Genomic DNA, 55,933 nt, shown 5'->3' on the forward strand with positions numbered 1-55,933 from the left:
CTCGGTCTTCTCTTCGGCCGGAGCGGCGGCAGCGCCACCGGCAGCCGGGCCGGCCACCGCGACGGCGGCAGCGGCGGACACGCCCCACTTCTCTTCGAGGAGCTTGGCGAGCTCAGCGGCTTCGAGCACGGTGAGGCTCGAGAGGTCGTCAACGATCTTCTGCAAGTCAGCCATTGTTCTGTTTCCTTAAGTGTAAGTCTGGTTCGGGTTTGAGTTTTGCGAAGGGCGTCAGGCCGCTTCGCCCTTTGAGGCATGAGCCTGAATGACGCGTGCGAGCTTGCCCGCCGGCGCATTCGCGAGCTGGGCGAGCTTGGTCGCCGGAGCCACGATGAGGCCGACGATCTTGCCGCGCAGTTCGTCAAGCGACGGCAGCGAGGCAAGTGCCTTCACGCCGTCGACATTCAGGACGGTCTTGCCCATCGAGCCGCCGATGATGACGAACTTTTCGTTCGCCTTGGCGAAGTCGATGGCGACCTTCGGCGCCGCTACCGGATCGTTCGAAGTCGCGATCACGGTCGGCCCCTTCAGCATGGGGCCGATGGCAACGACGTCAGTGCCTTCAAGAGCAATTTTGGCGAGACGGTTCTTCGAGACCTTCACCGAGGCGCCAGCCTGCTTCATCTGCATGCGCAGCTTCTGCATCTGGGCGACAGTGAGGCCGGAATATTGAGCAACGACCGCGACGCTCGTGGTCTTGAAGACCTCATTGAGCTGTTCGACCGCTTCCTTTTTTGCCGCTCGTTCCACAGCAAGCTCTCTCCGGTTGGCGGTCGTCGCGCGAAAGGCGGGACCGCCGGGTTGCACCCATCGTCCCACCCAAACCTGAACCTCTGGGCCAAAACCCTTCGGACACGCCGGGCAAGACGACAATTCAAAGCCTGCCCTCCCGGAACCCTTGTGAGGCCCACGGGGTGTCGAGGTCCGAACCAAACCCATTCCGAGCCGCCCAAGGGGTGGCTGCGAAGTGAAATCCGGTCTTCACCCGTCTATGCAGGCCATGCGATTAAGCCGTTGGGAAATCGGGATTTCCCGCGGGCGCCTGCAGTCTTGGACAGGACAAGGCCCGCCGGCATGCCGGTTGACCTCTGCCCGCATTCCACCAACGTGATGAGGTCTCTTTCCTTTTCGGGCAAATCCTCGCGGACGTCCTGAGAAGGAATGATCTCCTATCGTGCCGGGTTTTCGGAATGCGTGCACGGACGCGCCAGCTACGGCCAGCACGTCCGGAGGCGGTGCTTTAACCGCTCTTGACGGCCTTGCCAAGAGCAAAATTCACACCAGTTCCAATTGATTGCCCGGGAGCCTTGACGCGGCGGCGAAAGGGCTGACTCAGGCCGTTTTGACAGCGTAAGGCAGCGGCCGCCCTGCAAAGAACGCGGTCAGGTTCGCCAGCGCGCAGTCCTGCATCGCGACGTGCGATTCCAGGGTGTGGCCACCGATATGCGGAGCGAGCACCACGTTGGGCAGCGCGGTCAGCGCACCCGGCGCGTGCGGCTCCTTCGCATAGACGTCGAGGCCGGCGCCGGCGATCAGCTTGTCGGTCAGCGCTGCAACGAGGGCCTTCTCGTCGATCACCGAGCCGCGCGAGATATTGACGACATATCCATCCTCGCCCAACCGCTTGAGGATGTCGGCGTTGACGGCGTGATGGGTCTCGGCGCCGGCGCGGACCGCAACCATGAGCACGCTGCACCAGTCGGCGAGCGCCTCCAGCGTGGGGAAATATTGATAGGGCACGTCGTGGCGCGAGCGGCTGAAATAACCGACCTCGCTCTCGAACGCCGCACAGCGCGCGGCGATCTTGCGGCCGACCTCGCCCATGCCGTAGACGCCGATGCGGCGGCCGGGCATGCCCGCCTGCGGCCGCATCATCGGCGAAGGTTTTGACGCGGCCCAATCGCCGCTGCGGACGTATTGATCCGCAACCAGGATCCGGCGGGTGGCGGCGAGCATCAAGGTCATCGCGATATCGGCGACCGAGGCCGCATTGGCTCCCGGGCTATGGCCGACCGCGATGTTGCGCGCAGCGGCAGTCTTCAGGTCGACGCCGTCATAGCCGGTGCCGTAGCAGACGATTGCCCCCAGCTTCGGGAAGAGATCCATTGCGCCTGCGCCGAGCGGTCTGCCGCCGCCCGTGAGCAGCGCGCGGACGTCACCTAACTTGTCGCTTGAAAACACCTCCTGCGCCGGCTTGCCGGCGGTGTCGAGCAATTCAAACCGCTCGGCGAAGCGCGCCATCATCGTCTTCGGGAAGCGCGAGTAGATCAGGACCTTGTCCGCCATTGTTATTGTTTCCCGTGAACGACCTCACAAACGGAAGGGGCAGAATCGGTTGCCCAATTCCGCCCCTGTCCGCATCTGTTGATCTATTGCCTTAGCCGAGGATCGTGCCCGGCTCGACCTTCACGCCCGGGCCCATGGTCGAGGACACCGCGACGCGCTGGATGTAGGTGCCCTTGGAGCCTGCCGGCTTCGCCTTGGAGACCGCATCCGCGAGCGCCTTGACGTTCTCGACCAGTTTCTCCTCGGAGAACGAGGCCTTGCCGACGCCGGCCTGCACGATGCCGGCCTTCTCAACGCGGAACTCGACCGAACCGCCCTTGGCGCCCTTGACGGCGCTGGTGACGTCCATGGTCACGGTGCCGATCTTCGGGTTCGGCATCAGGCCGCGCGGGCCGAGCACCTTACCGAGACGGCCGACCAGCGGCATCATGTCGGGGGTCGCGATACAACGGTCGAAGTCGATGGTGCCGTTCTGCACCTTCTCGACCAGGTCCTCGGCGCCGACGACGTCGGCACCCGCGGCCTTGGCTTCGTCCGCCTTGGCGCCGCGCGCGAACACGCCGACGCGCAGGGTGCGGCCGGTGCCGTTCGGCAGGTTCACGACGCCACGGACCATCTGGTCGGCGTGACGGGGATCGACGCCGAGATTGATCGCGATCTCGATCGTCTCGTCGAACTTCGACTTCGCGCGCTCCTTGACCATCTTGATGGCGTCCGCGAGCGGATAGAGCTTCTCGCGATCAACGCCCTCGCGGGCCTTCCTCAAACGCTTTCCGATTGCCATGGCCCGTTACCCCGCAACTTCCAGACCCATCGAACGGGCGGAGCCCTCGACCATCTTCATGGCCGATTCAATGGTATCGCAATTCAGGTCCTTCATCTTCTTCTCGGCGATCTCGCGCACCTGCGCCTTGGTCACCTTGCCGGCCTTGTCACGGCCCGGCGCCTTCGAGCCAGACTGGATCTTGGCAGCCTGCTTGAGGAAGTAGGACATCGGCGGCGTCTTCATCTCGAAGGTGAAGGAACGGTCCGCATAGATGGTGATGATCACCGGGATCGGGGTGTTCTTCTCTTCCTTCTGGGTCTGGGCGTTGAACGCCTTGCAGAACTCCATGATGTTGAGACCGCGCTGACCAAGCGCGGGACCGATCGGGGGCGAGGGATTCGCCGCACCGGCCGGGACCTGAAGCTTCAGGTATCCGGTCACTTTCTTTGCCATGTATCACTCCTGTTGTGCCGGCCCGAAGGCTGGCGGTTTCAGGTTCGTGGTCGGGATCGTTAGCGGCTGGCGACCGCCCCTCTCCTCCCACGGCCTCTCAAATGCGCGAGGCCAAGGCCTCACGCGTACCCGGTCAGACCTTCTCGACCTGACCGAATTCCAGTTCCACCGGCGTTGCGCGGCCGAAGATCGACACCGCGACCTTCACGCGCGAGCGCGCCTCGTCGATTTCCTCGACGACACCGGAGAACGATGCGAACGGGCCATCGGCCACGCGCACGTTCTCGCCGATCTCAAACGACACCGACGCCTTCGGCCGCTCCACGCCCTCCTGCACCTGGTGCAGGATGCGCATCGCCTCGGCTTCCGAGATCGGCATCGGCTTGTTTTCCGCGCCCAGGAAGCCCGTGACCTTCGGGGTGTTCTTGATCAGATGAAACGCCTCGTCGGTCAGCTTCATCTTCACCAGCACGTAGCCCGGGAAGAACTTGCGCTCGGCGTCGATCTTGCGGCCGCGGCGCACTTCCGTGACCTTCTCGGTCGGCACCAGCACCTGCTCGAAGAGTTCCTCGAGGTTGCGCTGTTTGGCCTGCTCGCGGATCGATTCGGCGACTTTCTTCTCGAAGTTCGAGTACGCGTGGACGATGTACCAGCGCTTGTCGGACGATTGAGTTGCTGCGGCTGTTGCCATCAGTGAATGCCCAAAAGAAGGGTGACGAGGTAACGGATGATCTGGTCGGCGGCGAAGAAGAAGATCGACGCCAGGGCAACCATGACGAACACCATGATCGTGGTGATCGTGGTCTCGCGACGGGTCGGCCAGGTGACCTTCGCGGTCTCCGAGCGCACTTCCTGCAAGAACTTGAACGGGCTGACTGCCATCGTTGATGTCCAACGTCCGACGTGAGACGAGAAAAAGATTTAAAGGGATCCGAACAGCCGCCGTCTGCCCAACCCTCTTCGCTTGAAGGATGAGCCGGAAACCGGGCTCGATTGTTCGGGGATTTCAAGGCCGCGCCGGAAATCCGCGTCTAACGGGCCGGCTGCAGGTGGCGGGTATCTACTGCGGATGGGGCCAAAGGTCAAGGTGCGGGCAGCCCGTCCCGTCAGGCCCTATTCCCGGGCAGCCGTACGAGAGCCGATCAGGATCAAGGGCTTATCGGGCCGGGATGAAGCTCCGCCGGAGCTTCGAACCCGCCCTCGCAAGGGCGACACCAAGGGGTGGGCATGAACCCTTTAGGAGGCGACCATGCTGAAGCCCATTGCCGCGTTGACGACCCTGATTGCCACCACCGCGCTGACAATTGCCGCTGCGATTACCGCCGTGACCGCCCTTCTCGCGCTGGCCGCGCCCGCCGTCCATGCCGCCGGCCTGTCGCCGAATCTCAGCATCCACACCACCGGTGTGAACACCACGACACTGGCGCCGGGCCGCACGTACAATGGCTACCCGTCGTCCTGCGCCGCCCCGCCCGCCTATGGCGCGCCGCGTCCCTCACGGGGCTCGGTCACCTTCAGCGCGAACGGCCAGTTCGACGATTCCACCGGCAACCTCAATCCTGGCAGCGGCGGCGGTTCGGGCACGCCGACGGTCAAGAAGCCCAATTTGCAATGATTGGACTTGCCCCGCTTCACATCTGATTCTGTTGGATTTGGCTGGCAGACTTAGCTGGCAGGAGTGGCAGGGCTCGAACCTGCGACCCCCGGTTTTGGAGACCGGTGCTCTACCAATTGAGCTACACTCCTACAGACCCGCGTCGCCGCAGGTCAGGGCCGCTTTCAAGCACAGGGGGCGGCCGGTTTGCAAGGGAGAAGCGCAGGCGAGGCGCTTGTTCACACCGCGACTTCCGGGCCACAGTTCATCCTGAACCAGAACAACAACCCGGGAGTGACAATGAGCGCTCAAACCGCCTCGAAGCCGAAAATTGCGACACCGACCCCGCCTTTGCCCGAGGCCAGACCCGAAACGCTGGGCCTGTCGCGCCCCCGCCTCCAGGCGATGTCGGATGCCTTCAAGCGCGAAATCGACAAGGGAACCGTTCCCGGCGTGACCGTGCTGGTGGCCCGCCGCGGCCAGGTCGGCTGGTTCGAGGCGCTCGGCCGGCAGAGCCCGGCGGCTCCGGTGCCGATGGCGCATGATTCGATCTTCCGCATCTTCTCGATGACGAAGCCGATCGTGTCGGTCGGCATCATGACGCTGGTCGAGGACGGCCATGTCCTGCTCAGCGATCCCATTGCCAAGTACATCCCCGAATTCGCCAAGCCACAGGTCGGCGTCGTCAGCGGTGGCAAGCTCGAACTGGTTCCGGCCCACCGTCCGATCACGGTCCAGGACCTGCTCCGCCACACCTCCGGCATCACCTACGAGCACCAGGGCGACGGCCCCGTGCACAAGCTCTACCAGGAGTCCCGTGTCCGCAGCCGCAAGATCACCAACGCCGAGCACGCCGCCCTGGTCGCGAGCTTCCCGCTGGTCTGCCAGCCCGGCGCGGAATTGAATTACAGCCGCTCGACCGACCTTCTTGGACGCATCATCGAGGTCGTCAGCGGCAAGTCACTCGGCGCCTTCCTGAGCGAGCGTGTCCTCGCCCCCCTTCAGATGACCGAGACCGGTTTCTCGACCAGCGAGGCCAATGCCTCCCGCCTCGCCGAGCCCTTCCCCACCGATCCCTGGACCGGCGACAAGATCGCCCTCTTCAACATGCTGGAGCGGCCGGCGATGGAGTCCGGCGGCGGCGGTCTGGTCTCCACCACCATGGACTACGCCCGCTTCGCGCTGATGCTGCGCAACGGCGGCACGCTCGATGGTGCCCGCATCATCGGCCGCAAGACGCTGGAGCTTATGGCCTCCGATCACCTGAGCCCGAACGTGAAGATCAACGGCACGCTGCTCGCGCCTGGCCACGGCTTCGGCCTCGGCTTCGCCGTCCGCAGAGAGCCCGGCATCGCGCCCTTCCCCGGCAGCGTCGGCCAGTTCTTCTGGAGCGGCATCGCCGGCACCTTCTTCTGGATCGACCCGAAGGAGGACTTGGTCGCAGTATTCATGAGCCAGGGCCCGGGACAGCGCGACTATACGCGGACGCTGGTGCGGAATCTCGTGTACGCGGCGGTGGAGTGACGCGGGAGCTGTATCCGGCCCCTCCGCTGTCATGCCCCGCGAAGGCGGGGCATCCAGTACTCCGCGGCTGGAGTTGGTTTACCCAACCACCGCCGCGGAGTACTGGATCGTCCGCTTTCGCGGACGATGACGCCTGAGTAGGGGCGGTATGCTTGCCCTTTCCCGCGCGAACGCGTCAACTGATCGTCGCGCCGCCGTCGATGACCATGGTCTGGCCGGTCATGAAGTCGCCGGCCTTAGAGCCGAGGAACACCGCCGCGCCTGCGATCTCGTCGGGGATGCCGATGCGCAAAAGCGGCGAGCGCGAGGTCGAGGCCTTCAGGTTCTCCGGATTGTCCCACAGCGCCTTCGCGAAATCGGTCTTGATCAGGCCTGGCGCGATGCAGTTCACGCGGATGTTGTGCTTGCCGTATTCGCAGGCGAGGTTCCGCGCGAGCTGCATGTCGGCGGCCTTGGAGATCGCGTAGGCGCCGAGGATGGTCGAGCCTTTGAGGCCGCCGATCGAGGAGACGATGATGACCGAGCCGTCCTTGCGCTCGATCATCTGCGGTACCACCATCGAGATCAGCCAGTTGTTGGCGACGATGTTGTTGTCGAGGATTTTTCGGAACTGATCATCGGAGATGCCGGCAAGCGGACCGTAATACGGATTCGAAGCGGCGTTGCAGACCAGCACGTCGATCTTGCCGAAGGCGCGGTTGCTCTCGTCGACGAGGTTTTGCAGATTTTCCTTCGAGGAGATGTTGGCGGCAATCGCGACCGCGGTGCCCTTGCTGAACCTGTCGTTGATTCCCTTCGCCACCTCCTCGCAGACGTCAGCCTTGCGCGAGGAGATCACGACCTTGGCCCCGTGCTCGGCCATGCGCTCGGCGATCGCAAGCCCGATGCCACGCGTCGATCCCGTGATGACGGCGACTTTTCCCTTCATGTCGAACAAGGTCATGTTTCTCTCCCACAATTGACGACGTTGATTTGTTCGCAAGCTCGAGCCGCGGCCGCGCTCAGCGGCGACGGCTCACGCGAGCTTCTTGACTTCCGGCCCTGCGGGCTGATGCATCGCGTTGTGCCTGTCGTCCGCGATCCATGGCTGCTGGTTCACCATCGGCAGGCGCCAGACGACGCGCTCTGCTGTCGCGAAATGATCGAGCCGCGTCACCGAGACATTATCGATGTCGAAGGAGAGTCCCTTCTCAGGCTCGCCGCCGAGCGCGAGCCCCAGCGCCGCCTTGATCGTGCCGCCATGCGTAACCGCGATCACGTCCTGCCCCGCCTGCTCGCGATTGATCCGTTCGATCGTGCGGCAGGTGCGGTTGTAAAGATCCATGAAACTTTCGCCGCCTGGCGCGGGCTCGTTGATGTCGGCGAACCAGCTACTGCCCGCAGGGCGGCTCGCGACGAAGGCAGCACGATTCATGCCCTGCCACTCGCCGAGATTCTGCTCGGCGAAATCCGCTTCCCACGTCATGCTGGCTGGCTTCGGAAAGCCGGCCGCCCAGATCGCCTCCGCCGTCTGATGCGTGCGCATCAGATTGCTCGAGTACCAGACCGCATCTCGCGGCAGGATTTTTGCGACCGCCTCGAACACCTCCAGGTCGCTGGTGTCGCAGGCGAGATCCTTCTGACCGTAGATGTTGCCGCCGTCATTGCGCACCGGCGCGTGACGGACCCACCACCACCGCGTGGTGACGACTTTTGGCTTGTCCTGGTTCGACATCATCGAAACCCTTCCATCCCGTTTGATGTCGCTGTACGTGAGTAGCGAACGTGTCTCAAGACACTTTGCCGTTTGAAATTCTGTTTGAAATTCCGTCGCGCGGCAAGCGTCGCGCGAGAGCCACCAGGGAGAAACGCATGGGCCGCCTGCAAGGCAAATCCGTCATCATCACCGGCGCGGGCAGCGGCATCGGCCGCGCCGCATCGCTTCTGTTCACGAAAGAAGGCGCAAGACTGATCGCGGTCGATCGCACCGAGGGTGTGAAGGAGACAATCGAGGAGATCAAGCGCGCCGGCGGCACCGCCGAGGCCATGATCGCTGACGCGGGTTCCGAGAAGGACGTCATGGCCGTCATCGACAAGGCGGTGAAGACGCACGGCCGGCTCGACGTGATCTGGGCCAATGCCGGCGTCTCGGGCGGGCTCGTGCCGCTCGCCGAGCAGACGGTGGAGCATTGGCAGGAGGTGTTGCGCGTCAACCTGATCGGCCCCTTCCTCGCGGTGAAGTACGCGATGCCGCACATGGTGCAGCAGCAATCCGGCGCGATCGTGCTGACGGCGTCGGTCGCGGGCCTCAAGGCTGGTGCCAGCGGCCATCCCTACGCCGCGAGCAAGGCTGGCGTGATCAGCCTGGTGCAGACGACAGCCTATTCGCTCTCCGGCACCGGCGTGCGCATCAACGCGGTGTGCCCCGGGCTGATTGAAACCGGCATGACGAAGCCGATCTTCGATCGCGCCAAGGAGCGCGGCACCGCCGACAAGATCGGCCAGCTCAATCCGCTCAAGCGCCCCGGCCAGCCGCACGAGCTCGCGGCAATGGGATTGTTCCTGGCGAGCGACGAGGCGTCGTACGTCAACGGTCAGGCCTTTCCGGTCGACGGCGGCCTCACCGCGTCGATGCCGTACACGGGCAAGCCGGTTTGACGCTCGCGTACCCCGGACGCAGCGCAGCGCGCTAGCGATGCGCTGCTGAGCCGGGGCCCATGCTTCCCGACGACACGACCGAAGTGGGTCCCGGCTCTGCGGCGCAGCGTTACACGCTGCACCGCGTCCGGGACACGATACTTTACGTGTGGCACTTCACCGTTCCCAGCATCATCAGGACAAAATCCCAAAGCTGATCTGCCCAACGGCACCAGCGATTCCTTTTTCCTCGAAAACAACCCCATGCAAAGTAGGATCGCGCCGTGTGCTACGGGCAGGTGATTTGCCCGACGGGCACCGCCGTTGGTATGGTTCGTGCACGCGGCTGAGCCGCCCACCTCTCCTTTTCCCAAGAACCAGACAATGCCAGGCCAAAGACCCGACCGTATTTGCAAACTGCTCGCCGACCTCGTCGCCTTCGACACCGTGAGCGACCGCTCGAACCTGCCTCTGATCGCCTATATCGAGAGCTATCTTGCCTCCTTCGGCGTCAGCGGACAGCGGATCGTGGATGTGACCGGGCAGAAGGCCTCGCTCTGGGTCACCATTGGCCCTGAGGACCGCGCCGGCCTCGTGCTGTCGGGTCATACCGACGTCGTGCCCGTCGTAGGCCAGACATGGACCCACGATCCGTTCAAGCTGATCGAGCGCGACGGCCGCCTCTACGGACGTGGCACCACCGACATGAAAGGCTTCGTCGCCGTGTGCCTTGCCATGGTGCCCGAGATGGTTGAGGCGAAGCTGACCACGCCGATCCATCTTGCGATCTCCTATGACGAGGAGATCGGCTGCATCGGCGTGCGGCCGATGCTGCGCGAGGTTGCCAAGAAGCCGCTGCGGCCACTCGGCTGCTTCGTCGGCGAGCCCACCGAGATGAAAATCATCATCGGTCACAAGGGCAAGCACGGCGTACGCGCGACCTTCAAGGGTCTCGCCCGCCACTCCTCGATTGCCCCCGATGGCGTCAACGCCATCGAATATGCGGCCGAGCTGATCACCGAGATCCGCCGCCGAGCCGTTCAGCTTGCCGCAAAGGCGGAGCAGAACAGCCCCTACGACGTCCCGCACGCGACGCTGCTGACGAGCATCGTGCATGGCGGTGCCGCGCTCAACATCGTGCCGGATACCTGCACCGTCGAGTTCGAATGCCGCGGGCTCGGCATCACCGAGTCACGAGAGGTGACGGATGCGATCATCGCCTGGGCCAAGGCCGAGATCGAGCCGGCGATGAAGAAACGCCGCCCGGAATGCGGCATCGATTTCGAGGAGATCCTCGACTATCCCGCCCTCGACATGCAGGCGGACGATGCCATCGTCACGCTCGCCAAGAAGCTCGCCGGCCGCAACGACCACGCCAAGGTCGCCTTCGGCACCGAGGCGAGCCTGTTCGTCAGCATCGCCGACATCCCATCGGTGGTGGTCGGCCCCGGCTCGATCGCCCAGGCGCACACGCCGGACGAGTTCGTGGAGATGTCGGAGCTGGAGAAGTGCGGGGATTTTGTCGCGAAGCTGATCGCGCATTGCGCGACGAGTTAGACGACAAATGGCGCCCGCAGAGAAGGTTCGAGCCCAACTGAGATCGCTATACAGTCCGGAGGCGGATCCGCTCGATCAATTCATGCCGAATGGACCGTTCGGGATTTTGGTCATGGCTATGATTGGACCTGCGGATGGCATGGGCGAAGAGTCCTTCGAGTTCATGCTCTGCACCCCCGATTGGTTCGCCTCAAAGATGAAGGGCGATATCGTCGAAGGGAGGCACTATCTCTTTGTCAAGGAATTCAACTACGCGCAGCTGGAACGGTTTGTCGAAGACTATTGCGCTAGATACTCTGCAAGTTCCTGGCGCGAGGTGGCCGAAAGACTGGGGCGTCTCGGGAAATGGGAGTTCGAGGATTACAACGAGTACAGGCCACCCCCAGTGGCGTGGTAGCAGTAGCACGTAGCCCGCGAGACGGAACATCGTGTCCCGGATGCGGTGCGGCACGAAGTGACGCGCCGCAGAGCCGGGACCCAGAAGGATTGGCGGCGCCGTCCGAATATGCAATCTTAGGTCGCACGTCTTGAGCATCGGCTGCATGGAAATGCCCTTCTTCGTTTACATCCTCGCAAGCAAGCGAAACGGCACCCTCTATGTCTGAGTTACGAACGATCTCGTTCGCCGAATGACCGAGCACAAAGCCAAGCTCGTACCTGGCTTCACACGGCAGCATGACGTGACTTTGCTGGTTTACTTCGAGTCCTTTGCTTCAGTGCTCGAAGCGCGGTCGCGCGAACATTCGCTGAAGCGTTGGCGGCGCGCCTGGAAACTCAAATTAGTCGAGCAACTCAATCCGGATTGGCGCGATCTCACGGATGAGCTGAATTTCCTGGTGACGTGACTGGGTCCCGGCTCTGCGGAGCAGCACTTCGTGCTGCACCGCGTCCGGGACACGCGAGTTCGCACCAAGAAGAAAGGCACGGCTTCTTCGTCCGCGCCTTCCCATTCCCTACGCCGCACCCGCCTTCTGCGCGTATTCCCATGATGCCTTCGACAGCGGCACGGTGCGCTTGGCGGATTCGAGCGCTTTTGCATTCGCGGCAGTGCCGTCACGGATCCGGCCTGCGATTCCTTGCGTGATGCCGGCGAGACGGAAGAGATTGTAGGAGAAGTACCAGTTGAGATCGGGCACGCTCATCCCGGTCGCGTTGCAATAGATCTGCGCCGCTTCTTCCAGGCTCGGAATGTTGAGCGCCTTGATGTCGGCGCCTTCCAGGCCCGGCATGATCCACTGCATCAACAGATAGGTGAAGTCGGCCATGGGATCGCCGAGCGTCGACAGCTCCCAATCCAGCACGGCCTGCACGCGCGGTTCCGTCGCGTGGAAAATCATGTTGTCGAGCCGGTAGTCCCCGTGAACAATCGAGACGCGCGCCTGCTCCGGCACGGTGCGCGGCAGCCATTCGGCGACCTTCTCGAACTCCGGAATGTGCTGGGTCTCGGATGCCCGATACTGCTTGGTCCAGCGATCGATCTGCCGCGCGAAATAATTGCCGGGCTTGCCGAAATCGCCAAGGCCGATCGCAGCGGGATCGTACATGTGCAGCTTCGCCAGCGTCTCGATCTTGCTGGTGAAGATTTGTCGGCGCGCCTCGCCCGTCTGGCTCGGCAGCGTCGGATCCCAGAACACCCGGCCCTCCTCCATCGACATGATGTAGAAGGCAGCGCCGATGATGCCGTCGTCCTGGCAGAGCGCATAGGCTTTCGCGACCGGAAAGCCCTGCTTTCCGAGCGCTGCGATCACGCGATATTCGCGATCGACCGCATGCGCCGACGGCAGCAATTTGCCGAACGGTTTTCGGCGCATCACGTAGGAACGGCCGGGCGTATCCAGCCGATAGGTCGGGTTGGACTGGCCGCCCTTGAATTGCAGGACGACCAGCGGGCCCTGATAGCCTTCGACGTTCTCGCGCATCCAGTTCTCGAGCCGCAGCTCGTCGAAACGATGCCGCTCCTCGACGGGCTTGGTGCCCGAGAACTCCTCGTCTTTCCTGACGCCGTCAGCCACGATGACGCTCCCTCACAGTCTTCTCGATCTTATTCGGGAGCGCCGCCGGGCTCTCCCTTTTAGTGCTTGGGAGAGTTTGCATACTTCCGGATTTCAAGTCTGGCAATGGCGCGATTGTGCACCTCGTCCGGACCGTCGGCGAGACGGAGCGTTCGGATGCCCGCGTAGTCCTTGGCAAGACCGGCTTCATCCGAGACACCGGCGCCGCCAAAGGCCTGGATCGCCTGGTCGATGATCTTCAGCGCCATGTTGGGAGCTGCGACCTTGATCATGGCGATCTCGAGCTGCGCGGTCTTGTTGCCGACCTTGTCCATCATGTCGGCGGCCTTCAGGCACAGCAGGCGGTTCATCTCGATATCGGTACGGGCTTCGCCGATACGCTGCTCCCACACCGAGTGCTCGATGATCTTCTTGCCGAACGCGGTTCGCGACATCAGCCGCTTCACCATCTTCTCCAGCGCCTCCTCGGCCTTGCCGATTGTGCGCATGCAGTGATGGATGCGGCCGGGACCGAGGCGTCCCTGCGCGATCTCGAAGCCACGGCCTTCGCCGAGCAGGAGATTCGATGCGGGAACGCGGACATTCTCCAAGAGCACCTGGGCGTGGCCGTGCGGCGCATCGTCGAAGCCGAACACCGGCAGCATCTTCTCGATCTTGATGCCGGGCGTGTCGAGCGGCACCAGGATCTGCGACTGCTGCTGATGCTTGGCCGCGTTGATATCGGTCTTGCCCATCAGGATCGCGATCTTGCAGCGGGGGTCGCCGACACCGGACGACCACCATTTGCGGCCGTTGATGACGTAATGATCGCCGTCGCGCTCGATGCGGGTCTCGATGTTGGTAGCATCGGACGAGGCAACCGCCGGCTCCGTCATCAGGAAGGCGGAGCGGATCTCGCCGTCCATCAGTGGACGCAGCCATTTGCGCTTCTGTTCCTTGGTCCCGTAGCGGAACAAGACTTCCATGTTGCCGGTGTCGGGCGCGGAGCAGTTGAATACTTCCGAGGCCCAGGAGATGTGGCCCATCTGCTCCGAGAGCAGCGCGTATTCGAGATTGGTCAATCCCGCGCCGTGGAATTCGTCGTCGTCGTGCTCCTTGGACGGCGGCAGGAACATGTTCCAGAGGCCCTCGGCCTTGGCCTTCTTCTTCAGCTCTTCGAGAACCGGGATGACCTTCCAGCGCTCGCCCGTGTGGTCCTGCTGATTGTAGACGGGAACAGCGGGGCGCACGTGCTTGGTCATGAAGGACTGCACGCGTTCGAGCCATTCCTTCTGCTTGGGGGACATGTCGAAGTCCATGGGACGCTCCTCGTCTCTCTCTTTGAACGATCTTTTGTGCCGGACTGTCCTCCCGCCTCGCGCGGCCTGCAAGCCGCGACAACGAGCTTGCGGGCCGCTTTTCGGAACCCGGCGTCGCTGTTGCGAACGGGTCCCGATTGCGGATTGACTTTTCCCGGCCTTCAAACGATAGTTTCATACAACTGTTTGAATTGCAACTCCCTCCCCTGAGGGCACCCATGGCCAGCGATCAGACCAGATCTGCCATTCTCGCCGCCGCCGAGCGGCTCTACGCCGTTCGCGGCTTTGGCGACGTGACGCTGCGCGACATCGTCGCCGAGGCCAACGTGAACCTTGCGGCCGTGAACTACCATTTCGGCTCGAAGGACGAGTTGATCGCCGAATTGTTCGTGACGCGGAGCATCGCCCTCAATCGCGAGCGCCTGGCGGAGCTCAAGACGGCGGAAGAACAAGGCGACGGTCGCGCCTCCGTCGACGTAATCCTGCGCGCCCTCGTCGGCCCTACCCTGCACGGCTGCCTGGGGCCGGCGAACCAGCGTTCCACCGCGGCACGCTTCATGATCCGCGCCTCGATTGAATCCGTGCCGCCGATCCGCCGCATCAAGAACCGCGAGATCGACCATCTGCGCAAGTTTGCCGCCGCGATGCGCCGCGCACTGCCCGACCGCAGCGACGAGGAGATCTATTGGGGCCTGCACTTCGCGCTCGCCATGGCGCACCACACCATCCGCGAGAGCGAACGGCTGACCAAGCTGTCGGACGGCCGATGCGATCTCGACGACGTCGACGGCATCATCGAGCGCGTGGTCGGGATGGCGGTGATGGGGCTGACGGCCGGCAAGGCGGAAAGCAAGGCCCCGGCGAAGGTCGCCGCGCGCTAGAGCCGCCTCACATCATTGCGATGCAATCGATCTCGACATCGAACGGGCCAAACCATTCGGGCGTGCAGACGAAGATCCGCGCCGGCGGATCGCTGGGGAAGTAGCGCGCATAGACCGCGTTAAAAGCGGCGAAGTGCTTGGTCGAGGTGCAATAGACGTTGCACTTCATGACGTTGTCGAGGCTGGCGCCGGCAGTCTCCAGGCAGAGCTTCATCTGCTCCATGATGATCTCGCTCTGCCGTTCGATCGGCGCGGATGCGATCTCGCCGGTGTCGGGATCGAACGGCGGCAGGCCAGCGACGAAGATCATGTTGCCGGCGCGCGTCACCGGCGAGGTCGGCGCCTTCCAGCGATCGAGAAAAGTCGAGATGGGTTCGACGCGCAGCGCTTCGCGTTTCATGGGCGGACACCCTCGTCTGTAAATATAACGAAGGCAGCCTAGACGATCCGAAGGCTTCGACGTTTCGCTTAGGATCGAAGTATGCCCGCGAGGGTTCCGCCGGCTACATCCGCTGCGGCATCTCCTCGGCCTCTTCCTTCGCCAGCAGCAGCAGCATCTCGATGCCCATCTCGCCTTCCTGCGGCGAGCGGATGAACTTGATTTCCTCGGCCGACTTTTGCAGCGCCACGACGATCGCCACGGCCTGGTTGGCCGTCGCCGCCTCGGTCGCCAGAACTGCCTTCTGGTTCTTCACCTGATAACCGATCGTGTAGGACATTCGCTTCCTCCCTGCCGAACACCAGTTCGTCAGATAAAGGGATCGAATACGAGTCCGGATTGCGACGAAAGCCGGGGCAACTACGGATCATCTGTGGACAAAGGAACGCTTGCCCTCTTCAACCCGCCGTCGCGCTCACCAGGTCACCCGGAATGTTCCCGTGCCGGCGTAGCTTTGGCGCGCGCCCGAGAACTCGCCGGTGACGCGCGCCGAGAGTTCCGACCCCGCATTTCAGCACCTTAAGGTGACATCGAATCGGGTAAAGCCGATATCTGAGGCGGCCAAATCCATGAAGGCTTCGAACTTCCGGCCGGCATCCCGCGTCAAAGTTACGGTACCGATGTTTCCAGCGGGGGCACATGCAGGACACAGAGCCGTTTCGACGCGCACGCGTCTCCACGGATGATTTTCCGCAAGCCAAGCGGCTGCAGATGTGGCGCGAGGTCTATGGACGCGGCATCGCCAATATCGACATCGAGCCGATCGGGGACGAGCCGTTCCACGCCGACGTGACATTCAACCTTTTGCCCAATGTCAGCATCGCCGCCGGCTCGCGCTCGCCGGCGCATTACCGGGTCTCGAAGGAGCTCGCGACAAAGGGCAAGGACCTGGTCGCCATCAGCGTGCTGCGCTCGGGCCGCGCCAGCGCCACCCAGTTCGGCAAGGAGCTGATCTCCGGCGTCGGCAGCGCCAGCGTGATCGCGCCGCTCGATCCCTCGACCAGCACCATGCTGACCGAGGGCAGCTTCATCACCCTTTTGTTCTCGTTGCCGGCCATTGCACGGCTCGCGCCGCATTTCTCGCGGGCATTCGGCCAATCGATCCCCAGCAACAACGAGGCGCTGCGTCTCCTCACCCGCTATGTCGACGTCCTCGACGACGGCGATCCATCAACCGATCCGGCCGTCGCGCGCAGTGTGTCGGCACACCTGATCGACCTCGCCGCGCTCGCGTTCGGTGCCCAGGGCGACTACGCCGAACTCGCCCGGGAGCGCGGCGGCACCGCGGCACGACTGGCCGCGATCAAGTCGGACATTCTGGCCGCGCTTGGCGACAGCGAACTGGCGACCGAAACGATCGCCGCACGTCACGGCATCTCGCCGCGCTATGTGCAAAAACTGTTCGAGCAGGACGGCTCGTCGTTCTCGGCCTTCGTGCTGACCGAGCGTCTGGCAAAAGCCCAGCGCATGCTGGTCGACCGCAGGTACCGCCATCTCAACATCGCGCAGATCGCCCATGAAAGCGGTTTTGGCGACGTCTCCTATTTCAACCGCGTCTTCCGCCGCCAGTTCGGCAGCCGCCCCTCGGATGTCCGCGAGTCGGCAAAATGCCTGTGGCGGGAGCAGCGGGGCTGACGGCGGGAGTCAGGCGAGGCCGAGCATGGCGCGCGCGTCGTCGGCCGTGGCAATGCTCGCGCCAAGGCTTTTCAGGATGCCCGCGGCATGCGCGCACAGCTCGGCATTGGTCTTCGCCAGCACGCCCTTGGACAAATAGAGATTGTCCTCCATGCCGACCCGGACATGGCCGCCGAGCAAGTACGCCTGCGCGACCATCGGGAATTCGGCGCGGCCGATGCCGAAGCCGGACCAGATCGCACCCGGCGGCAGAAGACTGCGTGCATAGAACATCGTCTCCGATGTCGCGGAGAAGCCGTACTTCACGCCGAGCACGAGGGAGAACAGGCCGGGCCCCTTCAGTGTGCCGTCGGCCAGAAGGTCGCGCGCGAGATGGCAGTCGCCGGAATCGAACAGCTCGATCTCCGGCAGCACGCCCACTGCTCTCATCCGCTCGGCCATGATGCGGACGTTGCGAGGCGTGTTGATCACGACCTCGCCGCCTGAGTTCATGGTATTGAGATCGAGCGTGCAGATGTCGGGCTTGAGCAACTCGATATGCTCGACGCGCTTCTCCGGCTGGAGCAGTGTGGTGCCGGGACCGGCGACACGAGGGTCGTCGTGCGATGGAACAAAGCGCCCGCCCGGCCCGGTGGTGAGATTGATGACCAGGCTCCTGTTGCGGGCGCGGATGCGCTCGACGACCTCGCGATAGAGATCGATCGACATCGACGGTCGCCCCGTTGCGGGATCACGCACGTGGATATGCGCGATCGCTGCGCCGGCTTCGGCCGCTTCGAGCGCGGAGGTCGCGATCTGCTCGGGCGTAATCGGCAGATAAGGCGACTGCTCGGGCTTCGTGAGGTTGCCGGTGATCGCGCAGGTAATGATGGTCTTGCCGGTAGTCATCCGATGTCGCCCTAGATCACGCCCTGCTTCTTCAGCGCCTCGATCCGCTCCGCATCATAGCCGAGTTGTCCGCCGAGCACTTCCTGCGTGTGCTCCCCTAAAAGCGGCGGCGCCCGATAGTCCGTCACCGGCGTCTCGGAGAACGTCAGCGCGTTGCGGATCAGCGACAATTCGGGCTCGAACTTGTGGTTGACCTTCACCCGCATGCCGCGCGACTGGACGTGCGGATCGCTGAACACCTGCTCGAAATTGTTGATCGGACCTGACGGCACGCCGGCCTCCTCCAGCTTTTCCAGCCAGTAGGCCACCGGCTTCTTCAGGAACAGACCAGCGAAGATCGCCATGATCTCCTTGCCGTGCACGACGCGGTCGTTGTTCCTGATGAAGCGCTTGTCGTTGGCGAGGTCGGGCTCGCCCAGCACGGCGCAGGTACGCTGGAACTGGCCGTCATTGCCGACCACCAGCATCAGTTCGCCGTCGGTGCAGCGGAACACGCCGGCGGGCATGCCGCCATTGCCCCAGGTGCCGCGGCGCGGCGGTGTCTTGCCGTTGACGAGGTAGATCTGCAGCCAGTGCGACAACGATGCGATGACGGTATCGAACAGGCAGACGTCGATGTGCTGTCCTTCCCCGCCATTGGCGTCGCGATGGTAGAGCGCCGAGAGAATCCCGATCGAGGTGTTCATGCCGGTCATGTAGTCGACGATCGACGGGCCGACCTTCATCGGGCCCTCGCCAGGCTCGCCGTCGATATGGCCGGTGACGCTCATCAGGCCGCCCATCGCCTGCAGGATCGCATCATAGCCGGCGCGCGGCGCGTAGGGGCCGGTCTGGCCGAAGCCGGTCACCGAGCAGTAGACGATGCCGGGGTTGATCGCCTTGATCGTCTCGTAATCGAGTCCGTAGCGCTTGAGATCGCCGACCTTGTAGTTCTCCATGAAGACGTCGACGTTCTTGGCGAGCTCGCGGATGATCGCCTGTCCTTCGGGCTTGGCGATGTTGACGGTGACCGACTTCTTGTTGCGGTTGGCGCAGAGGTAGAACGAGTTGTTGTTGTTCGCCTTGCCTTCGGGGTCGGTGAGATAAGGCGGGCCGAAGGCGCGCGCGTCGTCGCCGGTGCCGGGCCGCTCGATCTTGATCACCTCAGCGCCGAGATCGCCGAGCATCTGGGCCGACAAGGGCCCGGCGAGTACGCGCGTGAGGTCAAGGATCTTGATGCCTGAAAGCGGCAAGGCCGACATAAGCTTTCCTCCGGGAACTGATGTTGGCGCGGCGGCCAGGGCCGGGCCGCGCTCCCTGCGGATACACCATTTTGGACCCTGGAGTCCTGCACTGGCGGCATGCCACCATCCGCCGGCCGCTCGTAGTATCGCCTTACGACGTCACGCCGCAGCAGCCGTCGCAGCTCGTGGCCGGCGGCGGCCAAGGGCGATCAGGATCAACACCGTTGCACATGAGCAGAGCATGGTCAGGCCGAGCAGGCCGCGGCTGCCGAAATGGACCAGCAGGGCTGCGAGAACCGGCGGGGAGACGGCTGCGGCAAGATTGACCGGCAGGGCGATCATCGACATCGCCTTGGCGAATTCGGTCTGGTCGTAGAAGACGAGCGGGATCGTCGCCCGCGCCACCGCCATCGCGCCGCTGCCGAGGCCATAGAGCAGGATGAAGAGCGCAACGACCCAATATGCGCCATTGCCGGCCATCAGGAGCAGCATGGCAAGCGGCAGCGCCGTGCCCGCAACCAGACCGGTCGTGATCCCGTCCCAGCGTCCGCCGCCGAGGAAATCGATGCCGCGCGCGCTGACCTGGATTACGCCCAGCGTGGAGCCGAAGCCGACGGCCTCCGCCGGCGACAGCCCCTCGGCCTTCAGGAGCTCGATGAAGACGGCACTCAAGCCGAAGTTCACGAAGGCGTTCAGCGCAACCGCGGACGTGACGAGATGGAAGGTGCTCCTGGGAACTGGAGAAGCCGGCACGTCCCGCGCCTTCGCGGCAACTTCCTCACTCGCCTTGCGCCGGCGCGGTGCACCGAAGGCCAGGAGCGGCAGGCAGACGACGATCATCATGGCCGCATAAACCAGACACGTCCCGCGCCAGCCGGCGAGGCTGCTCAGAAACGACGTCGTCGGCCAGAAGATGCTGCCGGAAAGGCCCGTCACCAACATCAATGCGCCGATCGCGTTCTTGGCGCGCGGGCCGGCCACTTCGTTCAGCATGATGTAGGCACCGGTCGAGAGCGTGGCGCTGCCGGCCACACCGAGGACGATCCAGGCCACGAAATAAAGGATCGGCTCGTGCGCGAAGGACAGGAGCACAAAGCCCGGCGCGGTCACGACCGTGCCCACCATCATCACACGGCGCGCGCCATGCCGCGTGAAGGATTTTGCGAGCCAGGGCGCGCACAGCCCCATCGCGACGTACAGAACCGAGGTCCCCGCGAATACCGCCGGAAGGCTCATATTGAGATCGGCCGCGAGATCGCGCCCGACGATGGCGGGAAGCCCGATCGTCCCCCATCCGACGAGTTGGGTGACGGCGAGCACCGCCATGACGCCAATCAGCTTCGTATCGAATTTCAATCGACGTATTCCGCCCCAGCCCGGATCCGACCGATCCGGCCCTTCCCGGATACACCATCTCCAACCCGCGCTGCACTGCGAACGCGGTATGACCCTATCCGCCACAATGGCATTGACATGATGACAACGGCCATCAGCGCGCGATTTGACAGTCCCGCGCGTCGCGGGCAACTCTTGCTCGTTTCGAGAATCACTGATGTCTCACGCCGAGTATGCTCCCAAACAGCTCCCAGTCCTCACGAGACTGGCGATAGCGCTGCGCCGGATCCCGGCGGTTGAATTTGCATTCGCGAAGTTCAAGTCGCTGCTGCGCGGCCGAAAGAACGACGAACCGGTTGTCAGCGAGTTTCAGGCTCCGGCTGCGGACGTCACGAAGGACGATGGCGCGCCCGGCTCGGTCGAGGCGGAAGCGGTTGAACCCGACGCCGTGCAGGCGGCTTCCGATGGAACCGCGACCGCTGCGGCCGAGCCCGCCGAGACTGACGCTGTCGAAGCTCGGGAGATCGAGGCTCCCGCGACTGATGTCGCTGAGAGCGCAACCGCGGAGGCTGGCGCTTCCGAGATCAATGCAGATGAGCCGGCCACGACAAGCGTATGCGATGTCGTCTCCCCTGCAATGGCGTCCGACGATCTCTCCCAGAGTGAGATCGAGACCGTTGAAAGCGACGATCTCCCCGTTGAGGCCGAGATAGTTGAAATCGAGTCTCCTCAGACGCCCCTTGCCGCAAGCGCCGAGGCTGGGAAGATGGAGGCTCCTGCGACTGACGTCGCTGAGACCGCAACCGCGGAGGCTGACATCGCGGCGATCGACGCAGATGAGTCGGTCACGACTAGCGTATGCGATGTTGCCCCCCCTGCAATGGCGTCCGACGACCTCTCCCAGAGTGAGATCGAGGCCGTTGAAAGCGATGATCTCCCCGTTGAGGCCGCGACAGCTGAAATCGAGTCTGCTCAGACGCCTCTTGTCGCAATCGCCGAGGCCGGCGCGGCTGAGGCCGAGAAAGTCGAAACCGTCGCGCGTGACGCCGACGACGTTGCGGCTCATGTCGCGCCATCAGGGGATTCATCCGAGGCCGTTGTTGCCGAGACCGATGTTCTCCCGCTCGCTTGCGCCGAGACGGATATGATCGAGGTCGACGCAATTGAGACGGCGCCTTTTGAAATCAAGACCGAGAGCGAGGCCGCTCAGCCCGATGCGATTGACCCCGAGGCGGTCGAGACTGCTCCCCCTCTCATCGAAACCTTCGAGACCGGTGCGGTTGATCCCGATGCCGCGGAGACTTTCGCAGCCATCGCTGTCGAGGCCGACGTGGTCGAGGTCGAGCTCGTCGAGGCCGACACCATCGAAACGGCCCCAGTCGAGGCGGTCACCGCCAAAGCCGACATCGCCCCGGCCGCCGTCGCGAAATCCGACGATCTCTGTGATCGCGAGACGCTTATTCGCCGGCGCTGGAAGGAGACCGGAAGCAGGATGTGGCATGGCGCCGGGCAGTCCGTGCTGTGCATTCAAGGTCGCATCGCCCTGCTGCCGCCGAAGCCTGGCGAGACGATGCCGGGCTACGACAGGCTAGAGTTCAGGCTGATCGACGGCCTCATCGTCTGCGAAGGGTTTGTCGTCGATCCGCCGGAACCGGCGAGACCTAGCCAGTTCGTGTAAGGTCGCTCACTCCGGCGGATTGAACGTGCGGACGAAATACACCGGCTCCCTGCCCTTCTTCAGGCGATAGAGCTGCGCCGGCCGGTTCGGGCCGCGCCGCATCTTGGCGATCGGCTCGATCATGTCGGCTGAGAGAATCCGCGTGCGGAAGGCGCTCTTTTCCAAGGGACGGTCGAGCACGATCTCGTAGACCCGCTGGAGATCGGGCAGCGTGAATTCCGCCGGCATCAGGTAGGCCGGCAGCGAAGTGTATTCGACCTTGTTGCGCAGGCGCTCGACTGCAGCAGTGAGGATCTCGCCGTGGTCGAAGGCGAGCTTCGGCTTGATCTTGCCCGCGACGACTGGAAACCATTGCGCGTCAGGTGCGAGCGCGGCCCGGCCCGCCTCCTCCGGCATCAGCGCGAAATAGGCGTGCGTCGCCGACCAGCCGCGCGGGTCGCGTCCAGCACTGCCCCAGCTTCCGAGCTGCTCGAGATAGGGGCTGGTCACGCCGGTCTTCTCCTTCAGCTTGCGCACCGCGCAGGCCTCGAGATCGCGGTCTTTGGCGACATCGACGAAGCCGCCCGGCAGCGCGAAGGCGAGCGGGAACGGCTCGCCAGCGCCGGCCGGCCGCTGCACCAGGAGGACGTGCAGGCCCTCGTTCCGGATCGCAAAGATCACCACGTCGACCGTGGCCAGCGGCCGCGGGAAATCCAATTGTCCCGAATTCTCAGTGCCTTGGGCTTGATCTTTCTGCGCCATTGCGACCTCCCCTCTTTTGTCGCTTGACAGTAACCGACTTAGTTGTACAGTGCAACTTACTTAGTTGCTCAGACCAACTTATTAGGAGAGGACCATGTTCGGCGTCAGGTTCATCAAGGCCCAGCCCACCACCTATCTCATGAAGTACCGTGCCGGCGCCGTGGTCGCCGAAGGGGCGGGACTATCCGCGTTCTACTACGCGCCGGCCACCTCGCTCGTCGCCGTCCCCATCGGCAGCCGCGACGCCTCCTTCATCTTCCAGCAGATCGCGCGCGACTTTCAGACCCTGACCGTCCAGGGCCACGTCACCTATCGCGTCAGCGAGCCGAAGAAGGCGGCTTCGATGCTCGACTTCACGCTGAAGAGCGACGGCAAGACCTATGAGACGGACGATCCGGAAAAGCTGCCGCAGCGCATCCTCGGCACCGTCGAGGTGCTGGCCCAGCAGGCGGTGAAGGAGCTGACGCTGAGAGAGGCGCTTCAGGCCTCCGACCGCATCGCCGACATCATCGCAGGTGGCTTGCGGGCCCGCGCCGACATCGCCTCCCTCGGCCTCGAAATCCTCGGCGTCTCCATCCGCGGCATCAAGCCGACGCCGGACACCGCCAAGGCACTGGAGGCCGAAGCGCGCGAAGCGATCCTGAAGAACGCCGACGAAGCGATCTTCGCCCGCCGCAATTTTGCGGTCGAGCAGGAGCGCGCCATCCGCGAGAGCGAGCTCGACACCGAGATCGCGGTCGAGCAGAAGAAGCGCTCGATCCGCGAGACGCAGATGGACGCGGAAGCCAGCGTCGCCGCCAAGAAGAACGAGCTGCGCCAGTCCGGCATGGTCGCGGACATCGCTCTCGAAGGCAAGCGCAAGGACTTCGTCGGGCTTAACGCCGAAAACACCCGCACGCTGGCCGATGCCGAAGCCTATCGCGTCGGTGCGCTGATGAAGATTTTCGAGGGCGTCGACACCCGCGTGATCCAGGCGCTCGCCTCTGCTGGCATGCAGCCGGGCCAGCTCATCGCGCAGGCCTTCACCGGCATTGCCGAGAAGGCGGAGAAGATCGGCCAGCTCAACGTCTCGCCGGACCTGCTTAGCCAGTTGATGGAAAAGCCCAGGATGGCGGAGGCCGCCAATGCCCGCCGGCAATGACCGCAAGATCGTGCTGGTGACGCGCAAGACCAGGCTGGAGGACCTGGTCGCGCGTTACCTGACCGCAGCGCAGGCGCGCTTCTATGTCGAGCATCTCGGCGCCGACTTCTCCGACTATGAGCGCGAGCACGAGGCCTATCGCGCGCAGCAGCACCTCGCTTTGCAAGTGCTGGAGCAATGGGGCCGCTACCAGGTGATCGAGCGCAGCTTTTTGCCGAACTTCATCTTTGCGCCCTCCGACATCGTGGTCGCGCTCGGCCAGGACGGCGTCGTCGCCAACACCATGAAATATCTCGATGGTCATCCGCTGATCGGGCTCAACCCGGACCCGGCGCGCTACGACGGCATCCTCCTGCCCTTTGCGCCGCGCGACCTCGCAAAGCTCCTGCCAGAGGTCGCTGCCGACAAGCGCGACAGCCAGGCGGTGACGATGGCAGAGGCGCGTCTCTCCGACGGCCAGGTCCTCCATGCCGTGAACGACCTCTTCATTGGTGCCCGCACGCACACCTCCGCGATCTACGAGATTGCGACCGGCGAGACGAAGGAGCGGCAATCCTCGAGCGGGCTGATCGTCTCGACCGGGCTCGGCTCGACGGCCTGGTTCAAGAGCATCGTCACCGGCTCGCTCGCGATCGCAGGACAGTTCGGCCAGCCTTCAGAACCTGTGGCTTACGGCGCCCTGCCCTGGGACGCGCCGGAGCTGCGCTTTGCCGTGCGCGAGCCCTTCCCCAGCCGCAACTCGCAAGTGGGTCTCGTCTGCGGCTCCCTCGCCTCCTCAGAACAACTGCGCATCCGCTCGCTGATGCCGGAAAACGGCGTCATCTTCAGCGACGGTATCGAAGCCGATCGGCTGGAGTTCAACGCCGGCGCAGAGGTCGCGATCGGGATTGCGGCGCGACGGGGACGGCTGATCGTGTGACTTACCTCGCGATCCGCAGCGCCGATCTTGCCTCCGCCGGTGTAGCGACGCGTCGGCCGTGGCGAACAACCGCCTCACAAGCGAAAGTCACGAGCTCCGCGTTGCTCTTCGCCAGACGGTTCTTGTCGATCCTGATGTTGTCCTCGAGCCCGGTGCGAACCGCGTCGGCGCCCCGCGACAGCGCCCAGCCCATGACCTCGGCTTGATGACGGCCGATCCCTGCCGCGGTCCACGTCGATTTCGGCATCAGCCGCTTGAGTTCCGCCAGAAGGATGTCGAGCACGTGCTCGTCCGCCGGCATCGCGTTCTTGACACCCATGACGAACTGCACGTGGGGATGCTCGTCGATCAGTCCCGCCTCGATCAGGCGGCGCGCGCCATGGAGGTGCGAGAGATCGAAGATCTCGATTTCGGGGCGGATCCCGCCTGCCTTCATACCGGTGGCGAGATGCTCGACCAGAGCGGCGCTGTTCTCGTAGACGATGGTCGGAAAGTTCACCGATCCGGTCGAGAGAGACGCCATGTCCGGCTTCAGATAGAGCGCCGACCCGCGCGCCGACGGATCGCGGCCGCGCCCTCCGGTCGAGAACTGAACGATCATCCCCGGACAATGCTTCCTGATGCCCTCCTGCACCTCTGCAAAGCGCTGCGGATCGGAGGACGGCGTTTCGTCGTCGTTGCGAACGTGAATATGCGCCAGCGTCGCGCCGGCCTCGAAGGCCGCATGCGTCGACTCGATCTGCTCGGACGGCACGATCGGCACTGCCGGGTTGTCCTTCTTGCGCGGAACGGAACCGGTGATTGCGACAGCAACAACAACGGGATTCATCTCTCAACTCCTTGGCAGGCGATATGCCGTCCGGCGCACGCCGGTGAAATTCGACATCGTGCGTCACGGGACTTCCGTGAAGCCTGCCGCTGCTGGCCTGTCTGGCCGCAGCGGCAGTCGTTTCTCTCATATGCGGGAGGACGGCGATATGCGAGATGTTTGCATCATCATCGCGTGACCTCTCTTCCCTGGCCGTCAGGTCGGAACGGCCGCGGCCCCGTTCGCGGTCTCCGCGCGCCTGCGCTCATAGTCCGCCCTTGGCATCGGAACGGCATCCGGCTTGCCGAGATCGTCAAGGCCGATCCGGTATGTCTCCCTGGCAGTCACCGCTGCGAGGGCGGCAATCACCGTGATGCCAAAGGCGATCGCGCCCACCGTGACCGGGATGTTGGCCGAGCCGGGAGGCGCCACGGTCGCAAACAAAGCGGGAAGCAGCGCGGTGATGGTCGTGCCGATGTTTTGCGAGATCGCCATCGCCGAAACCCGGGTGCGCGTCGGAAACAGCTCGGGATAGAAGCTCGGGAAGATCGCGTTGTAGCCCTGATAGACCACACCCCACATCAACAGCGACAACAGGATCGCCAATGGCACGTTCCTGATGCTGATTGCGTAGAGGTAGCCGAATGCGAGCAGGCCGGAGCAGAGCGCGCCGACGATGATCGGAGGCTTGCGGCCGATCTTGTCGGACAGATTACCGACGAAGGGAATGACGAACACCGCCAGCATGTTTCCGAGGACCGGAATCCAGAGATAGACGTCCTTCGCAAAACCGATACCGTAGGCTGACTGGACTGCATAGGCCGCGCCGAAAATCGTCGTGACGACCGGAATGACATTCATCAGCGCCATGCAGATGACCCTGAGCATGTCCTTCCAGTTCAGCTTGATGGCCTGAATGATCGGAGCCCGCGGGGTTTCTCCGCGCTCATCCTCCCTGGCAAAGGCAGGTGTCTCGTCGACCTCGCGGCGGATGATGTAGCCCGCGACGATGACGAAGAAGCTGAGCAGGAAGGGTATCCGCCAACCCCAGCTGTTGAAGGCCTCGGTGGGCATGTAGGCCGCGAGCGGCAGAAAGACCGCCGCCGCAAGGATCTGTCCGGCCTGCACGCCCTGGAGCGTGAAGCTCGCATAGAATCCGCGCCGCCCGAATGGCGCATGCTCAAGGATCATCGAGCTTGCGCCGGAGATCTCGCCGGCAACGGCAAAACCCTGCACGAGACGTAAGGTGACGAGCAGGATCGGCGCCCAGATGCCGACCTGCTGGTATGTCGGCAGGATGCCGACGGCCATCGTCGAGATGCCCATCAGGAACATGCAGACGATGAGAACCGTTTTGCGGCCATGGGTATCGCCCCAGTGCCCGAGAACGAAGGCACCGATCGGGCGGGCCACATATCCGACACCGTACGTTGCGAGGGATGCGACGATGGCAACGGTCGGATTGTCCGACGGAAAAAAGATCTGCGGGAAGATCAGCGACGCTGCCGTCGCGTAGATAAAGAAGTCATAATATTCAAGCGCCGATCCAATCCAGCCGCTCGCAGCAGCCTTCTTGGACTGACCCATGTCGTGGATCGCTCGAGCCGTGGTCATGTGCAAGTTTCCTCCGACCTGTTTGCTGGCGTCCCGTGAGCGGGCTTCATGGATATGTTGGGCAGCACTGTCCGATCGCGCGGCGGGCTTTCCGCTTGCGTTTATCGACTGCCGGGACGTGTCTGGTTCGCTGCAACAATAGGCTTTCGGCGGGCTAACACAATTACCCAGTTATGCGATAAACCTAACATCATGTTATTCGCAGCCGACGCGCGGTCCGGGCGGCGAATGCGCGTCAGACGTTCCTTCAGGCGTTCAATTTGAACGCCTGCTTCCGATGCTCAATGGAATCCGGATGGGGCGTATTCAGGCCCGGCTCATTTCATGGAGATCGTGATCGCGCTGAGGTTGGCGGCGACTTCCATCCCTGCCTTCGGACCTTGCAGCACGATCGTCACGCCCTTCTCGTTGCGCAAATGGACGCCGTTGACGCCGCCGACCAGTGCGAAGCCGCCGCCGACCGAGCTGTAGGTGCCGGTGAAATCCTTGACCTCACGGATGCCGGAGGCCCAGCCATCCAGGCGGCTGATCGTGGCTCCGGCCGTGATTCCAAGGCTGAGACCGGACACGCTGAACGGATAGTTGCGGCCCCGCCAGGTCAGCACGCCGCGGCCGGTGCCGCCGCCGATCAAGAGGCCCGCTTTCACGATCTTGACGCGGACGTGGCCGGCTGCCTGTGCAAAGGACGGCGTCGCCGGCATGACGAAGGCGAGCAATATCGTTGCCGCCAGACAACACAGGAAGGAGCGCCGCGTTATCCTCTCATTGTTTTGCGGCATCCACTTTCTTCCAGGTCTGGTCCGGATTGAACAAGATCATGCGGCTGGCAATGCTTTCGGTGCGCGGACCGAGATCCTTCTGGTAGACGGTCCCGCCGTGATTGACCACGAAGGTCATGACGCCGGAATTGCCGTACTCGGCGGGATAGGCGACGAGCGCATAGCCGCCGATCATCTTGCCTTTGACGACATAGTCGAGGCTGCCGCCGGCGGCGTTGGGACCCTGCCCCTTGAGGATCCTGAAATAGTAGCCGTGATAGGGCGCGCCCTGCCCGTCCACCTTGTAGCCCTCGCGCGAGGCTTCCGCCACAAATTCGCCGAGCGGGCTTGGGTCACTATCGTCGCGCCAGAACAGCCCATCCTTCTTGCCGGGCGTCGAGACGATGCGTTGCGCATAAACGCCGACGCCTTCGCCGCGGTCTTTCTCGGCGTAGTCGTTCTGGGCATCGACATAGGCGAGCGCGGCCTGGATCGCATCGAGCTCGTTGCGGCCGATGCGGCGATAGAGCACCTCGATCCGCCCCTGATCCACGTCGAATTCCCAGCCCGTCTTGGAGTTGACCAAAGGAATCGGGAACGGAAAATCGTCCGGGCCGAGCATCAGCGTGGCCTTCTTGTTGCCCTCCGCCTTGATCGCATGCTTGGCGTCGTACATCGACGTGAAGCGTTGACGAATGTCGGCGTCGGCAACCTCGTCACCGGAGGAGACGATGTCGTCGGCGTTCCTGCCGAGCACTTTCAGGATATCGCTCGGTCCGCTCTTCACAGCCGCGGCGAGCGCTGCGGCTGCATCCTCCGGAGTCGGATACGCTTGCTGCGCTTGCGATGGCAAGCTGAACAATGCGAGCGTCATGACGGCCGGCAAGGCCGCGCGTTGAAGCGCATTCAGACCGATCATGGCGTCACCTCCGCAGGGATTTTTGCGCCGCCGGCGAGCCAATCGCTGTACGTGCGGAATTTCAGACCGAGCTTTTCGTAGTAGACGCGCAAGTACCCGTCGTTGCCGCGGGTCACCGCGTCCGGCATCACGCTCTCGACCTCCTGCGCCATGACGCCGACATAGGCCTTATGGCTGCCGAGATAGCTGAAGCGGTAGTAGCCGAGGCCATTGGCGAGATGACCGAGCAGCACGATGTCGTGCTTCAGCGCGATGTCCGAACGTCGGCCACCGCCGCCACCGCGCCCGCCTCCACCAAATCCGCCTCCTCCACCGCCGCGCATCGCCATTCCGCCACCACCGCCGCGCCCAGCGAAGCCACCGCCGCCGCCACGGGGCATGCTCGCCATGCTCGAGCGCCCGCGTGCCGATGCTGCGGCAGCCGCGCGCCCGGACGAGACGTTCATGGCGCCACCGCGATTGCCGCCACCGCCGCGGTTGACATTTGCGGCGCGATTGCCCGCGCTGGCGCCGCCGCGGTTGGCGGCCTTGGCGCGGTCGCCACCGCCCTTCGCGCCAGCGCGATCGCCGCCACCTTTGGCACGGTCCGCGCCGCCCTTGGCGCGATCGCCGGCGCCCGCGCGATCTCCACCACGATCACCTGCGCGATCGCCGCTGCGATCTCCCGCTCGATCGCCTGCGCGGTCCCCTGCACGATCGCCCGCACGATCTCCTGCACGATCTCCGGCGCCTGGCCGATCCTGTCCGGGCTTCAGTACCTGCTGGCCATCGCGGCCGCGGAAATCCATCCGGTCGGCCGCGCCGGCCTTGATGTTGGTGTTGCCGAAGCGCTGCTGCACGTTCACGTTATTGTAGCGCACGCCCTGGCGATGCGCCGGATTGTGCTGCCAACCGTTTGCGATGTTGGTGGTCCGGTGATTGACGTAGACGTTGCGGTTGCCCCAGTTGCAGCCGCCGCCCCAGTAGTTGCCCCAGCGTCCGATCGCCCAGGCGGTACCGAAAGCGAGACCCGCCGCCACCACGCCTGCGCCGATATACGAAGGATATCCAAAGTAGTACGGCGGATATTCGGCGTAAGGCCACGCGCCGTAGACGGTCGCCGGCTCGTAATAGGGCACGTACATCGTACCGGCCTCGGCCGGCTCGATGACGATCACCTGCTTGTTTTCCTGGGTCTGGACGCTGACCTTTTGCTGCTTGGTCGTGACCAACATCTTGTTGTCATAGGCCTTGTTGCGCAGGCGCTGGATCGCATCCATCACGTCAGGCTGCTGCGCGAGAAAGGCGTCGCCGAGGTTCTTGGTCCATTCGAGCTTGTCGCTCATCATGGTCAGGACATCGGCCGTGCTGGCGAGCGCCTTGACGCTGTCGTCCCAGGATTGCTTCTCGACCTCTGCCTTCAGCGCGTCGCCCTTGACGTTCTTGCGCTCCTTCAGCCAGCGATCGGCCTGCACGACCTCCAGCGGATATGTCGATGCCGCCAGCACGTTGGCGAGCAGCTCGTCCGGATAGAGCGCGATCGGCGCGACCAGCGCCTCGAGCTGCTCTGGCTTCAACAGCTCCGCGGCCGGCTGTGCCTGACTTGCTGGCGGCGCCTGACTTGCTGGCGGCGCCGACGTGCTCGGGGCGGCCGGGGTCTGCGCCGATGCGGCGACGGGCATCGCCATCATCAGCGCAAGCGCGATCAGGGTCTTGCCGCAGCGAAACATTGCACGCCCTCCCTTGGCATTTCGGCAGGGAGCATCGGGCCGGGACGAATGCGTTCTTTGACGAAGATCAAAGAAAGCGGATGCCCGATTGTTGCGGCGCGAAGGTCCTGCGACCGATCTAGCGCGTGAGCGGCAGTTTGATCGTAAGCAGCGCACCACCCGACAGCCTGTTCTCCGCGATGATCTGTCCGCGATGGGCCTCGATGATGGTCTTGGCGATGGCGAGACCCATGCCCATGCCTTGCGGCTTGGTGGTGAAGAAGGGATCGAAGACGTTCTTGAGATCGCCGGCGGCTATGCCGGGTCCGCTGTCGCCGATCCTGATTTCTGCGAAGGAGCCGGACAGCGCCGTCGTGACGGTCACCTCCCGCATCTTCGCCTCCGCCTCGGAGATCGCGTCGATCGCATTGATGATCAGGTTGAGAATGACCTGCTGAAGCTGGACCGGATCGCCCCTGACGCGCAGCGCGCTAGCGACGGGTGTGAACTTCAGGGCGATCTTGTGCCGGTCGGTCACGGCGGTCAGAAATCCGATCGCCTCGCCGACGGTTTCGTTCAGATCGATATCGGCGATCTCGAACGGTGTCTTCTTCAACACGCTGCGCAGCCTGCGGATCACTTCGCTGGCCCGCTGATCGTCGCGCCTGATGTCGGCAAGGATCTCCCTGATCTCGTCGAGATTGGGGGAAGCCCCCTTCAGCATAAGCTCGGCCGTCTCGGCGTTGGTGAGGATAGAGCCAAGCGGCTGGTTCAATTCATGCGCGATCGACGTCGTCAGCTCGCCGGCCGCCGCGTAGCGGTTGACGTGCGCGAGCTCCGCCAGGCGCTGACGCGACTCGACCTCCGCGACGCGGCGACGCCAGCGCTCATGAAGCAGGCCGCTGATCAGGCCGGCCTGCACCAGGATCACCGCTGCGATCAGCGCCATCTGCCAGCGATATATCTCCCAAACGCTCGGCTCGCGAAACAGGACCTCACTGCCAGGAGGTAGACTGCTTTCGCTGATGCCCCAGCGCTGCATCTCACGCCAGTCATATCGAGGTGGCACAAATTGGAGCGTTTCGATCTTGATGTTGCCCGGCTTCTCGCCACCGAGGATACGGATAGCAACGTCGACCGTCTTCCGGCTGGTTGCGGCCGTTGAATGCATGGGGCCACCGACGGTCTGGCCATCGAAGAAGGCATCCTGATAGGAAAAGATGGGCGCATTGGCGACAGCTCGCAATTGGCGCAAGGCGATGTCGCCTTCATGCGTGACGCCTGCCCCGTCGACCGACATCAGGCCCCAGAACAAGACCGTGTGCGGCGCAAGCGATGAGGCGCGCTTGAGGATGTCCCGGAACGAAAGCCCCGAATACCAATCAAACGACACCCTGTTTTCGAACGGCTTCGCATCCTTCTTGATCTCCTCAAGCCAGAACTTCTCAACGGGAGAGGCCCCCAGCACGACGGCGATCGTCTGCGTGGCGGGCAGGACATGAAGGATGCCGGCAAAAATTGCCTGAAAGTCATTGTGGATCGAGATAACCGTGTCGTTGTCGGTCAGTCCCGTGCGATCGACCAGGCGCTGCTCGACCGCAGTCAGGACCATCGGTGTGGCGGGGAAAAGCTGCTTGCGGTACTTCTGGGCGAATCTTGCCGCAGGCGCCCCGACGCTGACGACGATATCCGGCGGACAACTCTCGTAGAGCGAGCGCAGATAATCGACGAAGGGCTCTTCAGGACCTGGATTGTTGAACCGCGCCGTCAGAAGCGTGTGCTCCTGAATGTCCAGCGGCCACGGCGCCTGCCGCTCGAGATCGGCCTTGATGGCCCGCGCGAACTCGCTCCACGGACGAAATTCCCGTCCGAAGGAATGCAGCAGCAGCACGCGCTTGGGCTGGCCCTGATCGGCAGCCCTCGCCGGTCCGAGCCCGGCAAGGGCCAAGACCAGCACGCACAGACAGAGCCGTGCGGCCGCCGCCCGCCAGCCCCGCCTGACCGCAGCAACGATCGGGATGCGCCCGCTCATCCTCTTCCTCAGCAGCTTCGCCCGGCTGCACCTTGATCTCATTCTAGCGCAAAACGGGCGACGGCCAACGGCTTTGCCGAGCCCTCCTCGGTGTCAGTGGCCGCTCAGCACGAGCGTCTTGATCGGCAGCAGCAGCGCCTGGATCCGCAGCAGCAGCGCGTGCACGAGGCCGACGCCGTCGACGACGTGCAGCGCGATGGCCCGGCCGGTGCTGGTGTCCTTTGCGGAAATCTCCTCGTGATTGCTGGTATAGGCGTTAACGAGGCAGCTACTCCCCGGTGTCACGCCTTCGAGGCCCCCTTTGTAGAGCGGCTCCAGGAACACGAGGATCGTGCCGGGCTTCACGGCGTTTTGCGCTTCGAGCAGCTGCTCCCCGGCGCGGAACTGTCCGGCTGCGATGTAGTCCTGCACCGTCGTGACCACCATCGGAATGATGACCCATGGCCTGGATATGCAGGTCGCTTCCGCCACCATGCCTTCCTTCATGACGCCCGCCTCGATCTGACCGAAGCCGGCCTGAAGCACCTTTCTGCCGGCGCCTTCCGGAATCAGCACACCCGCCGGCCGCATCAACTGATTGACGACATCACCAACGCGAAGCAGGAATTGCTCGACCCGGCCATCGACCCCGGCGCGGACGATCGTCTTGTCGAGATCGACCTGGGCCTGCTCGAGAACGGCTTGAGCGCTCGCTTTCTGGGCCGGCAGGAGTGTCGACACCTGCAAGGCGGCCGACTCCTTCACGGCGGTCGCCGCATCGATGCCGGCCTGCCGTTGATCGACCAGCACCTGGAGCTTTTCGATGTCCCGTTGCGGCACGATGCCGGGGTTGCGGCGCTGCAATTCGGATTTGGTGTCGAGCTCGTCCTTGGCTTGCTGATAGTTGGCCTTGGCTTCCTGGATCTGGGCTTCGGCCTTGATGACATCGGACTGCGCCGTCGTCATTGCGGCATCGACCTCCGCGACCTTCCGCCGGGCGGTCTCGTAGGCGGCCTGTTGCTTGGAGCTGTCCAGCGTGAACAGCACGTCACCCTTCTTCACGTCCTGGCTGAAGCCGACCTTGACCTCCGCAACCCGCCCCGATCCTTCGGGCAGGATGGGCACGGTGCGGAAATAAAGCGTCGCCGAGTCGGTCGCCGGGTGGAAATAGAAGATCATGGTGATGAGCGACACCGTGAGCATCAGGCAACCCGTGATGCCCCATCGCAACTCGTACCAGACCGAGAAGAACGTGATCTCCTTGCCGAAGCGCTTGCCCTGGACATAGCGGCGGTAGAGATAGTCCGGCACGATGGTGAGGAGCGAGCAGAACATGAGCTCAAACATGGCTGTGCTCCCTCTCCTTCGCGACGCTGGACTTGTCTGCCGGCGGCGGGCTGACCGCCGCATCGCCGGTTTGTGAGGTCGATGTGGTCTCGCCGGCCTCTCCCGGCGTCGCATCGGCGATCTTTTCGACGGAGTCGGCGATGCTGCGCAGCGGCGTGCCGAAATCGGGGATGTCGATCAGCGCAAGCAACAGGCCCGCCACCCAGAAGATATGCATATGCGTGAACAGCGAGATCAGGCCGAGCACCGCGACGAATTCGAATTGCAGCTTCTGCGATTTGTGCGCCATCCGCTCGGGCATGCTATGCAGCTTCCAATACAGCGTGCCGACCCAGAGCACGGTGCCAATCAGGAATATCCCCATCACCACCATCAGCGGGTCGACCCCGCTTCCAGGCGCGAGAAAGAACGGCAGATGGTGCGGAGCCATCGGATGAAGCTGGTCGTTCAATGGTCTCTCCCAATCTGGAGCGGAGTTGCGCATCGCGTTGCGGCCACTCTGACTACCCCAGTGTGGATTTTGCTTGATTTGAATCAAGGGAAGGCTTGCCGCCGCGCCTAGCTTTCCGCGAACGCCGAACTGCCAACACCCAATCAGGAGCCGTCAGCCATGCCCGGCCTCGATGATCTCATTCCCAGTGCCACGCAGATCCGCAAAGAAGCAGCCCTCAAGGAGGCCCAGAAGGCCGAGGAATATGCCCGCCTCGCCGCGGCCGCCGAGGCCGAAAAGCACGCCCTGATCGAGCGGCTGACCAAGCCGTCCGGCAAGACCGAGGAGGAGAAGGTCAAGCTCGCCTCGACCATCATCCAGCGTGCAGTGCGAAACGGCCTGACCGAGGTCCAGGTCTATCGCTTCCCCAACACGCTGTGCACCGACAAGGGCCGCGCCATCAACCAACGGGAAAAGGGTTGGGAGAACACGCTGACCGGCATCCCCAAGGAAATCTTCCAGCTCTGGACCGACCACCTGAAGCCGCGCGGCTATCGCATCGCCTACCAGATCATCGATTTTCCCGGCGGCGTCCCCGGCGATATCGGTGTCACCATCTCCTGGGGAGACGATTGACGGCCCCAGCCGCATTCCAGCTGAAGCAGCGAAAGGACAGGCATGGCCAAGGATGATGAGTCCGACAAACGAATGAAGCGCAAGGAATACGAGAAGGAGCTCGAAAAGCTCCAGGTCGATCTTTGCCATCTCCAGGACTATGTGAGGGAGAAGAAGCTCCGGGTGATCGTCCTGTTCGAGGGCCGGGATGCCGCCGGGAAAGGCGGCACCATCAAGGCGATCACCGAGAAGGTCAGTCCGCGCGTGTTTCGCGTCGTTGCCCTTCCGGCGCCGTCGGATCGCGAAAAGACCCAGATGTTCTTCCAGCGCTACATGGAGCAGTTTCCCGCCGGCGGCGAGATCGTGATCTTCGACCGCAGCTGGTACAACCGCGCCGGCGTCGAATATGTGATGGGCTTCTGTTCGCCCGCCGAGCACGATCGCTTTCTCGCCCTCTGCCCCCAAATGGAAAAATACGTCATCGAAGGCGGCATCATCCTCGTCAAGATCTGGCTCGAGGTCGGGATGGACGAGCAGGAGCGCCGATTCAGGGCCCGCATCGAGGATCCGGTGCGGCAGTGGAAACTGAGCCCGATGGATCTGGAATCCTACCGGCGCTGGTACGACTACTCGCGGGCTCGCGACCTGATGCTCAGGAAGACCAGCACGAAGCACGCGCCCTGGCACATCATCCGCTCCGACGACAAGCGTCGGGCGCGGCTGAACTGCATCGCGCACCTGCTCAAGGCGATCCCCTACAAGCGCGTCAAGAAAGACAAGATCAGGCTGCCACCGCGCTCGGACAAGGGCCGTTACAACGATCAGGCCAGCCTGCGCGGGCTGAAATTCGTCCAGGAGCGCTATTGAGCGGACCAGGCCGCGCGGGTGGCGGCCTGATCAGTCCTTTGTCTCAATAGTTATACGGATATTGCTGCGGGCAGACCCAACTGCCGTAGGAGTCTTGATAGCAGCCGTTGTTGTTGTAGTTGTTGTAATAGCCGTAGGCACCATACGCACCGGCCGCTGCGGCTCCGACAGCAGCGGCGCCATAAGCGGGTCCGCGCCAGCCATAGCCATAGCCCGGACGACCGGGATAGCCGGCGATCGGACGCCCCGGATAACCCGGCCGGCCTGCGATCGGACGACCGGCTATCGGATGGCTCGGACGCACGCCTCCGGCGACGCGATAGCCGCCACCGCCAATACGTCCGGCATGAACGGCGCCGCCCCGGTACCCACCAGCTGCGAAACCGCCTGCGCGCATACCACCGCCGTGGAAACCGCCACCGCCGCCGCGGAAGCCGCCACCACCGCCGCCCCGGCGCGCGAAGGCATCGTCTGGAACGAGGCAGGTCGTGAGAAGAACGAGCGCCGCAATAGCAGCGAGAAGATAACGAAGCATGGCGTCTCCTCCATTGATTGGGGTGCCGTCGTTCGCTCTTCGATGATGCCGCGCGACGAGCGACCAGCACCCGACGCTACCGTCGAGTGCTGGTCGTGCTAGAACTTGACCTAGATCAACGGAACCGAAGCATTTGGACAAAACGCAGTGTTCCGTCAGGCTGCGATCACCGAACTACTTCAGCCGGATGGTAACCCCACCGACCGCAGCCGACACTTCGGCACCGACCTTCGGCCCGGTGAGCTGCAGGATGACACCGTTGGCGTTTTGCAGCTGAACGGCACCGGCGCCCGCGGCAACCGCGCCTCCCGCTCCACCTGCCGCATATGATCCCTCGATGGAGGCTGGCCCCTTGAGATTGAGAGCTCGTCCGACCAATTTTGTCGTCGAGGCACCAATCGTGAAGCCGACGCTCATGCCGGAGACCGTGAACGGATAATCCTTGCCGCGGAAGCGGAGCACACCCTCGCCGCCGCCGACCCCGACGATCAGCCCGCCTTTGGTGAAGACGACTGCGACCTGGCCGGTCTCGGCCCGTGATGGCGTGCTGAAACCGGCAACGCCTGCGAGCAAGGCGACCAGAGCGGCGCGGATGGCAAGTTTTTTCATGACTTTGGTTTTCCCTTTGGTTTTGACGTCGGACTGTTAAGCCAGGATCATCGCGAAATAGCCGAACACGGTGAGCAAAATGCCCGAGACGGCACGTCCCCTGTTCATCTCAAGAGGCGGCCTTCAGCTTCGGCTGAGCGCCGGGCTTGGGCCGACCGATCTTCGCCAAGGCCTCGGTGCGCACGAGCTTCAGCCCTTCCTTCGCGTCGTAGCCGTGGATCTCCTTCACATCGAGCTTGCGCATGAAGTCGATGGTCTCCTGTGTGATGACCTGCCCCGGCACCATGATCGGGAAGCCCGGCGGATACGGGATCACGAAATTGGCGGAGACGAGCTCGGGCCCCGCCTTCAATCGCCGGTCGATCTCTGGATCGTTGAGGCGAATGTGTTCACAACCCGCCGCGTCATAGGCCGAATAGAATCCACTGCGGATGTCGCCTTCGTTGGTCTTGCTACCGGCATCACCGCGGAACGCGGGATGGAAATGCGAGAAGTTCGGCAGGTCGGGCACATCCTTCATCAGGCTGTTGACCCGGGCCTCGAACGTCTTCCTCGCGTTAGCACCGCCCTGCGCCAGGCCGCGATCGACCTCGCCAGCGATCTCGGCGAGGACGCGGATGAGATGCGCGACGTCGCTGCGGGTGTTGTTGATGTTGGACTGGACAAGGACCGAGTTGCGCGAAGTCTTGTTGACCTGGATGTTGTACTCGTTGGCGAGGATGCCCTTGAACTGGGTGCCGTCGTAACCCGCCATGCCGCACACCAGCGTCATGCGGGTTGGATCGAGGCAGAACTCGTCCTCGTCGAGGCTCTTGAGCGTATTCACCCAGTTCACGCCGGCTGAAAGATAGTCGGTGAAGCCGCTCTGGCGGTATTGCGCCGGCACCATGACGTCAGCGCCGAGGATCCGGAAGTATTTTGAGATCAACGGATTGTTGTTGACGGCCTGGCGGATCGCGAATGCGATCTCCATCGCGTTGGCGACGAGACCATAGCCCTCCAGCTCCATCTGGCGCCGCGATATGTCGAGGCTGGCAATGAGCTGCTGGTTGGGGCTGGTCGACGCATGCGTGAACACGGCCTCCTTGAATTGCTGCTCGACCGTGTGGAATTCGACGTCCTTGACCGAGAGCATGGAGCCTTGACGGATCGCGGACATCGACTTGTGGGTCGAATTCGTCTGGTAGACGCGCAGTCGGATCTGGCGCGGATCGGGGATGAGCCGGGTCTTGAGCAGAACCTCGTCCGACGGGTTCTTGCCGAGCTCCGCCTGCTGCTTCTCATAGGCCGCGACCGACTTCGGGTCGTGCATCCACGCCTCGATCTCGTTGGCGGCGCCCATCGCGGTGCGCCGCCGCAGGAACGGCGAGAACCGCGCAAAACCGAACCAGGCTTCGTCCCACAGGAAGATCAGGTCCGGCTTGATGGCGAGGCATTCCTCCATCACGCGGCGGGTGTTGTAGATGTGGCCGTCGAAGGTGCAGTTGGTCAGATCAAGCATCTTGACGCGATCAAGCCGCCCGTCGGGCTTGGCGCCCAACAGCGCTTGCTTGATCGTCTTCAGCGGCACCGCGCCATACATCGAATATTCCGTCATCGGGAAGGCTTCGACATAGAGCGGCTGGGCGCCGGCAAGCACCATTCCATAGTGGTGCGACTTGTGGCAGTTGCGGTCGACGATGGCGATATCGCCGGGCGCGAGCAGCGCCTGCACCGCCATCTTGTTGGAGGTCGAGGTGCCGTTGGTGACGAAGAAGACGCGGTCAGCTCCGAGCGCCCTCGCCGCCTTCTCCTGCGCCTTCTTGATGTTGCCCGTCGGCTCCAGCATGCTGTCCAGGCCGCCGGTGGTCGCGCTGCTCTCCGCCAGGAACAGGTTCGGGCCGTAGAACTCGCCCATGTCGCGGATCCAGTCGGACTTGAAGATGGACTTGCCGCGGGCGATCGGCAGCGCGTGGAACGTGCCGATCGGGCGCTGTGCGTATTTCTTGAGATTGTCGAAGAACGGTGTGTCGTAGCGATCCTGGATGCCTTCGAGAATCGACAGATGCAGCTCGAGGAGCTCCTCGATGGAGTAGAAGATCCGGCGGACCACGTTGGCTTCGGGGTTGCCGGCCATTTCCTCAACATCGCGGTTGGACATCAGATAGATGTCGAGCTCGGGCCGCACCCGCTTGATGATATGGGCGAGCCGGAGTGCATCCGCGTCGGATTCATCGTTGAGACCGGCCGCGGCCGTGATGGAGCGGAGGATCGGCGCATTGTGGCGCGAGCGCAGGCCGAAGCCCTCGTTGATGACGACGGCCGCGATGTTGGGATTGAGCATGCTAGCGCAGAACGCGTCTTCGAGACTGCCGACGATGACCGGCTCATAGACGAACGAATCGACCGGGCGACGCAGCTTGCGCCATTCGGCGGCGAGCGCCGGCCATTGGCTGGACGAGAGGCCCGTGACGATCAAAGTCTCGAAATACGGCCGCCGCGCCGCGTGCGATCCGAAGGTGGGCGGCACCAGATCCGGCGCATCCCCGTTGCCCTCGTCCTTGAGATTCCAGTCGCCGGCGTGCTGACGGAACGACCTTGTCGTCAGCGCCTGTGTGATCCGTGTTGCATGGGCCAGTGACGTTGCCGCATCGCCCGCTGAAGCGGCCTCCCGCAATGCTGCCATCAGCTGAAGGCCGGGGTAGCCGTGAAACTCCTCAGTCACCGACAGATCGGCGAGCGCTGCATCATATTTCGCGCGATCGCCGCCACGGGCCCACGCCTTCGCAGCCTCCACCAGATCGCGCCAGCCGTCCGCCCGCGCTCCGGGTCCGGAAAAGAACTGATCAATGCGCTTTTGCGCAAGCTTCGTGTCCTTGGACATGTGTCTCTCCCGATCCCAGCGGCAAAGGTGACGCGGGATCGTGGGTACCGCGCGGAGTGCTCCATTGATCCAAGTCAACGGTCATCTGCGATGTAATGAAGCCTTTGACTGCGCAGGCGTCGTCCCTTCGCAATGCAACACAGTTTCGGCGAACGATAAGGAAGCAGTCGGGAGATCAGAGCGCTCTTTGGGCAACATCGGGCTGCCCCATGCCGAGAACGCTGTCGAGCGAGCGCAGCCACTGGCCGCTGTCGGTCTTCTCCGCCAGTCCTTCGGCCCGCAACAGGTCGCGCAACTGCGCATGTGCCCCGACGATGCAGAAAGCGACCCGCCGCGACGCGAGCTCGTCATAGAGATCGCGCAACATGCGCGCGCCGGCGAGGTCAATATAGGGGGATGCCGAGAGATCGCATGCGACCAGCCGGATGTCAGGCGACCTCTTGAGCGCGATCAGGACCGTATCGAGGATCGTCTCGGCATTGATGTAGAGCAGCGAAGCTTCGGGCCGGAACGCGATGACACCGACGAGGGGCTCGACACCTTGATGCCTCGCACTGTCGGAGTAACGGCCGCTGCCGGGCAGCCGGCCGAGGAACGCCACGTTCGGCTGCGAGGCACGCGCCAGCAGCAGGAAGATCGAGGCAATCGATGCCAGCAGGACGCCTTGCAGGATGCCGAGCAGCAGCACTGATACAAGGGCAATCGCCGCAGCGTAGAAGTCGATCCGGCTGACCTGCCACATCCGCAGCAGCGCGCGGACGTCCACCAGCTTGTAGACGGCGGCAAAGACGATGGCCGCGAGCACGGCCTTAGGTAGGTTGGTCAACAGCCCCGTGAAGAACAGCAGACACAGGCCAAGCGTCACCGAGCAGATGATCAACGCCAGCGGCGTCCGCGCGCCCGCGTTGTTATTGACGGCGGATTGCGACAGGCCGCCGGCGACGGGATAGCCGTGACCGAAGGCTGCGGCGAGGTTTGCAGCACCCAGCCCCAAGAATTCCTGCCGCACGTCGAGGGGATAACCGTGCTTGGCAGCAAAGCTGCGCGCCGCTGAAACGCCTTCGATGTAGGCCAGCAACACGCATCCTGCCGCGAGCGGAAAGAGGTCGTCGAATTCCAGAAGACCAAATGTCGGCACCCCAATTGCAGGTAGCCCCTCGGGAATCTTGCCGGTCACGGGGACGCCATGGGACGCAAAGCCGAGGAGTGTCGCAACCGCGATCGACAGCGCCACGATGGTGATACCGACCGGCCGTCCCGGCAGAAAGCGCTCGCCAAGCAGGAGGAGCAAAAGCGCAACCGCGCCGATCGCCAGAATGAGAGGATTGACCGCGCCAAGCTGGCCGGCAAGCTTGATGACGCGGTCGAAAAAGTTGTGGCCGCCGCCGGCAACGCCGAGCAGGCTCGGCAACTGGCTCATGATGATGGTGAGCCCGGCTCCGGCCTTGAAGCCGACGAGGATGCTGTCGCTGACCAGGCGGACGAGAACGCTGAGCTTGAACAGCCACGCAATGAAGCACAAGACCGCCACCGCGAACGCCGACAAACTCGCGATCTGCGCATATCGCACCGCGTCCCCACCCGCGAGCACACCGACGGTGCCGGCAATCATCAGCGAGATCGCCGAGGTCGGGCCGACCGCGAGCTGCCGCGACGAGCCGAGCAGCGCATAGCCAATGCCGCCGAGCAGATAGCCGTAGACACCGACCTGCGGCGGCAGGCCGGCCAACGCGGCATAGGCTAGCGAGACCGGAATGGCGTAAGCGGCGAGCGTGACGCCGGCGATCGCGTCCGAGGCCAGCCACTCGCCGCGATAGGCGGCGAGCCAGCCGGACGGCGGAAAGAGCCGTATCCAGCCCGCGCGCGGCTCGGATGGTCCATTCATACGCGCACCTCCGATTGCCTGGCTTCGCAGCACAGCGCTACGACCAAAGGCGCGATCACGGGAACGCCGAGCGCGAGATTGGGAATTGTCTTGATCCAGGTATAGGCATCAATGTAGCCGCCCGCGAACGCGAGCAGCAGCACGATCTCGACGGTTTCATCGCGGCGTATCGACGAACCGGCGGCGATATTCAGAGCGCCCATGTCCGGGATATCGGCTGTCGCAAGTCGCACATGATGTCATAGGCAACGCCTTACCCTCAGCGAGGCTTGATCTGGATCAAGCATTCAGCCGCTTTTCGGGACTGACTTTCCGCAAACGCACCCGGGGGAAATGCGATCATGGAGACCATCAGCTGGATCATCTCCACCGCTCCGGAAATCTTTCTGCTGTTGGCGGTCGCGCTCGGGACGATTCTCGGCCGCATCAAGATCCGCGAATTTGCGATCGGCACCACGGCCTACCGCGTCACGATCGCCGCAGGTCTGACCGTCGGGTCGATCGAAGAGAAGATCGGAAGCCGAACCGTCCTCGAACGGATCGTCCGCAAGGGAAGCGACGTCAAACCGCAGCTCCAGACCGTGCTTGAGGCCGGCGACGATATCGTCCTCGCAGGCCGGTCCGCCACCATACTCGCCGCGGATCCGATCATCGTCGCCTCCACTTTCGCGGGCTGAAGGAATGGAGAGCTGAGCCATGCGTCAGCAAACCCTACGAAGCCTGACAGCCCTGCTGCTGTTTGTGTGTGTCGGCCTGATTGCGCCGTCGCACGTCGTTGCGGCCGACGATCGTCCCATTCAGGAGGAGGTCTGGGCACTACCTCTGCAGCTTCCGATGTTCGCCTATGTCGTGCGTCCGGTAGGAGACGGCCCCTTCCCGCTCGTGATCATGAACCACGGCGTCTCACTCAACCCGACCGACCGCAGCTTCTTCCCGCTGGTGGAATTCCGCGATGCCGCCAAATGGTTTGCCAGGCGCGGCAACTTCGTGGTGGCCCCTGTCGGCACGGGATATGGCGCCTCCGCCATCGATATCCCTGAACGCGGGATCTACGGTCCGTTCTTCTCCAAGGTCGGCAAATGCACCCACCCGAACTTCCGTGATCCCGGGCTCGCGGTGGCGCAAGTCGACCTCTGGATCATCGACTATCTGGCCGCCGAAAAGCGCATCGTGCCGAAGGACGTCGTCGTCGTTGGGCAATCGGCCGGCGGTTGGGCATCGATCGCGCTCTCAAGCTTCAATCCCCCGCAGGTGAAAGCCAGTATCGTCTTTGCGGGTGGCCGCGGCGGCCGTGTTGGCGGCTTGCCGAATCACAATTGTGCGCCGGACAAGCTCGTCGCACAGACCGGCGAGTTCGGCCGCACCTCGCGCGTGCCGATGCTGTGGATCTATATCCAGAACGACACTTATTTCGGGCCGGTTCTGACGAAACGCATGCACGAAGCCTTCGTCGCTGCCGGAGGCAACGCCGAATACCACTTGATGCCGCTGTTCGGAAACGAAGGACACTTCTTCATCGGCTCGCCCGATGCGGTGCCGATCTGGTCTCCGCTGGTGACGAAGTTTCTCGACGCGCAGAAATAAACCGGACGCCCGAGGCTTGGAGGCGAACCATGTTCAACGCTCGTTATCGTGTCGCGGGGCTTTTGCTCGTCACCATGGCTGTCGCCACCACGACACTCGACACCGCGGCACCAAAGAGCGCACCAGCCAAAAAAACACCCGAAGCGGCAGCGCGCGGCCAGCGCGAGGCCAAGGACATCACCTACGGCGATTGGCAAAAACTCTGCTTCAAGGCAGGCGGCGCGCCGACGCTGTGCCGGACATCGATCACCGGAAAGTTTCCGACCGGGCAAATGGCGGTGCGGGTGGACCTGATCGAGCGCGACGGCGACCGCACGGCACGGCTGCAATTGTTCGTGCCGGTCGGCATGTACCTGCAACATCCGGCCAAGCTGACCGTCGACCAGGGCAGCCCTTATCAGGTGCCCTATAGCTGGTGCCTGACCAATGCCTGCATCGCCGCGGATGTCGCTGATCCCAAGATCATCAAGGAGATGGAAGGGGGAAAGACGCTAGTCCTCGAGATCGTCGATTCCAATCTTCTGGCGCTCACGACCTCGATGCCGCTGGCCCAATTCGCTTCGGTTCACAAGGGCGCACCGGCGAAGACGCTGGAGCAAGACATCGAGGAATGAACAGGCGCGAAAGCGACTTTAGATCCTGCTTTCGCCGGCGCGTTCGATCAGATCGACGAGTGATTGCGCCGCAAAGGGCTTGCTCAGGTAAGCCACGCATCCCGATGCGACCGCGGCCGAGCGCTTCCTCTCGCAGTCGTTTCCGGTGATATAGATCACGGGCGCCGAGACGCCCTTGTCTGCGATCCGCCGACGCAGGTCGATGCCGGATTGATCGGACAGATCAATGTCGATGATGATGCACATGGCGCTCTCGAACTCGGCATGATCGAGCAGCGCGGCCGCGGAGTCGAACAACAGCGTCGTAAACCCGTGCTCGCGCAGAAGCCGTTTGATGCTGATGCGCACTGACGCATCGTCGTCGACAATGAACACGGATCTGCGGGTCGGCACGAGCGTCGGGCCTTCTGGTGAATGAGGAGCCAACAAGCCAGGCAGAGCTTGTACGCTCCCATAGAGCACGTCGTCGTTCACATTTCATATTGTCCCTGGGTATAGGGTATCCGGCACAGCCTCGACGAACGGACCCCGACTAGTCGCTCCGATCGCCCTTGGGATCAAGCATCCCTAGGCGCTCCGCAATCGACACCAGTTCCGCAAGTGAATGGACCTGCATCTTTTCCATCACCTGATGCCGATGCGCCTTCACGGTGCGCTCGGTGGTTCCGAGCTCGTGAGCAACCTGTTTGTTGATCTTGCCGCGCACGATCAGATCGAACACCTGCCGCTCGCGGGGGGTCAGCGCGGCCACCAGCGCCTTGAGCGAGTCGAGCCTGCTACGCTGGTTACGTGCGGCTTCATGCCGGGCCATGGCGCGCTCGATGGCGTCGATCAACTGCTCGGACGAGACGGGCTTGGTCAGAAAATCTTCGGCGCCAGCCTTGATGGCCCGCACGGTCGTTGCCGTGTCGGCGTGGCCGGTGAGGAAGACGATCGGCAGCACCGAGCCAAGCTCGATCAGGCGGCGTTGCAGCTCCGGACCGCTCAGCCCTGGTATCTGCACGTCGAGCAGGACGCATCCCAGCCTGTCAGGGTCAGGTAATCGATCGAGCAGCTCCTGCGCCGATGCGTATGTTGCGACATCATAGCCGGCAAGCTTCAGCCGGCGTTCGATCGCCGTCCGAAACGGAGCGTCGTCGTCGACCACGTGCACCAGCCCTGGCAAGTTAACCTCTTGACGCAGCGAGCGACATTCTCCGCCGCACTGAGACTCAAAGTCGGTCGGCGATCAAGTAACCCATATGGATGATACCGGGCACAGTGGACAATCCCTCGATAGAACCGAGAGTATCAAAATGCACTCCCGCATCGCGCATATTCTCAATCCGTGCAAGATATTGCAGCGCCTGTCCTTTGGTACAATGGCCCTTGAGACAATGGCTGGAAATGTCGCCTTCGTCGTAAGTCAACCCAAGCGGGAGTGGGATAGCGTGGCACATTCCTCGCCATGAATCGCACGAGACCAATTCAGCAATGGATTGAGGAGTTGGCCCATGTTCGTACGCATCACGACCGATCCGCTGCCTCGCCCCAATTCGCTGCACGATCTCGGAATGAGCAGTGATTCGAATCCGATCGTCAGTCTAAGCGAGTTTACCTACAAGAAGGGCAATGAGATCTACGGCGAGAAGGAGCCCGCCGAGTACATCTACCAGGTCAAGACAGGCGCGGTACGAAGCTACAAGCTGCTGTCTGACGGGCGCCGCCAAATCGGCGCGTTTCACCTCGCCGGCGATATCTTCGGGCTCGAGAACGGCCACACGCATCGCTTCACCGCAGAAGCCGTCGTCGATACCACCGTGCGCCTGATCAAACGGCAGAGCCTGGAGACCGTGGCCGAGATTGACGCCGTGGTGGCCAAGAACCTGCTCCGCATGACCACGACCAATTTACAGCACGCGGAAGATCACATGCTGCTGCTCGGCCGCAAGACGTCGCTGGAGCGGGTCGCCGCGTTCCTGATCGAGATGGATACGCGGCTAACCGCCGCAGGGGTCCTGGCGCTGCCGATGTCGCGGCGCGACATCGCCGACTATCTCGGCCTCACCCTTGAGACGGTCTCGCGGGCGATATCGCACCTGCACGGGCTCGGCATCCTCGGCTTCGTCGGCAACACCCAGCGCCAGATCGTGCTGCTGGACCGCCGGCAGCTTGCTAACCTCGATCTCCAGAACTGAAATCTTTGGCATGATCGCCCCGAGGTGCTCCAGCGTCCTGCGCAGCACCTCGAACAGCACGGCGGTCGACCAGCCGAACAGCAGGATGCCGTTCATCGCGGTCGTCGGGCCGACCAGGCGCCAGTCCGGGACCGGCGTGATATCGCCGTACCCGAGCGTGGTGTAGTTGACGAAGGCGAAATAGAGCAGATCGCTTCCGACCGGCGCTGCACCGACCACCCGATATGCGAGCGCCGAGACGAGAATTTCGAGCGTGTGGGCTACCATCAGGGCAGCCGCGGTCGCGACCATCACGGCCATCAGGTGCGCTCGCGGCCAGATCGTACGGCGCAGGCCGGCCGAGCGCGCGATACCGATCGCGCCGACGGTCACCGATGCGTGGATCATGATATTGGCGAGGCTGACGATGGTGCCGACCAGGAATTGAAGCGCCATCGTCCTCTCTCGAATCGGGGATTGCGTCTCTATCGGTTGCCTAGCTCTTCGGCGTGAACATGCCGCTCGCCGCCTTCATCGCGGATTCACCCATGTTGCGCGCCTGGTCGGTCAGCGAGCGCATCTGGTCCTGGAAGAATTCGGACTGGATCTTGAGTGCTTCCTGCATGTCTTTGGCCTGGACGAGCTTGTCACCCAGATCGAAGGTCGCGGAGACGTTGCGCTGCATATGGCTGCAGAACTCCTTGGCTTGATTCGCGATCGGCAGCGGCGAGGAGCTCAGACCTCTTTCCAGCAAGTCAAAATACTCCGTATTGGCCTTGCGCAGACGGCCAAGCGCTTCGCTCATCATCGCACGCATGTTCTCGGTCGATGGGATGTCCGCCATGATGTTGCTCCTTAGGGGTTACGCTGCAAGCCCGCCGAACCACGCCCCAAAATAGCCGGCGTACAAGGCCGGCAGTTCGAGATTCATTGAATGCCCGATGCGGGGCACGACGACAAGCCGGCAGTCCGGCATCGCCTCGGCCATCGCACGAAGATCGGCAGGCGGGATCCAGCCGTCCCACTCGCCCCACAGCACCAGATGCGGATGCCGGATCTCCGCCATGCGACGCTCCAGCTCCCGGCTCTCTTTTTCACGGGTGAGGTTGACGGGCGTCCCGATCCAGATGCCTTCAGAGACACTAAAGGTCTGCTCGATGATGCGGTCGAACAGCGCCGGGATATCTCCGAGCCCGTCACGGAATCGAGGAACCTCGCCTGGTGCCATGCTCTCCGGCACGAAGAGCGAGGAGGCCGCGGTCGCCATTACCGTCCGTGTCAGCTCCTTGCTCGCCATCATCGCACGGAAAAGCCCGATCTGATCGGCATTGAAGGCCATGCCGAGCGGCGTCACCGGATCGAGCGCGAACACGCGTCCGAATCGCTGCGGCTGCATCAGGAGCATCCGCGCGGCGATGATGCCGCCGGTCGAATGCGTGGCGAGATGGCAATAGCTCACGCCCAGCGCATCGAGCGCCGCCAGCATGTCCTGCGCGTGCTGCTGCATCGAGTAGTTCGAATAATCGGCCGCGGGCTTCGGCCGGTCGCTGTCACCACAGCCACGCCAGTCGATGCCGATCACGCGGAGGCCCGAGGGAAACATCGGCGCGGCGAGCTCGATCCAGTCCTTGCTGGCGAGATTGCCGTGGATGAAGACGACGGTGACGTCGCCCTCTCCCCATTCTCGCCAGCTCAACTGAACCTCGCCCGCCTGCACCCTTGGCATGAGCGGGCCTATTTGTTCAGGCCGGCCGTGGGCGCAGCACCTGCCGGCGTCGGCGCCACCGGCAAGGCCGATACCACGGCTCCCTTGATCATGCGGTCGATGCCCTGCGGCGACGAGGTGTCGACGCTGCCCTTGGTCACGAAGTCCACGACGTCCACCGAGAACTCGACCGGATTGTCCGTATGGATGAAATGCCCTGTTTCCGGATAGATCTTCAGGATCGGCCGGTTGCCGGCATTGGTCATGCGCGTCATGAACGGCGAGATGACGTCGCGCCCAAGATCGGTCAGCCCGTTGAACGCGGGCGTCGGGATGAAGGGCTCCTTGTCGCCGAACGCGAGGAAAATCGGCGCCTTGATCTGGGTGAGCCGCTCGTAGAGGTTCTTCGGGTCATCCTGCTGGAGCTCGGAGCCGATCGTGTAGATGTCATAGATGAAGACGTTGCACCATTGCTCGAGCTCCTTCGGATTGCCCTTGGTCAGCCCGACGCGCTGCTCGGTATGGAAGCGGGCATATTCGCTGTCGCTGAAGAAATAGCCGCTCTTGGCCGCAGACACCGCGCCAGTGTTCGGATCACGCTTCTTGAAGTAGAAGAAGTCGCGGATGCTCTGCTCATCGCGCGCCTTCTCCGCGGCCAGAATGCCGGTCTGGTCCCAGGTCGCCTTCCACTTGTCGAAGTCGTGATCGAAGGCTTCGTCGAACAGGCGAGCCTTCTTGTCCTTGGCGATGGTGATGTCGCGCGGATACTCCTCGAGGCCCGATGGCGCCTCCAGCGCAAGGCCCTGCACCGCATCCGGCCAGGTCAGGGCATAGCCCATCACGAACTGCCCGCCGAGCGAATGGCCGTGATAGTAGGCCTTCTTGACGCCGAGCTGGTTGACGACGAGGTCGTAGATCACCTCGCGCATGTCCTGCATGGTGCGTGCCGGGCTCTTGTCGAGATTGCCGGGCCCGGACATGCCGTAATGCGGCAGGTCGGGCACGATCACGCGCAGGCCGCTGCGCAAGGCATACTGCATGACGTTGCCGTAGTGCCCGCCGAACGCGCCCTTGCCATGGATGATGACGAGCACCTTCGGATCCTTGGCGGTGCCGGCATATTCATCCATGTAACCGATCTGCCAGGAGTTGCCGCTCTTGTCCTTGGCATTGGCGAATTTGACCGGATAGGGATAGGTCACGAAATCCTTCCAGAAGGATTTTTTGGGATCGATGTTCTCGGCGACGCCCGGCACGCTATAGTTCTTGTCGACGAACTGTTGCGCGCGGTCGAGGCTCGCGACGTCGTCCATGAAGGCGACGAACTTCGGATCGTTCTTGCGGTTGTTGATGAGCGGGAAGACGCCATAGTGGGCAACCGGGCTTTCCTCGGCGATGAGGTCTGCGCCTGGCACACGATCGACGGCCTGCTGGGCGAGCTTGAAGTTCAGCCAGAGGTCATTGGTGATGTGCATCACCAGCGTGCGGGCCTGGATGCGACCGAGATAGGCATTGATGTTGTGCGTTTCCCCGACCCGGTTGCGCCAGACCAGATCGACGGCGTCATAGAGTTTGGCACGGTTGGTGACGTTCAACCCCGCCTTCTCATTTGGCGGATCCCAATAAAAGATCTCGGGCTGGACAGCGGTGAAATTCTGGGTCGTGCGATAACCAAAGTCGTAGCCGGTCATTCCAAGGATGGACCAGCCGAACGCAACACCCGGCACGGGATGCTTTTCCTTGGGCAGCTTGTAGTAATCGCCGTTCGTGGCCTGCCACACGGGGTCGGACTCGATCGCGGCAGTCATCATCTGGAACGTCCAGTTGCCGACGGGATCGCCCGCGTCAGACTGCGTGGTGCCGCCGATCGGCATCAGCGCGTTTATGAACTCCGGATGCATCACGCCCCAGACATAGGTCTGCGTGCCGCCCATGGAGACGCCGGTCACCAGAGCCACGCGCGCGACCTTCAGATGATCGCGCAGCAGGCGGTAGTTCGCCTGCACCATGTCGAAGTAGCTGTATTGCGGAAACTTCACGCCCAACCCGTCGGACGGCTTGCTGTCGCCCCAGGTGCCGAGCGGATCGACCATGATGACGAAGTAGCGATCGGTATCGATCGGCCGGCCCGGCCCGATGATGGGCACGCCGCCTGACAAGGCAGCGCCCTTGACCCACTGCTCGAACATGTCGGTGGAGTCGCCGGAGTAGTAGGAGTTGATGACCACGGCGTTTGTGATCTCGTCATTGGCATTGCGCCGCGCCTTGCCGACAGCGATGTACGAGGCGCGCAGCTTGCCGGCGCCGAGCGATTCCAGCGTCACGCCGCCCTCGCCGCCATTCTCCCATTTCGACGGATCGGACAGATCGTACTTGCCGCCGAGGCGGAAGTTGGCGATCTCGTAGGTCTTCTTCAGCCCATCATGCTGCATCTGCGATGAGCGGCGGGTGAAGGGTTGCGCGACAGCGAGCGCCGTGCCGACCAGCAACACGATCAGGCTGACCAAGCAACGTTTGAGCATGTCTCTCCCGGTCATGGCGGATTCCTCCTGGCGGTGTTTTGCGAAAACGCTAGGGACGTCACCCGGGAGAGGTTTGATTTAGCTCAATGGAATTCCCGACCAGAGATTGAAGATCGCTGCGATCAGACACGGCAGCCGGTCGTCGCAATGCCCTTCCTCAATCACGGCTCATATCGGATACGCTATGAGCTCGAGGGGCCGCCGGATGCCCCGGCCTATGTTCTGGTTAACGGCCTCACGCAATATGCCGAGCTCTGGGCCGCCTATCGCGAAGCCCTGGTCGCCCAGCACTTCCGTGTGGCGACCTTCGATCTGCTTGGCCAGGGCGGCTCAGACAAGCCAGCCCTGTACATTAACCAGGACGACCAGGTTACCGCGCTTCATCGCCTGATCGGCGAGCTCGGCGATGGACCGATCTTCCTCACGGGCATCAGCTTCGGCGGTCTCATTGCACTCCGCTACGCGATCGAGCACGGCGAGCGGCTGTCCGGCCTTGTGCCGATGAGCTGCTTTGCGGAGCTCTCCCCGCAACTGCTCCTGATCGGCAACGCCTTGCGCACCGGCCTGATCCTGGGCGGCACCGGCTATCTCCAGGACCTGCTGCTGCCGATGAACCTGTCCGACCAATGGTTGAAGCCGCTCCTCGACAAGCTCGACAGCGTCAAGCGGCAGGGCTGGCTCGTCAACGACGTCTATGCGCTCCAGAACCTGATGGAGTCCTTTCTCGACTTTCAGCCGTTGACGCCGAAGCTCTCGTCGATCACGCTCCCGACCATGATCCTGAACGGCGAGTTCGACTTCCTGACGCCGCGTGCGCTGCACGAAACCCTGCGGGTCGAAATTCCCAACAGCTCGCTGGTGATCATCCCGAAGGCCTATCACGCCTTCACGCTCGAGAAGGGGGCGCTGACGGCCGACCTGCTCGCGCGCTTCGCCAAGGATGTACTCGCCGGACGCTGGCAAGGCAACAAGGCAGTCTGGGTCGCGCCGGAAGAGCCCGGCGACGAGCTCATGCCGTTCCCCGAGGGCTACGATCATCTGCGTGCGATCCCTGTACGGAGGGCGTCCACATGAGCGGATTTTTTGGACCGCTCGACACCGAGGGCCGCGTGCCGCCGCACCAGCAGACGCGTGTCGCCGCATTCCTCATCTCCGCCCACGGCGCGCTGGCGCGACAATCCGCATTCACCTTGCCCACAAAGCTCGAGTCCGCTTGGCAGACCGAGCTGAACACGCAGCTCTTCCGCGAGACCGAGATCGTCTCGCTTCTGATGCGCGCGACGAGTTGGGCACCTGACCCTGGCCTGGGCTATATGACCGTGGCATGGGAAAGCGCCTGGTTTCCGGCGCCGGTCTACGAGATTTCAGACTGGCCCCTGGCTGTGGCAGCCGGTCTTGCGACGCTCGCCCACGCCGTTCACGCGGCTATCCGGCCGGCAGCATTGTTGCCGGTCGAAGCAAATTCCGAGGATCCGTTCGCAATGGCGCTGCGCCGCATCGAGTTCGAAAGCGGCCGCCTGCTCCAGGCACAAATCCTGTCGCTGAAGGGTCCCGACCTCGTTCCATTTCGCGACGCCGTCAACTCCGCCCTTGAGCGGCGTCACACCGAGGTGCGCAAGCTGTGGCGCGAGATGCTGCAAAGCGTCGGCATCGCCGTCGGCAATTCAAATGATGGGGAGCATTGATGCAAATCAAAGGCTCGCAGTGACAGCCGGCAAACATCCGGTTGCTGCTGCCCTCACGTCGCATCGGAGTTACCGCCATGAAGGCCGTTTCAGTCGAAGAAGCTGTTGCGATGATCCCGGCAGGCGCGAGCGTCATGGTTGGCGGGTTCATGGCTGTCGGGACACCGGAGCGCCTGCTCGATGAAATCGTCCGGCAGCAGAAAAACGGCCTGACGCTGATCTCAAATGACGCAGCCACGCCCGGCAAGGGCGTCGGCAAGCTGTTCGATGCGGCGCTGGTCTCGCGGCTGATCGCGACCCATATCGGCCTCAATCCAAAGGCGCAGCAGCAGATGCTGGCGAATCAGATCGCCGTCGATCTCATTCCGCAAGGCACCTTCGTCGAACGCATTCGAGCGGGCGGATGTGGCCTCGGCGGCGTTCTGACCCCGACCGGCGTCGGCACACTGGTCGCCGAAGGCAAGCGACAGATCGAAGTCGACGGCAAGCCCTTCCTGCTCGAGACTGCGCTGCGGGCGCAGTTCGCGCTGGTGCATGCCTTTCTCGCCGACTATCTCGGCAACCTCGCCTACGCCCTGACGTCCCGCAACTTCAATCCCGTGATGGCGATGGCCGCCGACACCGTCATCGTCACGGCCGATAACATCGTGCCGGTCGGCGTCATCGCGCCGGATCACGTCGTGACGCCGGCGCCGCTCGTCGATTTCCTCATTACCAACGGGTGAGATCATGGATGCACAGACCATCATCGCCCGACGCGTCGCCAAGGAACTGAAGAGCGGCAACCTCGTCAATCTCGGCATCGGCATTCCGACGCTGGTCGCGAACTACGTTCCGTCCGATCTGAAGGTGTTCTTTCAATCGGAGAACGGCCTCATCGGCACCGGCCCGATCCCGGAACAAGGCATGGCCCATCCGACACTGACGGATGCCGGCGGGCGCCCGATCAGCGCCCTGCCCGGCGCCAGCACCTTCGACAGCGCGATGTCGTTCGGGCTGATCCGCGGCGGCCATGTCGACGTCACCGTGCTCGGCGGCCTCCAGGTCGACGCACACGGCCACCTCGCCAACTGGATGATCCCCGGCAAGATGGTGCCGGGCATGGGCGGGGCGATGGATCTCGTCAGCGGCGCCAAGCGCGTCATCGTCGCCATGCAGCACGCGGCCAAGGGCAAGTCGAAGATCGTCGCAAAGTGCACACTGCCGCTGACGTCGGCGCGGCCGGTGAGCCTGGTGGTCACCGACATGGCCGTGATCGGCTTTCCCGACGGCAAAGCGACGCTCCTGGAAACCGCGCCGGGTGTCAGTGTCGGCGAAGTGATGGCCGTAACGGATGCCGAACTCGCCGTTCCCGACAGCGTGCCGGAAATGAAGATCTGACGGGGCCAGGCCATGCGGATATTCAGCGACTTCAAGGAGATCAAATCCGCTGTCGGCACCGAGATCGGCGCCAGCGACTGGATCGAGATCACCCAGCAGCGCATCAACCAGTTCGCCGAGGCGACCTGCGACGAACAGTGGATCCATGTCGACCAGGAGCGCGCGAGCAAGGAAATGCCAGGCGGCAAGACCATCGCGCACGGGCTGTTGTCGCTGGCGCTCGCCCCGCTCTTCATCCGCTCCGTGATTGGCCTGAAGGGCCTGCGCAACACCCTCAACTATGGCGCAGACCGGATACGCTACCTGGCTCCAGTCCCTGCCGGCTCAAAGCTGCGCGGCCGCGTCACGGTCGCCGAAGCCGAGGACGTGCCGCCGGATGGCCTGCGCGTGAACTATCATCTCGTGATCGAGATCGAAGGCGGCAAGAAGCCGGCCTGCGTCGCCGAGCTGATCGCGCTGCACTACCGCTGAAAACAAAAACTGAAAAACAACCCCATGCAAAGTAGCCCGGGGTCGGCACGACATCATGCGGAATATCCGAAACGACTTGACACGTCGGGCAAATCACCGGCACGATGCCATGATCAGCCGCAACTGTCCTGACCGGGTGTCCTAGCTAGGCCGTGTGCCCCATAAATGGGTTGGTCCAGCGGCACGTCTGACGTCCGCTTGTCGGCTCCTGGCATTCTCGTTCTTCCTGCTGGCGCCGCCGTTCTACTTTGCGCGCGACACAACCTGCAGGGAGCTGACCGACTTCGTGGGCGAGAAAGGACATCGTCACGCCGGCTCGTGAGTGATAAACTCCGGCATATGAACCCATCATCCAAGTTCGGCGCTGGTGGGGACGGCGGCCTCCGGGTGTTGTGGCAGGACAGCGAACGCGTCGTCTGCCGGGAATGGACGCTGGGCGCCGATGGCCAGCGCAAGGCCGTGCTGGCCGTGCGGCCCGCCGCCGAGCACCCAACGCCCGCCAGCCTCGATCGCCTTGGCCACGAATTCGGATTGAAGGACGAGCTGGACGGTGCCTGGGCGGTGCGGCCGCTGGACCTCAGGCGCGATGGCCGGCGGACCATGCTGGTGCTCGAGGACCCCGGCGGCGAGCCGCTCGCCGCGCTGCTCGGCGCCCCCATGGAGGTGGGACGGTTCCTGCGCCTCGCCATCGGCATCTCTTCGGCCCTGGGTCAGCTCCACCAGCGTGGTCTTGCCCACAAGGACCTCAAGCCGGCCCACATCATGGTGAACGGCGCGGACGGCGAGGTGCGGCTCACCGGCTTCGGCCTCGCCTCGCGCCTGCCGCGCGAGCGACAGGCGCCCGATCCGCCCGAGTCGATTGCGGGGACGCTCGCCTACATGGCGCCCGAGCAGACCGGACGCATGAACCGCTCGATCGATTCCCGCAGCGACCTCTACGCGCTCGGTGTCACGTTGTACCAGATGCTCACGGGCTCACTGCCGTTCACCGCGTCCGATCCCATGGAATGGGTGCACTGCCATGTCGCCAGAAGGCCGGTTGCACCGAGCGAGCGGTTGGAGAATGTCCCGGCCACGCTCTCCCAGATCATTATGAAGCTGCTCGCCAAGGCCGCTGAGGAGCGTTACCAGACCGCCGCCGGCGTCGAGAGTGATCTTCGGCACTGTCTGGCCGAATGGAAGCGTCAGGGGCGCATCGACCCGTTTGCGCTCGGCGACCACGACGCGCCGGACCGGCTGTTGATCCCCGAGAAGCTGTACGGGAGAGGACGCGAGGTCGAGACGTTGCTCGCCGCCTTCGATCGCATCGTCAAGAGCGGCTCGCCGGAGCTGGTCCTGGTCTCGGGATATTCCGGCATCGGCAAATCCTCGGTCGTCCATGAGCTGCACAAGGTGCTCGTGCCGCGACACGGCCTGTTTGCGTCCGGCAAATTCGACCAGTACAGGCGTGACATCCCATATATGACGCTCGCTCAGGCTTTTCAGAGCCTCGTCCGGCCTCTTCTCGGCAAAAGCGACGCCGAGCTAAACGGTTGGCGCGACGCCCTGCAGGAGGCGCTGGGCCCGAACGGACGGCTCATGATCGACGTCGTCCCCGAGTTGAAGCTCATCATCGGAGAACAGCCACCCGTCCCTGAGCTTGCGGCACAGGACGCGCAACGGCGCTTCCAGCTGGTGTTTCGGCGACTTATCGGTGTCTTCGCACGGCCGGAACATCCCCTGGCACTCTTTCTCGACGACTTGCAATGGCTCGACGCGGCGACGCTCGATCTGCTCGAGGATCTGTTGACCCGGTCGGATCTGCAGCACCTCATGCTGATCGGTGCCTATCGCAACAACGAAGTCACTGCCGCCCATCCATTGATGCGGAAGCTCGACGCCATC

The 55,933-nt window shown here is 63.4% G+C and carries 56 protein-coding genes, 1 tRNA gene and 3 pseudogenes (2 of these 60 cut by a window edge); 23 read left to right on the forward strand and 37 right to left on the reverse strand.

The annotated features are described in order from the left end of the window. The 7 genes from rplL to secE all read right to left on the reverse strand — a co-directional run. Positions 1–174, reverse strand: the 5' end (the start) of a protein-coding gene (gene rplL / locus YUU_RS0102740) for a 50S ribosomal protein L7/L12 (protein WP_027520973.1). The gene continues 204 nt to the left of window position 1, outside the view; 174 of the gene's 378 nt are visible here — the first part of the coding sequence; its start codon is at positions 172–174; the stop codon falls past the left edge of the window. Between the two features lie 54 nt (positions 175–228). Continuing rightward, positions 229–747, reverse strand: a complete 519-nt coding sequence (rplJ, locus tag YUU_RS0102745; RefSeq protein ID WP_027520974.1) for a 50S ribosomal protein L10 — start codon at positions 745–747, stop codon at positions 229–231. A 582-nt stretch (positions 748–1,329) separates the two neighbouring features. Further along, positions 1,330–2,283: a 2-hydroxyacid dehydrogenase gene (locus YUU_RS0102750; RefSeq protein WP_027520975.1), complete on the reverse strand. Its 954-nt coding sequence runs from the start codon at positions 2,281–2,283 to the stop codon at positions 1,330–1,332. 91 nt (positions 2,284–2,374) lie between these two features. Next, complete coding sequence (rplA, locus tag YUU_RS0102755; protein ID WP_027520976.1) at positions 2,375–3,067, reverse strand: 50S ribosomal protein L1; 693 nt, start codon at positions 3,065–3,067, stop codon at positions 2,375–2,377. A 6-nt stretch (positions 3,068–3,073) separates the two neighbouring features. Beyond that, complete coding sequence (gene rplK / locus YUU_RS0102760) at positions 3,074–3,502, reverse strand: 50S ribosomal protein L11 (RefSeq protein ID WP_011088164.1); 429 nt, start codon at positions 3,500–3,502, stop codon at positions 3,074–3,076. A gap of 133 nt (positions 3,503–3,635) precedes the next feature. Then, the gene (gene nusG, locus YUU_RS0102765; protein WP_027520977.1) at positions 3,636–4,193 is read right to left on the reverse strand and encodes a transcription termination/antitermination protein NusG; all 558 of its coding nucleotides are present in this window, start codon (positions 4,191–4,193) and stop codon (positions 3,636–3,638) included. Beyond that, the gene (gene secE / locus YUU_RS0102770) at positions 4,193–4,384 is read right to left on the reverse strand and encodes a preprotein translocase subunit SecE (protein WP_027520978.1); all 192 of its coding nucleotides are present in this window, start codon (positions 4,382–4,384) and stop codon (positions 4,193–4,195) included. The genes nusG and secE overlap by 1 nt, the downstream gene beginning before the upstream one ends. A 367-nt stretch (positions 4,385–4,751) precedes the next feature. Between secE and YUU_RS0102775 the strand changes: the two genes are divergently transcribed. Continuing rightward, a complete protein-coding gene (locus tag YUU_RS0102775; protein ID WP_027520979.1) occupies positions 4,752–5,117 on the forward strand; it encodes a hypothetical protein in 366 nt (121 codons plus the stop codon). 55 nt (positions 5,118–5,172) lie between these two features. Here the strand turns inward: YUU_RS0102775 and YUU_RS0102780 are convergent. Next, positions 5,173–5,248: transfer RNA gene (locus tag YUU_RS0102780), tRNA-Trp, on the reverse strand. Positions 5,249–5,396: 148 nt separating this feature from the next. Here YUU_RS0102780 and YUU_RS0102785 point away from each other — a divergent pair. Beyond that, complete coding sequence (locus tag YUU_RS0102785; RefSeq protein WP_027520980.1) at positions 5,397–6,620, forward strand: serine hydrolase; 1,224 nt, start codon at positions 5,397–5,399, stop codon at positions 6,618–6,620. Between the two features lie 175 nt (positions 6,621–6,795). Here YUU_RS0102785 and YUU_RS0102790 read toward each other — a convergent pair whose 3' ends face one another. Both YUU_RS0102790 and YUU_RS0102795 read right to left on the reverse strand, forming a co-directional pair. Then, positions 6,796–7,563, reverse strand: coding sequence for an SDR family NAD(P)-dependent oxidoreductase (locus tag YUU_RS0102790; RefSeq protein ID WP_027520981.1), 768 nt, complete (start codon positions 7,561–7,563; stop codon positions 6,796–6,798). A 72-nt stretch (positions 7,564–7,635) separates the two neighbouring features. Continuing rightward, on the reverse strand, positions 7,636–8,334 hold the full coding sequence (locus YUU_RS0102795) for a histidine phosphatase family protein (RefSeq protein ID WP_027520982.1): 699 nt from the start codon (positions 8,332–8,334) through the stop codon (positions 7,636–7,638). A 137-nt stretch (positions 8,335–8,471) separates the two neighbouring features. On the opposite strand from YUU_RS0102795, the gene YUU_RS0102800 reads away from it, so the two are divergent. From YUU_RS0102800 to YUU_RS49940, 4 genes and pseudogenes are all read left to right on the forward strand, one after another. Continuing rightward, positions 8,472–9,257, forward strand: a complete 786-nt coding sequence (locus tag YUU_RS0102800; protein WP_027520983.1) for an SDR family NAD(P)-dependent oxidoreductase — start codon at positions 8,472–8,474, stop codon at positions 9,255–9,257. 363 nt (positions 9,258–9,620) lie between these two features. Next, a complete protein-coding gene (gene argE / locus YUU_RS0102805) occupies positions 9,621–10,793 on the forward strand; it encodes an acetylornithine deacetylase (protein ID WP_027520984.1) in 1,173 nt (390 codons plus the stop codon). A 7-nt stretch (positions 10,794–10,800) separates the two neighbouring features. Beyond that, complete coding sequence (locus YUU_RS0102810; protein ID WP_027520985.1) at positions 10,801–11,190, forward strand: immunity 8 family protein; 390 nt, start codon at positions 10,801–10,803, stop codon at positions 11,188–11,190. 145 nt (positions 11,191–11,335) lie between these two features. After that, a pseudogene (locus YUU_RS49940) lies at positions 11,336–11,638 on the forward strand (GIY-YIG nuclease family protein). Between the two features lie 108 nt (positions 11,639–11,746). On the opposite strand, the gene YUU_RS0102820 reads toward YUU_RS49940, so the two are convergent. Together YUU_RS0102820 and YUU_RS0102825 are read right to left on the reverse strand one after the other, a co-directional pair. Further along, positions 11,747–12,805 (reverse strand): phosphotransferase family protein, encoded by a 1,059-nt coding sequence (locus YUU_RS0102820; protein WP_027520986.1) that lies wholly within the window; start codon positions 12,803–12,805, stop codon positions 11,747–11,749. 59 nt (positions 12,806–12,864) lie between these two features. Continuing rightward, positions 12,865–14,103 carry an acyl-CoA dehydrogenase family protein gene (locus YUU_RS0102825; RefSeq protein ID WP_027520987.1) on the reverse strand — a complete coding sequence of 413 codons (1,239 nt, stop codon included), beginning with the start codon at positions 14,101–14,103 and terminating at the stop codon, positions 12,865–12,867. Positions 14,104–14,321: 218 nt separating this feature from the next. On the opposite strand from YUU_RS0102825, the gene YUU_RS0102830 reads away from it, so the two are divergent. Then, positions 14,322–14,984 carry a TetR/AcrR family transcriptional regulator gene (locus YUU_RS0102830; RefSeq protein ID WP_027520988.1) on the forward strand — a complete coding sequence of 221 codons (663 nt, stop codon included), beginning with the start codon at positions 14,322–14,324 and terminating at the stop codon, positions 14,982–14,984. Positions 14,985–14,991: 7 nt separating this feature from the next. Here YUU_RS0102830 and YUU_RS0102835 read toward each other — a convergent pair whose 3' ends face one another. Next, entirely contained in the window at positions 14,992–15,384 is a 393-nt protein-coding gene (locus tag YUU_RS0102835; RefSeq protein WP_027520989.1) for a RidA family protein, read from the reverse strand. Positions 15,385–15,487: 103 nt separating this feature from the next. Further along, positions 15,488–15,703: a hypothetical protein gene (locus tag YUU_RS0102840; protein WP_027520990.1), complete on the reverse strand. Its 216-nt coding sequence runs from the start codon at positions 15,701–15,703 to the stop codon at positions 15,488–15,490. Between the two features lie 359 nt (positions 15,704–16,062). On the opposite strand from YUU_RS0102840, the gene YUU_RS54930 reads away from it, so the two are divergent. Beyond that, a complete protein-coding gene (locus YUU_RS54930) occupies positions 16,063–17,058 on the forward strand; it encodes an AraC family transcriptional regulator (RefSeq protein ID WP_051389599.1) in 996 nt (331 codons plus the stop codon). Positions 17,059–17,067: 9 nt separating this feature from the next. Here YUU_RS54930 and YUU_RS0102850 read toward each other — a convergent pair whose 3' ends face one another. From YUU_RS0102850 to YUU_RS0102860, 3 genes are all read right to left on the reverse strand, one after another. After that, positions 17,068–17,946, reverse strand: a complete 879-nt coding sequence (locus YUU_RS0102850) for a 3-keto-5-aminohexanoate cleavage protein (RefSeq protein ID WP_027520991.1) — start codon at positions 17,944–17,946, stop codon at positions 17,068–17,070. Positions 17,947–17,957: 11 nt separating this feature from the next. Continuing rightward, positions 17,958–19,187: a CaiB/BaiF CoA-transferase family protein gene (locus YUU_RS0102855; RefSeq protein WP_027520992.1), complete on the reverse strand. Its 1,230-nt coding sequence runs from the start codon at positions 19,185–19,187 to the stop codon at positions 17,958–17,960. 141 nt (positions 19,188–19,328) lie between these two features. Further along, a complete protein-coding gene (locus YUU_RS0102860; RefSeq protein WP_027520993.1) occupies positions 19,329–20,534 on the reverse strand; it encodes an MFS transporter in 1,206 nt (401 codons plus the stop codon). A 136-nt stretch (positions 20,535–20,670) separates the two neighbouring features. Here YUU_RS0102860 and YUU_RS0102865 point away from each other — a divergent pair, with 136 nt between their 5' ends. Then, complete coding sequence (locus YUU_RS0102865; protein ID WP_156944064.1) at positions 20,671–22,182, forward strand: hypothetical protein; 1,512 nt, start codon at positions 20,671–20,673, stop codon at positions 22,180–22,182. Positions 22,183–22,188: 6 nt separating this feature from the next. Here YUU_RS0102865 and YUU_RS0102870 read toward each other — a convergent pair whose 3' ends face one another. Continuing rightward, positions 22,189–22,923, reverse strand: coding sequence for an NUDIX domain-containing protein (locus YUU_RS0102870; protein WP_027520995.1), 735 nt, complete (start codon positions 22,921–22,923; stop codon positions 22,189–22,191). Between the two features lie 94 nt (positions 22,924–23,017). Here YUU_RS0102870 and YUU_RS0102875 point away from each other — a divergent pair, with 94 nt between their 5' ends. Beyond that, positions 23,018–24,064, forward strand: a complete 1,047-nt coding sequence (locus YUU_RS0102875; RefSeq protein WP_027520996.1) for an SPFH domain-containing protein — start codon at positions 23,018–23,020, stop codon at positions 24,062–24,064. After that, a complete protein-coding gene (locus YUU_RS0102880; RefSeq protein ID WP_027520997.1) occupies positions 24,048–24,983 on the forward strand; it encodes a sugar kinase in 936 nt (311 codons plus the stop codon). The genes YUU_RS0102875 and YUU_RS0102880 overlap by 17 nt, the downstream gene beginning before the upstream one ends. 1 nt (position 24,984) lies before the next feature. Here the strand turns inward: YUU_RS0102880 and YUU_RS0102885 are convergent, their stop codons facing one another. The 8 genes from YUU_RS0102885 to YUU_RS0102920 form a co-directional block, all read right to left on the reverse strand. After that, on the reverse strand, positions 24,985–25,812 hold the full coding sequence (locus YUU_RS0102885) for a 3-keto-5-aminohexanoate cleavage protein (RefSeq protein ID WP_027520998.1): 828 nt from the start codon (positions 25,810–25,812) through the stop codon (positions 24,985–24,987). A gap of 195 nt (positions 25,813–26,007) precedes the next feature. After that, on the reverse strand, positions 26,008–27,405 hold the full coding sequence (locus tag YUU_RS0102890; protein WP_027520999.1) for an MFS transporter: 1,398 nt from the start codon (positions 27,403–27,405) through the stop codon (positions 26,008–26,010). A 317-nt stretch (positions 27,406–27,722) separates the two neighbouring features. After that, positions 27,723–28,184: a hypothetical protein gene (locus tag YUU_RS0102895; protein ID WP_027521000.1), complete on the reverse strand. Its 462-nt coding sequence runs from the start codon at positions 28,182–28,184 to the stop codon at positions 27,723–27,725. Beyond that, on the reverse strand, positions 28,168–29,082 hold the full coding sequence (locus YUU_RS0102900; protein WP_027521001.1) for a DUF2950 domain-containing protein: 915 nt from the start codon (positions 29,080–29,082) through the stop codon (positions 28,168–28,170). The genes YUU_RS0102895 and YUU_RS0102900 overlap by 17 nt, the downstream gene beginning before the upstream one ends. Continuing rightward, complete coding sequence (locus tag YUU_RS0102905) at positions 29,079–30,791, reverse strand: DUF3300 domain-containing protein (RefSeq protein ID WP_027521002.1); 1,713 nt, start codon at positions 30,789–30,791, stop codon at positions 29,079–29,081. The genes YUU_RS0102900 and YUU_RS0102905 overlap by 4 nt, the downstream gene beginning before the upstream one ends. A 118-nt stretch (positions 30,792–30,909) precedes the next feature. Continuing rightward, positions 30,910–32,802: a sensor histidine kinase gene (locus YUU_RS0102910; protein ID WP_027521003.1), complete on the reverse strand. Its 1,893-nt coding sequence runs from the start codon at positions 32,800–32,802 to the stop codon at positions 30,910–30,912. Positions 32,803–32,895: 93 nt separating this feature from the next. Then, positions 32,896–34,128 (reverse strand): HlyD family secretion protein, encoded by a 1,233-nt coding sequence (locus tag YUU_RS0102915; RefSeq protein WP_027521004.1) that lies wholly within the window; start codon positions 34,126–34,128, stop codon positions 32,896–32,898. Then, a complete protein-coding gene (locus YUU_RS0102920) occupies positions 34,121–34,558 on the reverse strand; it encodes a hypothetical protein (protein WP_035661167.1) in 438 nt (145 codons plus the stop codon). Before YUU_RS0102920 ends, YUU_RS0102915 begins: the two co-directional genes overlap by 8 nt. A gap of 180 nt (positions 34,559–34,738) precedes the next feature. Between YUU_RS0102920 and YUU_RS0102925 the strand changes: the two genes are divergently transcribed. Continuing rightward, positions 34,739–35,194: a hypothetical protein gene (locus tag YUU_RS0102925; RefSeq protein WP_027521006.1), complete on the forward strand. Its 456-nt coding sequence runs from the start codon at positions 34,739–34,741 to the stop codon at positions 35,192–35,194. A gap of 42 nt (positions 35,195–35,236) precedes the next feature. Then, entirely contained in the window at positions 35,237–36,040 is an 804-nt protein-coding gene (gene ppk2, locus YUU_RS0102930) for a polyphosphate kinase 2 (protein ID WP_027521007.1), read from the forward strand. Positions 36,041–36,083: 43 nt separating this feature from the next. Here ppk2 and YUU_RS0102935 read toward each other — a convergent pair whose 3' ends face one another. From YUU_RS0102935 to YUU_RS58310, 5 genes and pseudogenes are all read right to left on the reverse strand, one after another. Next, on the reverse strand, positions 36,084–36,575 hold the full coding sequence (locus YUU_RS0102935) for a hypothetical protein (protein WP_027521008.1): 492 nt from the start codon (positions 36,573–36,575) through the stop codon (positions 36,084–36,086). 174 nt (positions 36,576–36,749) lie between these two features. After that, on the reverse strand, positions 36,750–37,184 hold the full coding sequence (locus tag YUU_RS0102940; RefSeq protein WP_027521009.1) for a hypothetical protein: 435 nt from the start codon (positions 37,182–37,184) through the stop codon (positions 36,750–36,752). A 109-nt stretch (positions 37,185–37,293) separates the two neighbouring features. Continuing rightward, the gene (locus YUU_RS0102945) at positions 37,294–40,047 is read right to left on the reverse strand and encodes a decarboxylase (RefSeq protein WP_027521010.1); all 2,754 of its coding nucleotides are present in this window, start codon (positions 40,045–40,047) and stop codon (positions 37,294–37,296) included. Between the two features lie 175 nt (positions 40,048–40,222). Further along, on the reverse strand, positions 40,223–41,932 hold the full coding sequence (locus YUU_RS0102950) for a SulP family inorganic anion transporter (protein WP_027521011.1): 1,710 nt from the start codon (positions 41,930–41,932) through the stop codon (positions 40,223–40,225). Positions 41,933–42,024: 92 nt separating this feature from the next. Continuing rightward, positions 42,025–42,135: pseudogene (locus YUU_RS58310) on the reverse strand (DUF1275 domain-containing protein); the annotation flags it as partial. Positions 42,136–42,273: 138 nt separating this feature from the next. Here YUU_RS58310 and YUU_RS61000 point away from each other — a divergent pair. Genes YUU_RS61000 through YUU_RS58320 form a run of 3 tightly spaced genes read left to right on the forward strand, consistent with a single transcriptional unit; the run spans position 42,274 to position 44,130 of the window. Continuing rightward, positions 42,274–42,609, forward strand: coding sequence for a hypothetical protein (locus YUU_RS61000; protein ID WP_027521013.1), 336 nt, complete (start codon positions 42,274–42,276; stop codon positions 42,607–42,609). Between the two features lie 19 nt (positions 42,610–42,628). After that, the gene (locus tag YUU_RS58315) at positions 42,629–43,516 is read left to right on the forward strand and encodes a S9 family peptidase (protein ID WP_027521014.1); all 888 of its coding nucleotides are present in this window, start codon (positions 42,629–42,631) and stop codon (positions 43,514–43,516) included. Between the two features lie 29 nt (positions 43,517–43,545). Beyond that, positions 43,546–44,130 (forward strand): invasion associated locus B family protein, encoded by a 585-nt coding sequence (locus tag YUU_RS58320; protein WP_027521015.1) that lies wholly within the window; start codon positions 43,546–43,548, stop codon positions 44,128–44,130. Positions 44,131–44,148: 18 nt separating this feature from the next. On the opposite strand, the gene YUU_RS0102975 is transcribed toward YUU_RS58320, so the two are convergent. Both YUU_RS0102975 and YUU_RS0102980 read right to left on the reverse strand, forming a co-directional pair. Then, positions 44,149–44,604, reverse strand: a complete 456-nt coding sequence (locus tag YUU_RS0102975; RefSeq protein ID WP_371260470.1) for a response regulator transcription factor — start codon at positions 44,602–44,604, stop codon at positions 44,149–44,151. Between the two features lie 58 nt (positions 44,605–44,662). Then, positions 44,663–45,295 carry a response regulator transcription factor gene (locus YUU_RS0102980; protein ID WP_035661060.1) on the reverse strand — a complete coding sequence of 211 codons (633 nt, stop codon included), beginning with the start codon at positions 45,293–45,295 and terminating at the stop codon, positions 44,663–44,665. A gap of 328 nt (positions 45,296–45,623) precedes the next feature. Between YUU_RS0102980 and YUU_RS0102990 the strand changes: the two genes are divergently transcribed. Continuing rightward, a complete protein-coding gene (locus YUU_RS0102990; RefSeq protein ID WP_027521019.1) occupies positions 45,624–46,307 on the forward strand; it encodes a helix-turn-helix domain-containing protein in 684 nt (227 codons plus the stop codon). Positions 46,308–46,406: 99 nt separating this feature from the next. Here the strand turns inward: YUU_RS0102990 and YUU_RS62630 are convergent. From YUU_RS62630 to YUU_RS0103015, 4 genes and pseudogenes are all read right to left on the reverse strand, one after another. Further along, positions 46,407–46,742: pseudogene (locus YUU_RS62630) on the reverse strand (ion channel); the annotation flags it as partial. A gap of 40 nt (positions 46,743–46,782) precedes the next feature. Then, entirely contained in the window at positions 46,783–47,130 is a 348-nt protein-coding gene (locus tag YUU_RS0103005) for a phasin (RefSeq protein WP_027521020.1), read from the reverse strand. Positions 47,131–47,148: 18 nt separating this feature from the next. After that, positions 47,149–48,012, reverse strand: a complete 864-nt coding sequence (locus YUU_RS0103010; protein ID WP_027521021.1) for an alpha/beta fold hydrolase — start codon at positions 48,010–48,012, stop codon at positions 47,149–47,151. 8 nt (positions 48,013–48,020) lie between these two features. Next, positions 48,021–50,528: an alpha/beta hydrolase gene (locus YUU_RS0103015; RefSeq protein ID WP_027521022.1), complete on the reverse strand. Its 2,508-nt coding sequence runs from the start codon at positions 50,526–50,528 to the stop codon at positions 48,021–48,023. Between the two features lie 132 nt (positions 50,529–50,660). On the opposite strand from YUU_RS0103015, the gene YUU_RS0103020 reads away from it, so the two are divergent. From YUU_RS0103020 to YUU_RS49950, 6 genes are all read left to right on the forward strand, one after another. Further along, complete coding sequence (locus YUU_RS0103020; protein ID WP_027521023.1) at positions 50,661–51,587, forward strand: alpha/beta fold hydrolase; 927 nt, start codon at positions 50,661–50,663, stop codon at positions 51,585–51,587. Continuing rightward, positions 51,584–52,198 carry a hypothetical protein gene (locus tag YUU_RS0103025; protein WP_027521024.1) on the forward strand — a complete coding sequence of 205 codons (615 nt, stop codon included), beginning with the start codon at positions 51,584–51,586 and terminating at the stop codon, positions 52,196–52,198. Before YUU_RS0103020 ends, YUU_RS0103025 begins: the two co-directional genes overlap by 4 nt. A gap of 77 nt (positions 52,199–52,275) precedes the next feature. Beyond that, a complete protein-coding gene (locus YUU_RS0103030; RefSeq protein ID WP_027521025.1) occupies positions 52,276–52,923 on the forward strand; it encodes a CoA transferase subunit A in 648 nt (215 codons plus the stop codon). A gap of 4 nt (positions 52,924–52,927) precedes the next feature. After that, entirely contained in the window at positions 52,928–53,578 is a 651-nt protein-coding gene (locus YUU_RS0103035) for a 3-oxoacid CoA-transferase subunit B (RefSeq protein ID WP_027521026.1), read from the forward strand. 12 nt (positions 53,579–53,590) lie between these two features. After that, positions 53,591–54,049: a MaoC family dehydratase gene (locus YUU_RS0103040; RefSeq protein ID WP_027521027.1), complete on the forward strand. Its 459-nt coding sequence runs from the start codon at positions 53,591–53,593 to the stop codon at positions 54,047–54,049. A 339-nt stretch (positions 54,050–54,388) separates the two neighbouring features. Further along, on the forward strand, positions 54,389–55,933 hold the 5' end (the start) of the coding sequence (locus YUU_RS49950) for an AAA family ATPase (RefSeq protein WP_084801317.1). Its footprint extends 4,857 nt past the window's final position; 1,545 of the gene's 6,402 nt are visible here — the first part of the coding sequence; the start codon lies at positions 54,389–54,391; its stop codon lies beyond the right edge, outside the window.

The sequence above is a fragment of the Bradyrhizobium sp. Ec3.3 genome, from assembly GCF_000472925.1.
Lineage (GTDB): Bacteria > Pseudomonadota > Alphaproteobacteria > Rhizobiales > Xanthobacteraceae > Bradyrhizobium.

Excerpts from the sequence above, each read along its gene's own strand:
- YUU_RS0102750 (WP_027520975.1), bottom strand. The coding sequence starts at position 2,283 with ATGGCGGACAAGGTCCTGATCTACTCGCGCTTCCCGAAGACGATGATG.
- rplA (WP_027520976.1), bottom strand. The coding sequence starts at position 3,067 with ATGGCAATCGGAAAGCGTTTGAGGAAGGCCCGCGAGGGCGTTGATCGC.
- rplK (WP_011088164.1), bottom strand. The coding sequence starts at position 3,502 with ATGGCAAAGAAAGTGACCGGATACCTGAAGCTTCAGGTCCCGGCCGGT.
- nusG (WP_027520977.1), bottom strand. The coding sequence starts at position 4,193 with ATGGCAACAGCCGCAGCAACTCAATCGTCCGACAAGCGCTGGTACATC.
- secE (WP_027520978.1), bottom strand. The coding sequence starts at position 4,384 with ATGGCAGTCAGCCCGTTCAAGTTCTTGCAGGAAGTGCGCTCGGAGACC.
- YUU_RS0102775 (WP_027520979.1), top strand. The coding sequence starts at position 4,752 with ATGCTGAAGCCCATTGCCGCGTTGACGACCCTGATTGCCACCACCGCG.
- YUU_RS0102785 (WP_027520980.1), top strand. The coding sequence starts at position 5,397 with ATGAGCGCTCAAACCGCCTCGAAGCCGAAAATTGCGACACCGACCCCG.
- YUU_RS0102790 (WP_027520981.1), bottom strand. The coding sequence starts at position 7,563 with ATGACCTTGTTCGACATGAAGGGAAAAGTCGCCGTCATCACGGGATCG.
- YUU_RS0102795 (WP_027520982.1), bottom strand. The coding sequence starts at position 8,334 with ATGTCGAACCAGGACAAGCCAAAAGTCGTCACCACGCGGTGGTGGTGG.
- YUU_RS0102800 (WP_027520983.1), top strand. The coding sequence starts at position 8,472 with ATGGGCCGCCTGCAAGGCAAATCCGTCATCATCACCGGCGCGGGCAGC.
- argE (WP_027520984.1), top strand. The coding sequence starts at position 9,621 with ATGCCAGGCCAAAGACCCGACCGTATTTGCAAACTGCTCGCCGACCTC.
- YUU_RS0102810 (WP_027520985.1), top strand. The coding sequence starts at position 10,801 with ATGGCGCCCGCAGAGAAGGTTCGAGCCCAACTGAGATCGCTATACAGT.
- YUU_RS0102825 (WP_027520987.1), bottom strand. The coding sequence starts at position 14,103 with ATGGACTTCGACATGTCCCCCAAGCAGAAGGAATGGCTCGAACGCGTG.
- YUU_RS0102830 (WP_027520988.1), top strand. The coding sequence starts at position 14,322 with ATGGCCAGCGATCAGACCAGATCTGCCATTCTCGCCGCCGCCGAGCGG.
- YUU_RS0102835 (WP_027520989.1), bottom strand. The coding sequence starts at position 15,384 with ATGAAACGCGAAGCGCTGCGCGTCGAACCCATCTCGACTTTTCTCGAT.
- YUU_RS0102840 (WP_027520990.1), bottom strand. The coding sequence starts at position 15,703 with ATGTCCTACACGATCGGTTATCAGGTGAAGAACCAGAAGGCAGTTCTG.
- YUU_RS54930 (WP_051389599.1), top strand. The coding sequence starts at position 16,063 with ATGCAGGACACAGAGCCGTTTCGACGCGCACGCGTCTCCACGGATGAT.
- YUU_RS0102850 (WP_027520991.1), bottom strand. The coding sequence starts at position 17,946 with ATGACTACCGGCAAGACCATCATTACCTGCGCGATCACCGGCAACCTC.
- YUU_RS0102855 (WP_027520992.1), bottom strand. The coding sequence starts at position 19,187 with ATGTCGGCCTTGCCGCTTTCAGGCATCAAGATCCTTGACCTCACGCGC.
- YUU_RS0102870 (WP_027520995.1), bottom strand. The coding sequence starts at position 22,923 with ATGGCGCAGAAAGATCAAGCCCAAGGCACTGAGAATTCGGGACAATTG.
- YUU_RS0102875 (WP_027520996.1), top strand. The coding sequence starts at position 23,018 with ATGTTCGGCGTCAGGTTCATCAAGGCCCAGCCCACCACCTATCTCATG.
- YUU_RS0102880 (WP_027520997.1), top strand. The coding sequence starts at position 24,048 with ATGCCCGCCGGCAATGACCGCAAGATCGTGCTGGTGACGCGCAAGACC.
- YUU_RS0102885 (WP_027520998.1), bottom strand. The coding sequence starts at position 25,812 with ATGAATCCCGTTGTTGTTGCTGTCGCAATCACCGGTTCCGTTCCGCGC.
- YUU_RS0102890 (WP_027520999.1), bottom strand. The coding sequence starts at position 27,405 with ATGACCACGGCTCGAGCGATCCACGACATGGGTCAGTCCAAGAAGGCT.
- YUU_RS0102895 (WP_027521000.1), bottom strand. The coding sequence starts at position 28,184 with ATGCCGCAAAACAATGAGAGGATAACGCGGCGCTCCTTCCTGTGTTGT.
- YUU_RS0102900 (WP_027521001.1), bottom strand. The coding sequence starts at position 29,082 with ATGATCGGTCTGAATGCGCTTCAACGCGCGGCCTTGCCGGCCGTCATG.
- YUU_RS0102905 (WP_027521002.1), bottom strand. The coding sequence starts at position 30,791 with ATGTTTCGCTGCGGCAAGACCCTGATCGCGCTTGCGCTGATGATGGCG.
- YUU_RS0102910 (WP_027521003.1), bottom strand. The coding sequence starts at position 32,802 with ATGAGCGGGCGCATCCCGATCGTTGCTGCGGTCAGGCGGGGCTGGCGG.
- YUU_RS0102915 (WP_027521004.1), bottom strand. The coding sequence starts at position 34,128 with ATGTTTGAGCTCATGTTCTGCTCGCTCCTCACCATCGTGCCGGACTAT.
- YUU_RS0102920 (WP_035661167.1), bottom strand. The coding sequence starts at position 34,558 with ATGGCTCCGCACCATCTGCCGTTCTTTCTCGCGCCTGGAAGCGGGGTC.
- YUU_RS0102925 (WP_027521006.1), top strand. The coding sequence starts at position 34,739 with ATGCCCGGCCTCGATGATCTCATTCCCAGTGCCACGCAGATCCGCAAA.
- ppk2 (WP_027521007.1), top strand. The coding sequence starts at position 35,237 with ATGGCCAAGGATGATGAGTCCGACAAACGAATGAAGCGCAAGGAATAC.
- YUU_RS0102935 (WP_027521008.1), bottom strand. The coding sequence starts at position 36,575 with ATGCTTCGTTATCTTCTCGCTGCTATTGCGGCGCTCGTTCTTCTCACG.
- YUU_RS0102940 (WP_027521009.1), bottom strand. The coding sequence starts at position 37,184 with ATGAAAAAACTTGCCATCCGCGCCGCTCTGGTCGCCTTGCTCGCAGGC.
- YUU_RS0102945 (WP_027521010.1), bottom strand. The coding sequence starts at position 40,047 with ATGTCCAAGGACACGAAGCTTGCGCAAAAGCGCATTGATCAGTTCTTT.
- YUU_RS0102950 (WP_027521011.1), bottom strand. The coding sequence starts at position 41,932 with ATGAATGGACCATCCGAGCCGCGCGCGGGCTGGATACGGCTCTTTCCG.
- YUU_RS61000 (WP_027521013.1), top strand. The coding sequence starts at position 42,274 with ATGGAGACCATCAGCTGGATCATCTCCACCGCTCCGGAAATCTTTCTG.
- YUU_RS58315 (WP_027521014.1), top strand. The coding sequence starts at position 42,629 with ATGCGTCAGCAAACCCTACGAAGCCTGACAGCCCTGCTGCTGTTTGTG.
- YUU_RS58320 (WP_027521015.1), top strand. The coding sequence starts at position 43,546 with ATGTTCAACGCTCGTTATCGTGTCGCGGGGCTTTTGCTCGTCACCATG.
- YUU_RS0102990 (WP_027521019.1), top strand. The coding sequence starts at position 45,624 with ATGTTCGTACGCATCACGACCGATCCGCTGCCTCGCCCCAATTCGCTG.
- YUU_RS0103005 (WP_027521020.1), bottom strand. The coding sequence starts at position 47,130 with ATGGCGGACATCCCATCGACCGAGAACATGCGTGCGATGATGAGCGAA.
- YUU_RS0103010 (WP_027521021.1), bottom strand. The coding sequence starts at position 48,012 with ATGCCAAGGGTGCAGGCGGGCGAGGTTCAGTTGAGCTGGCGAGAATGG.
- YUU_RS0103015 (WP_027521022.1), bottom strand. The coding sequence starts at position 50,528 with ATGACCGGGAGAGACATGCTCAAACGTTGCTTGGTCAGCCTGATCGTG.
- YUU_RS0103020 (WP_027521023.1), top strand. The coding sequence starts at position 50,661 with ATGCCCTTCCTCAATCACGGCTCATATCGGATACGCTATGAGCTCGAG.
- YUU_RS0103025 (WP_027521024.1), top strand. The coding sequence starts at position 51,584 with ATGAGCGGATTTTTTGGACCGCTCGACACCGAGGGCCGCGTGCCGCCG.
- YUU_RS0103030 (WP_027521025.1), top strand. The coding sequence starts at position 52,276 with ATGAAGGCCGTTTCAGTCGAAGAAGCTGTTGCGATGATCCCGGCAGGC.
- YUU_RS0103035 (WP_027521026.1), top strand. The coding sequence starts at position 52,928 with ATGGATGCACAGACCATCATCGCCCGACGCGTCGCCAAGGAACTGAAG.
- YUU_RS0103040 (WP_027521027.1), top strand. The coding sequence starts at position 53,591 with ATGCGGATATTCAGCGACTTCAAGGAGATCAAATCCGCTGTCGGCACC.